58 protein-coding genes (1 of these 58 running past the window's edge) are annotated in these 54,167 nt (G+C 64.3%); 35 read left to right on the top strand and 23 right to left on the bottom strand.

Annotated features, from left to right (window positions below):
• On the top strand, positions 1-884 hold the 3' portion of the coding sequence (locus tag CQW31_RS23475; RefSeq protein WP_099815539.1) for a nitrous oxide reductase family maturation protein NosD. 592 nt of this gene lie to the left of the window's left edge; the window shows 884 of its 1,476 coding nt (coding positions 593-1,476); its start codon lies beyond the left edge, outside the window; its stop codon occupies positions 882-884.
• Positions 885-1,052: 168 nt separating this feature from the next.
• Entirely contained in the window at positions 1,053-1,433 is a 381-nt protein-coding gene (locus tag CQW31_RS23470; RefSeq protein WP_099815538.1) for a hypothetical protein, read from the top strand.
• Here CQW31_RS23470 and CQW31_RS23465 read toward each other — a convergent pair whose 3' ends face one another.
• Positions 1,434-2,270, bottom strand: a complete 837-nt coding sequence (locus CQW31_RS23465) for a S1 RNA-binding domain-containing protein (RefSeq protein WP_054885709.1) — start codon at positions 2,268-2,270, stop codon at positions 1,434-1,436. It abuts the gene before it with no gap.
• A 130-nt stretch (positions 2,271-2,400) separates the two neighbouring features.
• Between CQW31_RS23465 and CQW31_RS23460 the strand changes: the two genes are divergently transcribed.
• Positions 2,401-3,261, top strand: coding sequence for a DUF6279 family lipoprotein (locus tag CQW31_RS23460; protein ID WP_099815537.1), 861 nt, complete (start codon positions 2,401-2,403; stop codon positions 3,259-3,261).
• A 71-nt stretch (positions 3,262-3,332) separates the two neighbouring features.
• On the opposite strand, the gene aceK is transcribed toward CQW31_RS23460, so the two are convergent.
• Positions 3,333-5,048: a bifunctional isocitrate dehydrogenase kinase/phosphatase gene (gene aceK / locus CQW31_RS23455; RefSeq protein WP_054885711.1), complete on the bottom strand. Its 1,716-nt coding sequence runs from the start codon at positions 5,046-5,048 to the stop codon at positions 3,333-3,335.
• 225 nt (positions 5,049-5,273) lie between these two features.
• Between aceK and CQW31_RS23450 the strand changes: the two genes are divergently transcribed.
• From CQW31_RS23450 to CQW31_RS23365, 18 genes are all read left to right on the top strand, one after another.
• Positions 5,274-6,149, top strand: a complete 876-nt coding sequence (locus CQW31_RS23450) for a DMT family transporter (RefSeq protein ID WP_099815536.1) — start codon at positions 5,274-5,276, stop codon at positions 6,147-6,149.
• 419 nt (positions 6,150-6,568) lie between these two features.
• The gene (locus CQW31_RS23445) at positions 6,569-7,405 is read left to right on the top strand and encodes an ABC transporter ATP-binding protein (protein ID WP_054885713.1); all 837 of its coding nucleotides are present in this window, start codon (positions 6,569-6,571) and stop codon (positions 7,403-7,405) included.
• A gap of 29 nt (positions 7,406-7,434) precedes the next feature.
• The gene (locus CQW31_RS23440; RefSeq protein ID WP_054885714.1) at positions 7,435-8,427 is read left to right on the top strand and encodes an ABC transporter substrate-binding protein; all 993 of its coding nucleotides are present in this window, start codon (positions 7,435-7,437) and stop codon (positions 8,425-8,427) included.
• Between the two features lie 27 nt (positions 8,428-8,454).
• The gene (locus CQW31_RS23435) at positions 8,455-9,231 is read left to right on the top strand and encodes an ABC transporter permease (protein ID WP_054885715.1); all 777 of its coding nucleotides are present in this window, start codon (positions 8,455-8,457) and stop codon (positions 9,229-9,231) included.
• The gene (locus CQW31_RS23430; protein WP_054885716.1) at positions 9,231-9,992 is read left to right on the top strand and encodes an SDR family oxidoreductase; all 762 of its coding nucleotides are present in this window, start codon (positions 9,231-9,233) and stop codon (positions 9,990-9,992) included. Before CQW31_RS23435 ends, CQW31_RS23430 begins: the two co-directional genes overlap by 1 nt.
• A 16-nt stretch (positions 9,993-10,008) precedes the next feature.
• Complete coding sequence (locus CQW31_RS23425; protein WP_099815535.1) at positions 10,009-10,548, top strand: cupin domain-containing protein; 540 nt, start codon at positions 10,009-10,011, stop codon at positions 10,546-10,548.
• A gap of 4 nt (positions 10,549-10,552) precedes the next feature.
• Positions 10,553-11,404 (top strand): alpha/beta fold hydrolase, encoded by an 852-nt coding sequence (locus CQW31_RS23420; protein WP_054885718.1) that lies wholly within the window; start codon positions 10,553-10,555, stop codon positions 11,402-11,404.
• Positions 11,401-12,222: an IclR family transcriptional regulator gene (locus CQW31_RS23415; protein WP_054885719.1), complete on the top strand. Its 822-nt coding sequence runs from the start codon at positions 11,401-11,403 to the stop codon at positions 12,220-12,222. Before CQW31_RS23420 ends, CQW31_RS23415 begins: the two co-directional genes overlap by 4 nt.
• 2 nt (positions 12,223-12,224) lie before the next feature.
• Positions 12,225-13,022, top strand: coding sequence for an SDR family oxidoreductase (locus tag CQW31_RS23410; protein ID WP_054885720.1), 798 nt, complete (start codon positions 12,225-12,227; stop codon positions 13,020-13,022).
• Positions 13,015-14,700 carry a thiamine pyrophosphate-binding protein gene (locus tag CQW31_RS23405; RefSeq protein WP_054885721.1) on the top strand — a complete coding sequence of 562 codons (1,686 nt, stop codon included), beginning with the start codon at positions 13,015-13,017 and terminating at the stop codon, positions 14,698-14,700. The genes CQW31_RS23410 and CQW31_RS23405 overlap by 8 nt, the downstream gene beginning before the upstream one ends.
• Positions 14,701-14,710: 10 nt before the next feature.
• On the top strand, positions 14,711-15,514 hold the full coding sequence (locus CQW31_RS23400) for an aspartate dehydrogenase (RefSeq protein ID WP_099815534.1): 804 nt from the start codon (positions 14,711-14,713) through the stop codon (positions 15,512-15,514).
• 9 nt (positions 15,515-15,523) lie between these two features.
• Positions 15,524-17,014: an aldehyde dehydrogenase gene (locus tag CQW31_RS23395; RefSeq protein ID WP_099815533.1), complete on the top strand. Its 1,491-nt coding sequence runs from the start codon at positions 15,524-15,526 to the stop codon at positions 17,012-17,014.
• Positions 17,011-17,979: a VOC family protein gene (locus CQW31_RS23390; protein WP_099815532.1), complete on the top strand. Its 969-nt coding sequence runs from the start codon at positions 17,011-17,013 to the stop codon at positions 17,977-17,979. The genes CQW31_RS23395 and CQW31_RS23390 overlap by 4 nt, the downstream gene beginning before the upstream one ends.
• 10 nt (positions 17,980-17,989) lie before the next feature.
• On the top strand, positions 17,990-18,217 hold the full coding sequence (locus CQW31_RS23385) for a recombinase-like helix-turn-helix domain-containing protein (RefSeq protein ID WP_054885725.1): 228 nt from the start codon (positions 17,990-17,992) through the stop codon (positions 18,215-18,217).
• A 20-nt stretch (positions 18,218-18,237) separates the two neighbouring features.
• Complete coding sequence (locus tag CQW31_RS23380; protein WP_054885726.1) at positions 18,238-19,272, top strand: aromatic ring-hydroxylating dioxygenase subunit alpha; 1,035 nt, start codon at positions 18,238-18,240, stop codon at positions 19,270-19,272.
• Positions 19,273-19,280: 8 nt separating this feature from the next.
• A complete protein-coding gene (locus CQW31_RS23375; RefSeq protein WP_099815531.1) occupies positions 19,281-20,240 on the top strand; it encodes a PDR/VanB family oxidoreductase in 960 nt (319 codons plus the stop codon).
• A 249-nt stretch (positions 20,241-20,489) separates the two neighbouring features.
• Positions 20,490-21,719 (top strand): hypothetical protein, encoded by a 1,230-nt coding sequence (locus CQW31_RS23370; protein WP_099815530.1) that lies wholly within the window; start codon positions 20,490-20,492, stop codon positions 21,717-21,719.
• Between the two features lie 93 nt (positions 21,720-21,812).
• Positions 21,813-22,271, top strand: a complete 459-nt coding sequence (locus CQW31_RS23365; protein WP_099815529.1) for a DUF4265 domain-containing protein — start codon at positions 21,813-21,815, stop codon at positions 22,269-22,271.
• Positions 22,272-22,274: 3 nt separating this feature from the next.
• Here CQW31_RS23365 and CQW31_RS23360 read toward each other — a convergent pair whose 3' ends face one another.
• The 3 genes from CQW31_RS23360 to CQW31_RS23355 all read right to left on the bottom strand — a co-directional run bounded on the left by CQW31_RS23360 (position 22,275) and on the right by CQW31_RS23355 (position 24,530).
• Positions 22,275-23,156, bottom strand: coding sequence for a DMT family transporter (locus tag CQW31_RS23360; RefSeq protein WP_099815528.1), 882 nt, complete (start codon positions 23,154-23,156; stop codon positions 22,275-22,277).
• A gap of 115 nt (positions 23,157-23,271) precedes the next feature.
• Positions 23,272-23,433 (bottom strand): hypothetical protein, encoded by a 162-nt coding sequence (locus tag CQW31_RS31190; RefSeq protein ID WP_158238185.1) that lies wholly within the window; start codon positions 23,431-23,433, stop codon positions 23,272-23,274.
• A 161-nt stretch (positions 23,434-23,594) separates the two neighbouring features.
• The gene (locus CQW31_RS23355) at positions 23,595-24,530 is read right to left on the bottom strand and encodes an aspartyl/asparaginyl beta-hydroxylase domain-containing protein (RefSeq protein ID WP_054883959.1); all 936 of its coding nucleotides are present in this window, start codon (positions 24,528-24,530) and stop codon (positions 23,595-23,597) included.
• Here CQW31_RS23355 and CQW31_RS31770 point away from each other — a divergent pair.
• A complete protein-coding gene (locus CQW31_RS31770; protein ID WP_256587432.1) occupies positions 24,529-24,660 on the top strand; it encodes a hypothetical protein in 132 nt (43 codons plus the stop codon). The genes CQW31_RS23355 and CQW31_RS31770 overlap by 2 nt on opposite strands.
• A 42-nt stretch (positions 24,661-24,702) precedes the next feature.
• Here the strand turns inward: CQW31_RS31770 and cysK are convergent, their stop codons facing one another.
• Entirely contained in the window at positions 24,703-25,677 is a 975-nt protein-coding gene (cysK, locus tag CQW31_RS23350) for a cysteine synthase A (protein ID WP_054883960.1), read from the bottom strand.
• 133 nt (positions 25,678-25,810) lie between these two features.
• Here cysK and CQW31_RS23345 point away from each other — a divergent pair, with 133 nt between their 5' ends.
• The 3 genes from CQW31_RS23345 (at position 25,811) to CQW31_RS23335 (ending at position 29,033) form a co-directional block, all read left to right on the top strand.
• Positions 25,811-26,884 carry a DUF748 domain-containing protein gene (locus tag CQW31_RS23345; protein ID WP_099815527.1) on the top strand — a complete coding sequence of 358 codons (1,074 nt, stop codon included), beginning with the start codon at positions 25,811-25,813 and terminating at the stop codon, positions 26,882-26,884.
• Between the two features lie 111 nt (positions 26,885-26,995).
• Positions 26,996-27,841: a MoxR family ATPase gene (locus CQW31_RS23340; protein WP_054883962.1), complete on the top strand. Its 846-nt coding sequence runs from the start codon at positions 26,996-26,998 to the stop codon at positions 27,839-27,841.
• Positions 27,842-27,854: 13 nt separating this feature from the next.
• Positions 27,855-29,033 (top strand): VWA domain-containing protein, encoded by a 1,179-nt coding sequence (locus CQW31_RS23335; RefSeq protein ID WP_099815526.1) that lies wholly within the window; start codon positions 27,855-27,857, stop codon positions 29,031-29,033.
• 121 nt (positions 29,034-29,154) lie between these two features.
• Here CQW31_RS23335 and CQW31_RS23330 read toward each other — a convergent pair whose 3' ends face one another.
• Genes CQW31_RS23330 through CQW31_RS23315 form a run of 4 tightly spaced genes read right to left on the bottom strand, consistent with a single transcriptional unit; the run spans position 29,155 to position 32,827 of the window.
• Complete coding sequence (locus CQW31_RS23330) at positions 29,155-30,072, bottom strand: biotin-dependent carboxyltransferase family protein (RefSeq protein WP_099815525.1); 918 nt, start codon at positions 30,070-30,072, stop codon at positions 29,155-29,157.
• On the bottom strand, positions 30,069-30,755 hold the full coding sequence (gene pxpB / locus CQW31_RS23325) for a 5-oxoprolinase subunit PxpB (protein WP_099815524.1): 687 nt from the start codon (positions 30,753-30,755) through the stop codon (positions 30,069-30,071). Before pxpB ends, CQW31_RS23330 begins: the two co-directional genes overlap by 4 nt.
• Positions 30,755-31,531 carry a 5-oxoprolinase subunit PxpA gene (locus CQW31_RS23320; RefSeq protein WP_099815523.1) on the bottom strand — a complete coding sequence of 259 codons (777 nt, stop codon included), beginning with the start codon at positions 31,529-31,531 and terminating at the stop codon, positions 30,755-30,757. The genes pxpB and CQW31_RS23320 overlap by 1 nt, the downstream gene beginning before the upstream one ends.
• 9 nt (positions 31,532-31,540) lie before the next feature.
• The gene (locus CQW31_RS23315) at positions 31,541-32,827 is read right to left on the bottom strand and encodes an MFS transporter (RefSeq protein WP_054883968.1); all 1,287 of its coding nucleotides are present in this window, start codon (positions 32,825-32,827) and stop codon (positions 31,541-31,543) included.
• A 129-nt stretch (positions 32,828-32,956) separates the two neighbouring features.
• Here CQW31_RS23315 and CQW31_RS23310 point away from each other — a divergent pair, with 129 nt between their 5' ends.
• Positions 32,957-33,883, top strand: coding sequence for a LysR family transcriptional regulator (locus CQW31_RS23310; protein WP_054883969.1), 927 nt, complete (start codon positions 32,957-32,959; stop codon positions 33,881-33,883).
• A 50-nt stretch (positions 33,884-33,933) separates the two neighbouring features.
• On the opposite strand, the gene CQW31_RS23305 is transcribed toward CQW31_RS23310, so the two are convergent.
• From CQW31_RS23305 to CQW31_RS23295, 3 genes are read right to left on the bottom strand one after another with little or no spacing between them, the layout of a single operon-like run.
• Positions 33,934-34,455, bottom strand: coding sequence for a DUF2937 family protein (locus CQW31_RS23305; protein WP_099815522.1), 522 nt, complete (start codon positions 34,453-34,455; stop codon positions 33,934-33,936).
• Positions 34,456-34,464: 9 nt separating this feature from the next.
• Positions 34,465-35,238: a class II glutamine amidotransferase gene (locus CQW31_RS23300; RefSeq protein WP_099815521.1), complete on the bottom strand. Its 774-nt coding sequence runs from the start codon at positions 35,236-35,238 to the stop codon at positions 34,465-34,467.
• A gap of 14 nt (positions 35,239-35,252) precedes the next feature.
• Positions 35,253-35,753 carry a hypothetical protein gene (locus CQW31_RS23295; protein WP_054883972.1) on the bottom strand — a complete coding sequence of 167 codons (501 nt, stop codon included), beginning with the start codon at positions 35,751-35,753 and terminating at the stop codon, positions 35,253-35,255.
• Between the two features lie 91 nt (positions 35,754-35,844).
• Here CQW31_RS23295 and CQW31_RS23290 point away from each other — a divergent pair, with 91 nt between their 5' ends.
• Complete coding sequence (locus tag CQW31_RS23290) at positions 35,845-37,887, top strand: S9 family peptidase (protein ID WP_099815520.1); 2,043 nt, start codon at positions 35,845-35,847, stop codon at positions 37,885-37,887.
• A gap of 142 nt (positions 37,888-38,029) precedes the next feature.
• On the opposite strand, the gene CQW31_RS23285 is transcribed toward CQW31_RS23290, so the two are convergent.
• Positions 38,030-38,308, bottom strand: a complete 279-nt coding sequence (locus CQW31_RS23285) for a hypothetical protein (protein WP_099815519.1) — start codon at positions 38,306-38,308, stop codon at positions 38,030-38,032.
• A gap of 132 nt (positions 38,309-38,440) precedes the next feature.
• Here CQW31_RS23285 and CQW31_RS23280 point away from each other — a divergent pair, with 132 nt between their 5' ends.
• The 3 genes from CQW31_RS23280 to CQW31_RS23270 all read left to right on the top strand — a co-directional run bounded on the left by CQW31_RS23280 (position 38,441) and on the right by CQW31_RS23270 (position 39,798).
• On the top strand, positions 38,441-38,812 hold the full coding sequence (locus CQW31_RS23280) for a YajD family HNH nuclease (protein ID WP_099815518.1): 372 nt from the start codon (positions 38,441-38,443) through the stop codon (positions 38,810-38,812).
• A gap of 74 nt (positions 38,813-38,886) precedes the next feature.
• On the top strand, positions 38,887-39,357 hold the full coding sequence (locus CQW31_RS23275; protein WP_027918659.1) for an RNA methyltransferase: 471 nt from the start codon (positions 38,887-38,889) through the stop codon (positions 39,355-39,357).
• 102 nt (positions 39,358-39,459) lie between these two features.
• Positions 39,460-39,798, top strand: coding sequence for a DUF2892 domain-containing protein (locus CQW31_RS23270; protein ID WP_054883975.1), 339 nt, complete (start codon positions 39,460-39,462; stop codon positions 39,796-39,798).
• Positions 39,799-39,929: 131 nt separating this feature from the next.
• On the opposite strand, the gene CQW31_RS23265 is transcribed toward CQW31_RS23270, so the two are convergent.
• Both CQW31_RS23265 and CQW31_RS23260 read right to left on the bottom strand, forming a co-directional pair.
• Positions 39,930-41,138, bottom strand: a complete 1,209-nt coding sequence (locus CQW31_RS23265) for a hypothetical protein (RefSeq protein WP_054883977.1) — start codon at positions 41,136-41,138, stop codon at positions 39,930-39,932.
• A gap of 42 nt (positions 41,139-41,180) precedes the next feature.
• Positions 41,181-41,630 carry a YcgN family cysteine cluster protein gene (locus CQW31_RS23260; RefSeq protein ID WP_054883978.1) on the bottom strand — a complete coding sequence of 150 codons (450 nt, stop codon included), beginning with the start codon at positions 41,628-41,630 and terminating at the stop codon, positions 41,181-41,183.
• Positions 41,631-41,775: 145 nt separating this feature from the next.
• On the opposite strand from CQW31_RS23260, the gene CQW31_RS23255 reads away from it, so the two are divergent.
• The gene (locus tag CQW31_RS23255; protein WP_054883979.1) at positions 41,776-42,369 is read left to right on the top strand and encodes a nitroreductase family protein; all 594 of its coding nucleotides are present in this window, start codon (positions 41,776-41,778) and stop codon (positions 42,367-42,369) included.
• A gap of 130 nt (positions 42,370-42,499) precedes the next feature.
• Here the strand turns inward: CQW31_RS23255 and CQW31_RS23250 are convergent, their stop codons facing one another.
• The 5 genes from CQW31_RS23250 to CQW31_RS23230 all read right to left on the bottom strand — a co-directional run bounded on the left by CQW31_RS23250 (position 42,500) and on the right by CQW31_RS23230 (position 47,107).
• A complete protein-coding gene (locus CQW31_RS23250; protein ID WP_099815517.1) occupies positions 42,500-43,432 on the bottom strand; it encodes a D-2-hydroxyacid dehydrogenase in 933 nt (310 codons plus the stop codon).
• Positions 43,433-43,434: 2 nt separating this feature from the next.
• A complete protein-coding gene (locus CQW31_RS23245) occupies positions 43,435-43,728 on the bottom strand; it encodes a YcgL domain-containing protein (RefSeq protein ID WP_054887238.1) in 294 nt (97 codons plus the stop codon).
• Positions 43,725-44,858: a ribonuclease D gene (rnd, locus tag CQW31_RS23240; protein ID WP_054887239.1), complete on the bottom strand. Its 1,134-nt coding sequence runs from the start codon at positions 44,856-44,858 to the stop codon at positions 43,725-43,727. The genes CQW31_RS23245 and rnd overlap by 4 nt, the downstream gene beginning before the upstream one ends.
• An 89-nt stretch (positions 44,859-44,947) precedes the next feature.
• Complete coding sequence (locus CQW31_RS23235) at positions 44,948-46,585, bottom strand: phosphoethanolamine transferase (RefSeq protein ID WP_054887242.1); 1,638 nt, start codon at positions 46,583-46,585, stop codon at positions 44,948-44,950.
• Between the two features lie 153 nt (positions 46,586-46,738).
• On the bottom strand, positions 46,739-47,107 hold the full coding sequence (locus tag CQW31_RS23230) for a 5-carboxymethyl-2-hydroxymuconate Delta-isomerase (protein ID WP_054887240.1): 369 nt from the start codon (positions 47,105-47,107) through the stop codon (positions 46,739-46,741).
• Between the two features lie 118 nt (positions 47,108-47,225).
• Between CQW31_RS23230 and CQW31_RS23225 the strand changes: the two genes are divergently transcribed.
• On the top strand, positions 47,226-47,462 hold the full coding sequence (locus CQW31_RS23225; RefSeq protein ID WP_099815516.1) for a YdcH family protein: 237 nt from the start codon (positions 47,226-47,228) through the stop codon (positions 47,460-47,462).
• A 61-nt stretch (positions 47,463-47,523) separates the two neighbouring features.
• Here the strand turns inward: CQW31_RS23225 and CQW31_RS23220 are convergent, their stop codons facing one another.
• Complete coding sequence (locus tag CQW31_RS23220; RefSeq protein ID WP_099815515.1) at positions 47,524-48,708, bottom strand: PLP-dependent aspartate aminotransferase family protein; 1,185 nt, start codon at positions 48,706-48,708, stop codon at positions 47,524-47,526.
• Between the two features lie 126 nt (positions 48,709-48,834).
• Here CQW31_RS23220 and CQW31_RS23215 point away from each other — a divergent pair, with 126 nt between their 5' ends.
• On the top strand, positions 48,835-49,293 hold the full coding sequence (locus CQW31_RS23215; protein WP_099815514.1) for an Lrp/AsnC family transcriptional regulator: 459 nt from the start codon (positions 48,835-48,837) through the stop codon (positions 49,291-49,293).
• Positions 49,294-49,411: 118 nt separating this feature from the next.
• On the opposite strand, the gene CQW31_RS23210 is transcribed toward CQW31_RS23215, so the two are convergent.
• Positions 49,412-51,742: an FdhF/YdeP family oxidoreductase gene (locus CQW31_RS23210; RefSeq protein WP_099815513.1), complete on the bottom strand. Its 2,331-nt coding sequence runs from the start codon at positions 51,740-51,742 to the stop codon at positions 49,412-49,414.
• 354 nt (positions 51,743-52,096) lie between these two features.
• Here CQW31_RS23210 and moaA point away from each other — a divergent pair, with 354 nt between their 5' ends.
• Positions 52,097-53,101, top strand: a complete 1,005-nt coding sequence (gene moaA, locus CQW31_RS23205; RefSeq protein WP_054883354.1) for a GTP 3',8-cyclase MoaA — start codon at positions 52,097-52,099, stop codon at positions 53,099-53,101.
• Positions 53,102-53,121: 20 nt separating this feature from the next.
• Positions 53,122-54,021, top strand: a complete 900-nt coding sequence (locus CQW31_RS23200) for a bestrophin family protein (RefSeq protein ID WP_054883355.1) — start codon at positions 53,122-53,124, stop codon at positions 54,019-54,021.
• Positions 54,022-54,167 lie beyond the last annotated feature (146 nt).

Genomic DNA, 54,167 nt, shown 5'->3' with positions numbered 1-54,167 from the left:
ACAAAGTGCTGCGCAACCAGCTGATCGACAACGGCGATGGCCTGGAGCTGACCCGCGGCGCGGCGTTCAACCTGGTGGCCGACAACCTGTTCCGCTCGACCCCGGCCAACCCTGAGCCGTCACAGGGCATCGAGATCCTGTTGGGCAACGACAACAGCGTGGTGCGCAACCGCTTCGAAAACTACTCCGACGGCCTGCAGATCAACTGGGGCAAGCGCAACTACCTGGGCGCCAACACCTTCAGCGGTAACTCGATTGGCGTCAGTGTCACCGGCGACAGCAACATCCTCGACGGCAACCTGATCCACGGCAACCGCATCGGCGTAGCCTTGCGACCGGAACCGGACGTCACCACCACGCGCCTGAGCGGCAATCGCATCTGGGGTAACAGCCAGGACATCCGCCGCTGTGAAGCCGGTGGTTCCTGCGTGCCGAACCAGCGTACCGGCGCCATCGTCTTTGGCGTGCCGGCCCAGGCCCATGCGCTGTACGTGGGATCGCGCGGGGTCGGTGCGGATCTGCCGAAGAAGGACCAGGCGATCATTTGCGATGCCAAGGGCGAGCCCACGCCGTGCCAGCCGCTGCCCAACCACAACCAGCAGGCGCCACGGCTGATCGCCCTGGACGGCAATGTATTGCGTGGCGAGGTGCAGGGGCCGGTATCGAGCCTGTTGCGCATCGAGGTGTTTGGCAATGCCCGGGCGGATGGGACCGAGGCGGAGCGGTATCTGGGGGATGTGCTGGTGAACACTGATGAGCAGGGGCAGGCGCGGTTTGCCCAGGTTCTGGAGAACATCAGTGAGTTGAAGAGCTTCACTGCGACGGTCACTACGGCGGATGGGGCCACTTCAGAGTTGAGCCTGCCGGTTCGTCGCCAGGGCTGATGGCCCTTTCGCGGGTGAACCCGCTCCTACAGGGATACCGCTGCCTTCGAGGTATGTGCTGAACCCGGGGCAGCGGGTTCAACTGCGAAGAGGGCCTCAAACCTTGCGAGGGCCGGTGGCACCCCTCACAATGCAGCCCTAATCAAGCGTCAACCCGCAGGAACCTGCATGAAACTCGACAAACCCACCGCCATCGCCCGCCGTAACCAGGCCTTGGCCAACCCGGTGCTGACCAGCGCCAACACCCTGTTCGCCATCCTCGACCGCAAGCGCAACCTGTGGTGGTTCGAGGTGCCGGTGGCATTGCTGCGCAAAGGCCAGCCCGACTGGGTCAACCTGCTGCTGCACACCCCGGAAAGCGACGAGCTGCAGCACCTGAAGGTGCCGGTCAACTTCCTTCGTGCTCACCAGGAGCAGATGGAAGTGCGCAACCCCGGCAAGCGCCGCTCGACCATCAGCCTGGCCCTGAGCGCCGACCGTGACTCGCTGCTGCGCGACACCCGCCCGGGTGGCGAGCAGCTGGACTTCCGGACCTTCGTGCAGGCCTGATCAGGCCTTTTCGATGCGATCGTCATGGATGACGATGCGCCCCTGCTTGAACAACCCACCAATGGCCTTCTTGAAGTTGCCCTTGCTGACGTTGAACATCTGGCTGACCAGTTCCGGAGCGCTCTTGTCGCTCACCGCCAGCACCCCGCCTTCGCTCTCCAGGCGCGCCATGATCCGGGCCTGCAGGTCATCGCCCAAGGCCTTGCCGACCGGCTGCAGGCTCAGGGCGATCTTGCCGTCATGGCGCACTTCCTTGATGAAACCCTCCACATGCATGCCCGAGCGCAGGAACTTGAACACCTCGTTCTTGTGGATCAGGCCCCAATGGCGGTTGTTGATGATGGCCTTGAAGCCCATCGGCGTTTCGCCGGCCACCAGCAACTGGACGGGCTGGCCAACCTGATAGTCGGCCGGGGTGCGGTCGAGGTAGCGGTCCAGGCGCGAGGTGGCGGTAATGCGCCGGGTACGCTTGTCGAGATAGGCGTGCACCACGCAGTAGTCGCCGATCTTCAACTGGCGTGACTCTTCCGAATACGGCATCAGCAAGTCCTTGGACAGGCCCCAGTCGAGGAAGATGCCGGCACCGTTGATGTCCTTGACCTTGAGGCTGGCGAACTCGCCAACCTGCACCTTGGGCTTCTCGGTGGTGGCAATCAGCTGGTCTTCGCTGTCCAGGTAGATGAACACGTTCAGCCAGTCGTCGACCTCGGTTTCGGCGTCCTTCGGGATGTAGCGCCCGGGCAGCAGGATTTCGCCATCGGCGCCGCCGTCCAGGTACAGGCCGAATTCCACGTGTTTCACGATTTGCAAACTGTTGTAACGCCCAAGCAGAGCCATTTCCGATGTTCCTCAAGACAAGGCGGCTATTCTACACCTGAAGCCACTGCGCTGCCCGATCGCCGATGCGGCGGAACCGCGCTGGCGCCCATTGCGTCATACCCGTATCCGTCAGCACCAGGACCTGAACATGCCGGTACGCCTGTGCAAAGCCCTGCTCATCGCCATCGCCTGCGCCGTGGTGCTGGCGGCCTGTAGCCGCATCGACCTGGCGTATCGCAACCTCGACCACCTGGTGCCCTGGTCGCTGGGCGACTACCTGGCGATGAACCGCGAGCAGAAGGCATTGCTCGACGAACGGCTCAAGGAGCACCTCGCCTGGCACTGCAAGACCCAGCTGCCGGGCTACCTCGACTGGCTCGACCGGGTGCGCGACATGGTCGCCAGGGACCAGGTGACCAACCAGGCCCTGCAGCAACGCACTGTCGAGGCGCGCCAGGCAATCGGCCGGGTAGCGGAAGCGATCACCCCTTCGGCCACCGAACTGCTGCGCGGCATGAGCGACAAGCAGGTGGCCGAGATGCAGCAGGCCTTTAACGATGATATCCGCGAGCGGCAGAAGGAATACGTCGACACCCCGCTGCCCAGGCAGATAGCCCGCCGCAGCGAACGCATGGAAAAACGCCTGAACAACTGGTTTGGTGAGCTCAATCCCGCCCAACACCAGCGTGTCCAGGCCTGGTCGCAAGCACTGGGTGACCAGAACCGCCAGTGGATCGCCAACCGCCAGCACTGGCAGCAACAGTTGATGCTGGCCATGAACCAGCGCAACGACGCCAGCTTCGCGCCGCGCCTGGCCACCTTGCTGCAACGCAAGGAAAGCCTGTGGACGCCGGAGTACCGGGCGGCCTATCAGAATACCGAGCAGCAGGCGCGCAGTTTGCTGGTTGACCTGATGCACTTGAGCACACCGGCGCAGCGGCAGTACCTGCAGGAACGGCTGGCGAAAGTCCGCACGGATTTCAGCGAGATGAAGTGCCTGAAAAGCTGAATGTGATGTGCACGGCCGGCCCCTTCGCGGGCAAGTCGGACCGCGAAGGGGCCGGCCCTGCAAAGCCAGGATCAGCGCCCCTTGCGCCGATAGGGAAACACATCGATCACCTTGCCTTCGCGGATCGCCGCCTGCAGCCCCTTCCAGTAGTCCGCGTCATACAACTCCCCATGCAAGCGGCTGAACAACCGGCGCTGGCCGATATCGGCAAACAGGAACGGCGGGAACTCTTCGGGGAACACATCGTGCGGCCCGATCGAGTACCACGGCTCGCCAGACATCTCATCCTCCGGGTAGCGCGGTGGCGGGATGTGCCTGAAGTTCACCTCGGTCAGGAAGCTGATTTCGTCGTAGTCGTAGAACACCACCCGCCCATGCCGGGTAACACCGAAGTTCTTCAGCAGCATGTCACCCGGGAAGATGTTCGCCGCCGCCAGTTGCTTGATGGCCAGCCCGTAGTCCTCGAGCGCTTCGAGCACCTGCCCTTCACTGGCATGCTCCAGGTACAGGTTGAGCGGGGTCATGCGCCGCTCGGTCCAGCAGTGGCGCACCAGCACCGTGTCGCCTTCAAGCGCCACGGTCGAGGGTGCCACTTCCAGCAGTTCGGCCAGGCATTCGGGCTCGAACTTGCCACGCGGGAAGCGGAAATCGGCGAATTCCTGGGTATCGGCCATGCGCCCGACCCGATCGACGCTTTTCACCAGCCGGTACTTGTCGATCACCGTGGCGCGATCCACGGTCTTCGATGGCGAGAAGCGGTCCTTGATGATCTTGAACACGGTATTGAAGCCCGGCAGGGTGAACACGCTCATGACCATGCCGCGCACCCCGGGGGCCATGACGAAGCGGTCGTCGCTGCTGGCCAGGTGGTTGATCAGGGCGCGGTAGAATTCTGACTTGCCCTGCTTGTAGAAGCCGATCGAGGTGTACAGCTCGGCAATGTGCTTGCCCGGCAGGATGCGCTTGAGGAAGTTGACGAACTCCGCCGGTACCGGCACATCGGCCATGAAGTACGAACGGGTGAACGAGAAAATGATCGACACCTCGGCCTCGTCGGTGATCAAGGCATCGGCCTCGATGCCATGGCCCTCACGGTGCAGCAGCGCGATCACCAGTGGCCACTGCTCGTCACTGTTGTACAGGCGGCCGACCAGGTAGGCGCCCTTGTTGCGGTACAGCACCGGTACGAACAGTTCCACGGCCAGCGCCGGGTCTTTGCACACCCAGTCTGGCAGGCATTCGCGCAGTTGCTCCTCGAGGCGTACGAGGTCGCCTTCCAGGTCACCGTAGGGGGCGTCGAACGGGTAATCGGCGAAGATGGCCCGCAGCAGGCTCTTCAGCCCGGCCCCGAGCGTGTAGGTGCGGGTCTGTGCCGCGCGCTCGTGGGCACGGATCGAGGGCCGGGTGGTGTGGATGAACATGCAGCCGTCGCTGATCTGGTCGTGGCTGAACAGGCTGCAGAACAGCGAGTTGTACCAGGTCTCCGCCAGCTCGTCGTCCAGCCGCGGGTCGATCAGGCGGATGTAGGCGTTTTTTACCAGCGGCCACTGTTCCACATCCAGCAATATCGGCTCCGGGAAGCCCTGGCGCAGCCAGCCGTTGACCTCGGCGACCTTTTCTTCATAGAGGTTGATGCGCGCCGCCGAGGCACGCTGGATGTCCTGCCAGCGCGCCTGCTCGAAGCGCTCGCGGGCGCCCAGGGTGATCTGCTGGAAGTGCTCGCGGTAGTTGTCGAAGCCGTCGAGGATTGTCCGGGCGATATCGGCTGCGGGCCAGGGCTGGGGCATGCGATGAACCTCGGGTTTGCTGAGATAAAGAGCTTAGCCTGTACCGGCCTCTTCGCGGGCACGCCCGCTCCCACAGGATCTCCACATTGCAGAAGGCGGTGTTATCCCTGTGGGAGCGGGCGTGCCCGCGAAGAGGCCGGTACAGGTTTACAGCGCAAGAAAGCACAAGAATCCCTCCGCCCGCCTGGCGTACACTCGCGCCCTGCCCTGTACCCGGAGACCGCTGTGAGCCCCATCGCCCTAGCCCGCCTGCTGACCCTTGCCGCTGTCTGGGGGGCGAGCTTCCTGTTCATGCGCATCATCGCCCCGGAGTTAGGCACCCTGCCCACGGCGTTCTTCCGCGTTGCCATCGCCTGCCTGGGCCTGATCGCCATCCTCGCCGCCACCCGGGTGCGCTGGAACTTCGATGGCAAGCTCGGCGCCTGCCTGGTGCTGGGCATGATCAACTCGGGGATACCCGCTACCTTCTATTCCGTGGCCGCACAAGTGCTGCCCGCTGGCTATTCGGCCATCTTCAACGCCACCACTCCGCTGATGGGGGTGTTGATCGGCGCGCTGTTCTTCCGCGAAGCCATGACCCTGCCCAAGCTGGGCGGCATTTTCCTCGGCCTGTTCGGGGTCGGCATCCTCAGCGGCGCCGGCCCGGTCGCCCTGGACATGGCCCTGGTGCAAGGCGCCCTGGCCTGCCTGGCTGCCACCACCTGCTACGGCTTCGCCGGTTTCCTCGCCCGGCGCTGGATCAGCGGCCTGGACAGCCGCCTGTCGGCCCTGGGCAGCATGCTCGGCGCCACCTTGATGCTGAGCCCGCTGTTCGCCTGGAGCGCCCTGGCCCAGCCACCGGCGAGCTGGGGCGGCTGGCAGGTATGGCTGTCGCTGCTGGGCCTGGGCCTGCTGTGCACCGCCTTCGCCTACATCCTGTACTTCCGCCTGCTGGCCGAGATCGGGCCGGTCAAGGCCAGCATGGTGACCTTCCTCATCCCGGTGTTCGGTGTGCTGTGGGGCGCTTGGCTGCTGGACGAGCCGCTGTCGATGGCGCACCTGTACGGTGGCGTGTTGATTGGCGTGGCGCTGTGGCTGGTGCTGCGGCCTGCCCGGAACTGACCCGTCCGCCAACTGCAACACACCTCTCAGTAGGAGCGGCTTTAGCCGCGAATACCGGCAAAGCCGGTGCCAGCCACCGCGCTGGATTCTTCGCGGGTAAACCCGCTCCCACAGGGTTCATTTGCAATCCGCCGTGCGGTTTCACCTGTGAAACCACCGCTCCGCATGCGTTACCCGAATTTGCCCTGTTCAATTGCACGGTCCACTTCACTGCGCCGTGAATGGGCATTTCCGTGCCATATAAAAAACCATGTTTCATATATAAAACATGCGTGTTTGGCACTTTACTCAGCAACTAATTAATAACTAACGCTTTTTTATTTAAATAAAGGAAATGTTTTAACTGGCACTGTTCATGCACTAAACGGCGTATCACCTATGAAACAGACCAGCGAGTTGATCCCATGGCTGTGAAAGAGATGTACGCAATCGCCCCACAGTGGCATACGCCTCAACCTTGCGATGCACAGGCGCCCACTGAAATCGAGTTTCGCAATGTCGGCAAGGCCTTCCCGGCCAAGGGGCAACACGAGGCCCCGTTCGCCATCCGCGGTGTGAACTTCCAGATTCGTCGTGGTGAAGTGGTGTCGATCATCGGCCCGTCCGGCTGCGGCAAGAGCACCATTCTCAACATGGGGTCGGGCCTGTATCGCCCCAGCGAGGGCGAAGTCCTGGTCAGCGGCGCAGCGGTCACCGGCCCGGTGCCCAAGGTCGCTTTCATGCTGCAGAAGGACCTGCTGATGCCCTGGCGCAGCATCCGCCGCAACATCGAACTGGGCCTGGAAATCCAGGGCATGCCCGCCACTGAACGCAAGGCCATCGCCGAAGACCTGCTGAGCCGCTGCCACCTGCAGGGCTACGCCGACCACTATCCCTTCCAGCTCTCCGGCGGCATGCGCCAGCGCGCCGCCCTGGCCCGCACCCTGGCCATCGACCCGCAAGTCTTGTTTCTCGACGAGCCGTTCTCGGCCCTTGATGCGCAGACCAAGATGATCCTCCAGCAGGACCTGGCGCGCATGTTGTTCGAAGAGAAGAAAACCGCGCTGTTCATCACCCACGATCTGGTCGAGGCCATCGCGCTGTCCGACCGCCTGCTGGTCATGAGTGCCCGGCCAGGCACGATCATCGAGGAAATCGAGATCGACCTGCCGCACCGCGACAACCCTCTGGAACGCCGCAAGCTGCCGGAAATCGGCCCGTTGGCCGGCCGCCTGATGGACTTGTTGCACGTCGGCGCCGACCACGAACTGCATTGATCGACGTTCACTACCCCCCGGGAGTCAGCATGTTCAATACACCCTTCAAACGCCTCGCGCTCGCCGCCCTGGGCCTGGCCTTCGCCCTGCAGGCCCAGGCCGAGCCGACCAAGGTCACCTACCTGCTACCGGCACCGCCCAGCCTGCCTGCCTTCGCGCCGTGGATCATCGCCAAGGAAAAGGGCTACTACCAGGCCCAGGACCTGGACCTGACCTTCATCGCCGCCAAGGGTGGTGTCGATGTGGCCAAGCAGATCGGCGCCGGCAACGCGCTGGTCGGCGGCGCCATCGGCGACACACCGATCATCGTCCGCCCCAACGGCATCCCGGTGCGCACGGTGGCCGTGCTCGGCGGTGGCGGAGTGACCATGATCGCCACCAACGCCAGCGCCGGGATCCGCAACATACAGGACCTCAAGGGCAAGACCTTGACCGTGATGTCGTACTCCGACACTACCTACTACGCCCTGCTTGCCTCGCTGCGCAAGGCCGGCCTGAACAAGGACGACGTCGACATCCAGGCCGCCGGGCCGTCCGGCGTCTGGCAGCTGTTCTCGGCCAACAAGGCCGAAGCGATGGCCGGGGTACCGGACTGGGTGGTCAATGCCGAGGACGCCGGGCTCAAGTATCAACTGATCCCCCGCGACCAGGTATTCGACAGCATGGCCCAGGCGATCCTGGCCTCGGACGATGCCATCGAGCACCACCCGCAGGTGGTTCGTGGCGTGGTCCAGGCCACCCTGCACGGCCTGCAGGACATTCTCGACGACCCCAAGGCAGCCGCCGCCACCTTCGCCCGTGCAGTACCGGCCTATGCCGGCAAGGAAGCCTCCCTGGAGAAGACCTTGCGCCTGTACGTGGAGTACGTCTACGCCGGCCAGCCGGTGCCAGGGCGCATAGACCCGGGACGTCTGGATGCCGTGCGCAGGTTCTATGTCAGCGAAGGCATCGTGCCCCGCGAGTCGCCGCTCGAGGAGCTCTACAGCAATCAGTTCATCGACACCCAGACCGCGGCCAAGTAAAGCCCCGGCAACCAAGGTAAGCGCCTGATGAAAAACCTCAACACCTCCGTGCTCGGCAGCCTTGCCCTGCTCCTGTTGTTCCTGTTGCTCTGGCAATGGGGCCCGCGCCTGCTCGGCATGCCCGAGTTCGTCATGCCGCCGCTCAGCCGCGTGGCCGAAGAAAGCGTGCTGATGTGGCAAGGCAGCAGCCTGCTCGAACATACCCTGATCACCGCCTTCGAGATCATCGTCGGTTTCGCCCTCGGCGCCCTGCTGGGTGTGTCGATCGGCGTGGCCCTGGGCCTGTCGCCGTCGGCCGAAGCCATGCTCTCGCCGTACATCCTGGCCCTGCAGATCGCGCCGAAAGTGGCCTTCGCTCCGCTGTTCGTGATGTGGCTGGGCTACACCATCTACCCGAAAATCCTCATCGCCATCCTCATCGTGTTCTTCCCTGTGATGATCAATGTGCTCTCGGCCATCCGTACCGTCGACCCAGACATGATCAATCTGGTGCGCACCATGAACGCCACCCGCTGGCAGATCTTTCGCCTGGTGGAGTTCCCCTCGGCCATGGCTGCGCTGTTCTCCGGCCTGCGCATCGCCTCGACCCTGGCGGTGATCGGCGTCACCGTCGGCGAACTGGTCGGTGGCAACCAGGGCCTGGGCTTCCTGCTGGTGGACGCCGAAGGCCAGGGCAACACCGCGGGTGTGTTCGTGGCCATCGTCCTGCTCACGCTGATCGGCGTGCTCGCCTACGGCGCCGTGGTATGGGCTGAAAAACGCGTGCTGCATTACCTCCCCAAAGCCATGCTGAGTACTTCGTGATGACCTACCACAACCTCCTCGCCGGCCGCCGCGTGCTGGTCACCGGTGGCGCCCGCGGCCTGGGCTTCGCCTTCGCCCAGGCCATCGCCCAGGCCGGTGCCCGCGTCGTGATCGCCGACATCCTCGCCGGCCGAGTACAGCAGGCCGCTTGCGAACTGAGTGCACAGGGCCTTGATGTCAGCGGAGTCAGCCTCGACCTGGCCGACCCGGCCTCGATCAGCCGCTGCATCGAACGCACCGTCGAACGCCTGGGCGGCCTGGATGGCCTGGTCAACAACGCCTCGATCACCAACTCCGGCGGCAAGAGCTGCGAAGAACTGGACATCGAAACCTGGGACCAGGTGATGCAGGTGAACGTGCGCGGTACCTGGCTGATGACCCGAGCCGCCCTGCCGGCGCTGCGCGGCAGCGGCTGCGGAGCGATCGTCAACCTGGCCTCGGACACCCCGCTGTGGGGCGCGCCCAACCTGCTGGCCTATGTCGCCAGCAAGGGCGCGCTGATCGCCATGACCCGCAGCCTGGCCCGCGAACTGGGCGGCGACAGCATCACCATCAACGCCATTGCCCCCGGGCTGGTGCAGGTCGAGGCCACGGCCTACGTGCCTGAAGCCCGCCATCGTCTGTACATCGACCAACGGGCCATTCAGCGCCCGCAACTGCCCGACGACGTCAGCGGGGCCGTGCTGTTCGCCCTGTCCGACCTGTCGCGCTTCATCACTGGACAAACCCTGCCGGTCAACGGCGGGTTCGTCATGCCCTGAGCACAAGGAGACCGCCATGACCGATCTGAGCGTTGAACAACAGACAGCGAAAACCTGGGAACAACCGGCAGGTTCCGACCTGGCCGCATGGATGCAGACGCGCATCGCCCGCTATGAAACCCGCCGCTACGACTGGGACGCACTGAAGTTCCAGGCCGACTTCGACCCCAAGTTCCGCCGCGCGCAGATGCGCTACGTGGGCACCGGCGTTACCGGCGTGAACAGCGACATGAACACCATCCCGTCCGAGCACTTCACCTTCTCGACCATGGTCATCCCTGCCGGCCATGAAGGCCCGCCCCACCTGCACACCGACGTCGAGGAAGTGTTCTTCGTGCTGCGTGGCAAGCTCAAGGTGGTGATCGAAAAGGACGGCGAGCGCTTCGAGACCGTGCTCAGCGATCGCGACCTGATTTCCGTTCCGCCGGGGGTGTACCGCGAAGAGATCAACATCGGCGACGAAGACGCGCTGATGTGCGTGATGCTCGGCGCCAAGAAACCGGTCACGCCTACTTACCCGCCAGCTCACCCGCTGGCCTCGATCAAGCGCGGGTAAGCCGATGCCAGCGCTCACCGCCCCCTACGTCAGCCAGCTCCAGCGGCAGTTCGGCGAACGCCTGCTGCTACTTGGCGATGGCCAGCAGGCGATCCGGGAAGCCGGCAGTGGCCGAGCGATCGTGCTGCTGCACGGCATCGGCTCGGGCGCGGCGAGCTGGCTGCAAGTCGCCCAGGGCCTGCGCCAGCGGGCCCGGGTGATTGCCTGGGACGCGCCGGGTTACGGCCAGTCCGCGCCGCTGCCAATGGCCAGCCCGCGGGCTGGTGATTACGCCGCGCGCCTGGCCAGCTTGCTCGACGCGTTAGCGCTCGAGCGCTGCGTGCTGGTCGGCCATTCATTGGGGGCAATGACTGCCGCCGCCTTTGCCCAGCGCCATCCCGAGCGGGTCAGTGCACTGGTGTTGCTAAGCCCGGCACGCGGTTACGGCGCCAGGCCCGAGCAAGCGTGTGCGGTGCGCGACAAGCGCCTGCACGACCTGGCCACGCTGGGGGTCGAGCGCATCGCCCGGATGCGCAGCGCCAACCTGGTCTGCGCTAACGCCAGTGACAGCGCCCTGGCCTGGGTGCGCTGGAACATGGCACGGCTGCAGCCTGCTGGCTACCGCCAGGCCATCGAGCTGCTGTGTAGCGATGACTTGCTGCGCTATTGCGAACTACAGGTGCCTTGCCAGGTGCATTGCGGCAGTGCCGACAGTATTACCACGGCCGACGATTGCCGGGCTCTGGCCCAGGCTTTCGGCGCCCCGTTCCGACTGATCCACGGTGCCGGCCATGCCTGCGCCATCGAACAACCCGAAACAGTGGCCGGGCGCCTGGCCCGGGCACTGGACGCCTCTTTCACAGGTAGCGTGCAATGAACGATACGGATGCCATGAAGGACAATCAGGACCGCTATACCGTCCCGGGCCTGGAGCGCGGCCTGTTGCTGCTGTGCGAATTCAGCCGACAGAACCGCACCCTGACCGCCCCCGAGCTGGCCCGCCGCCTGGCACTGCCGCGCTCGACCATCTTCCGCCTGCTGAGCACCCTGGAAACCATGGGGTTCGTCACCCGCATCGCTAACGAGTACCGGCTGGGCATGTCGGTATTGCGCCTGGGCTTCGAATACCTGGCCTCGCTGGAGCTGACCGAACTGGGCCAGCCGATCCTGGCGCGGCTGTGCGATCACCTCAACTACCCGAGCAACCTGGTGGTGCGCGACGGCCGCTCGATCGTCTACGTGGCCAAAGTCTCGCCACCATCGGTGTTCTCCAGCGCGGTGACCGTGGGTACCCGCCTGCCCGCCCATGCCACGGTACTGGGGCGTGTGCTGCTGGCCGACCTGAGCCTGGCCGAGCTGCGTGAGTTGTACCCCGAGGAACACCTGGAACGGCACTCGCCAAGCACGCCGAAAACCGTGCTGGAACTGTTCGACCTGGTCCAGGCCGACCGCCTGCGCGGCTACGTGCATGGCGAAGGCTTCTTCGAATCGACCATCTCGACCCTCGCTGCGCCAGTACGCGATGCCAGTGGCCGGGTCGCCGCTGCGCTGGGCCTGACCATCCCTACCGCGCAGGTCGGCCATATCAACTTCGACAGCCTGCTGGGCCAGGTGCGCGGCAGCGCCGATGAGCTGTCCCGGCTGCTCGACTACCGACCCGGCGCTGGCCAGGTCACTGCGCTGATGAGGGACTGAAGATGAACCTCTACCAACTCCACGACAGCACCGCCATCGTCACCGGCGGTTCGTCCGGCATCGGCCTGGCCTGCGTCGAGCTGCTGCTCGAAGCAGGTGCCCGCGTGGCCTTCTGCGGCCGTAACCAGGACCGCCTGCGCAGCACCGAGGCCACCCTGCGTCAGCGCTTCCCTGAAGCACAACTGCTGGCCCAGGTGTGCGACGTGCTCGATGCCAAGGCCGTGCATGCCTTCGCCACCGCCAGCCAGGCCGCGCTGGGCCCGGCACGGGTGCTGATCAACAATGCCGGGCAGGGCCGCGTGTCGACCTTCGCCGATACCAGCGACGTCGCCTGGAGCGAAGAGCTGCAGCTGAAGTTCTTCTCGGTGATCAACCCCGTACGCGCCTTCAAACCCCAGCTGCAAGGCCAACCAGGTGCTTCGATCGTCTGCGTCAACTCGCTGCTGGCCAGCCAGCCCGAGCCGCACATGGTCGCCACCTCGGCGGCACGCGCCGGGCTGAAGAATCTGGTGCGCTCGATGGCCTTCGAGTTCGCCGAAGAAGGTATCCGGGTCAACGGCATCCTCATCGGCCTGGTCGAGTCCGGGCAGTGGCGTCGGCGCTTCGAGGCCCGTGACGAGCGTGCGCTGGACTGGGCGCAATGGACCGCCCAGCTGGCCCGCCGCAAGCAGATCCCGCTGGGCCGCCTGGGCCTGCCCAAGGAAGCCGCCCAAGCCATTCTGTTCCTCGCCTCACCGCTGTCGTCCTACACCACTGGCAGTCATATCGATGTTTCTGGAGGCTTGTCCCGCCATGCGTAACGAAAACACCGTCACCGTCGGTGCAGTGATCACCGCGTTTCTCGAACAGTGCGAGGTCAAGGCCGCCTTCGGCGTGATTTCGATCCACAACATGCCGATCCTCGACGCCTTTGCCGTACGCGGCAACATCCGCTTCATCATGGCCCGCGGCGAAGCCGGCGCCACCAACATGGCCGATGCCTACGCCCGCAGCGTCGGCGGCCTGGGCGTGTGCCTGACCTCTACCGGCACTGCCGCTGGCAATGCCGCCGGGGCCATGGTCGAAGCGCTCACCGCCGGTACCCCCTTGCTGCATATCACCGGGCAGATCGAAACACCGTACCTGGATCAGGAGCTGGCCTACATCCACGAGGCCCGCGACCAGCTGACCATGCTCAAGGCCGTGTCCAAGGCGGCCTTCCGCGTGCGTAGCGTAGAGACCGCCCTGAGCACCCTCAAGCTGGCCGTGCAAACCGCACTCACCGCGCCCACCGGCCCGGTCAGCGTGGAGATCCCGATCGATATCCAGTCGGCATTGATCCCCATGCCTGGCGACCTGTCGCCGCTGCCCATCCCGGTCGCGGTCCCGGTCCCGGAAGCCCTCGATCTGGTCGCCGAGCGCCTGGCCAGCGCCACCCGCCCGCTGCTCTGGCTCGGCGGGGGAGCCCGTCATGCCGGCGCGCAGGTCAAGCGCCTGCTGGATCTGGGCGTAGGCGTGATCACCTCGACCCAGGGCCGTGGCGTGGTCAATGAAGATGACGAGCGCTGTCTGGGTGCCTTCTCGCAGAACAAACTGGTCGAAGGCTTCATGCAGACCTGCGACGCGCTGGTGGTGGCCGGCTCGCGGCTGCGCAGCAACGAGACCTTCAAGTACGCCCTGAAGCTGCCGCGCACCACCCTGCGCATCGATGCCAACCCGGCCATTGAAGGCCGCAGCTACCCAAGCGACCTGTTCATCTGCGGTGACGCCGCGCTGGCCCTGGAAGGCCTGGCTGACCGCCTGCAAGGCCGCTTGCGCATCGACCCGGCGTTCATGAGCGAACTCAAGGCAGTGCGGGCCGAATCGCGCCGACAGCTGGTGGCAGACCTTGGCCCGTATGCGGCCATGGTCGATCAGTTGCAGGCGCAGACCGGCCGCAACTTCACCTGGGTACGCGACGTGACGCTGTCCAACAGCATCTGGGGTAATCGCCTGCTCAACCTGTACCACCCGCAGGCCGGCGTGCATGCCCTCGGTGGCGGCATCGGTCAGGGCCTGGCGATGGGCATCGGCGCAGCCATCGCTGCTGCCGAGACCGCGCCAGGGCGCAAGGTATTCGCCCTGGCCGGCGACGGCGGCTTCATCCTCAACCTGGGCGAGCTGGCGACCCTGGTGCAGGAAAAGGCCAACGTCGTGATCCTGCTGATGAACGACCAGCGCTACGGGGTGATCCGCAACATCCAGGACGCCATCTACGGCGCCCGGCACGCCTACGTCGAGCTGCATACCCCGGACTACGCCAAGCTCGCCGAATCGCTCGGCCTCAAGCACGGCCTGGTGCGCGACCTGAAGGACTTCGGCACGGTGCTCGAAGGCGCACTGGGCAGCGACGGGCCGTTCCTGCTGGAAGTCGACATGCTCAGCGTCGGCCCGTTCGCCACCCGCTTCGCCGGCCCGCCCAACAGCGAAACCCGCTCGCAGAAAGCCACCGCCGCCTGAGGACCCACCCATGCTGCATATCACCATGATCGGCTGTGGCGCCATCGGCGTGGCCGTGCTGGAACTGCTGGAGCATGACCGCCAGCTGCAGGTCGACGCGGTCATCGCCTCACCCGGCTCCGAAGCGCTGGTGGCCGAGCGCCTGGCCCGCCTGCGCCGACCGCCACAGGTGCTGACCATGCTGCCGACCGACGCGCGCCCTGATCTGCTGCTGGAATGCGCCGGGCACCGCGCTATCGAGCAGCACGTGCTGCCGGCGCTGGAGCGCGGTATCCCGTGCCTGGTGGTGTCGGTCGGCGCGCTGTCGCGAGCGGGGCTGGTCGAGCGCCTGGAGCAAGCGGCGGCCCGCGGCGACACCCGCATCGAGCTGCTGCCCGGCGCCATCGGTGGCATCGACGCGCTGTCGGCGGCCAAGGTCGGCGGCCTTGACACCGTGGAGTACACCGGCCGCAAGCCGACCCAGGCCTGGAAGGACACCCCGGCCGAGCAGGTCTGCGCCCTCGACAGCCTGTCCGAGGCCACGGTGATCTTCCAGGGCAGCGCCCGCGAGGCCGCCCGGCTGTACCCGAAGAACGCCAATGTCGCCGCCACCCTGTCGCTGGCCGGGCTCGGCCTTGACCATACCCGGGTCACCCTGGTCGCCGACCCCCACTGCCAAGAGAACGTGCACCAGGTCAAGGCCTTCGGCACCTTCGGCGGCTTTGAAATGAGCCTGCATGGCAAGCCCTTGCAAGCCAACCCGAAAACCTCGGCGCTGACCGTCTACAGCGTGGTCCGCGCCCTGGGCAACCATGCCCATGCCATTTCCATCTAGGGGAACGCCATGACACTGGAACAGACCTTACCCCTGTGCATCGCCGGCACCTGGCGCCTGGGCGGCGGTGCGCGCTACGCCACCTGCTACCCGGCCACGGGCGAACCGGTGGCCTGGCTCAACGCCGCCAGCCTGGACGACGTCGAAGCCGCCGTGCTGGGGGCACACCAGGCCTTCCTGCACAGCGGCTGGGCGCAGCGCAAACCCCACGAGCGCGCCACCGTGCTGTACCGTATCGCCGGGCTGATCCGCGAGCGCGCCGAGGAGCTGGCGCAGCTGCAGCGCCAGGACAACGGCAAACCGATCAACGAGACCCGCGCACTGGTGGCCAGCGCCGCAGGCACCTTCCAGTTCTTCGCCGCTGCCTGCGAAACCCTGGAAGAAACCATCACCCCGTCACGTGGCGACTTCGTCAGCATGAGCGTGTATGAACCGATGGGCGTGGTCGCGGCGATCACCCCGTGGAACTCGCCGATCGCCAGCGAAGCGCAAAAGGTTGCCCCGGCCCTTGCCGCTGGCAATGCCGTGGTGATCAAGCCGGCGGAGATCACCCCGCTGCTGGCCCTGCAACTGGCACGCATCTGCGACGACGCAGGGCTGCCCAAGGGACTGATCAGTGTGCTGCCGGGCAAGGGCTCGCTGCTCGGTGACGCCTTGACCCGCCACCCATTGGTCAAGCGCGTGTCGTTCACCGGCGGTACCAGCACCGGCAAGCACATCGCCCACATTGCCGCCGACAAGATGATGCCGGTATCGCTGGAGCTGGGCGGCAAATCGCCGACCATCGTGCTCGACGACGCCGACCTCGACCACGCCGTGGCGGGCGTGCTGTACGGCATCTTCAGCTCCTCGGGCGAGGCCTGCATCGCCGGCTCGCGACTGTTCGTCGCCCGGGCCTTGTACGAGCCGTTCATGGCCCGCCTGACCGCCGCCGCCGCACAACTGCGCCTGGGCGACCCGGCCGACGAACGCACGCAGATGGGCCCGTTGATCAGCGCCGCGCACCGTGAGTCGGTGGAGCGCTACGTGGCCTTGGGCCTGGCCGAAGGCGGCCGCCTGCGCCTGGGTGGTCAACGCCCGAGCGGCGGGCTGTTCGACCAGGGCTTCTTCTACCCGCCGACCATCCTCGAAGGTTTGGGCAACCAGCAGCAGGTGTGCCAGGAAGAGATCTTCGGCCCGGTGCTGGTGGCCATGCCCTTCGCCGATGAAGCAACGCTGATCAAGCAGGCCAACGACAGCCTGTACGCCCTGGCCGCGGGGATCTGGAGCCGTGACTACAAACGCGCCTGGGCACTGGGGCGCAAGCTCCAGGCCGGCACGGTGTGGATCAACACCTACAAGCAGTTCTCCATCTCGACCCCGTTCGGCGGCTGGCGCGACAGCGGCCTGGGCCGCGAAAAGGGCCGCCTGGGCATCCTGCAGTACATGGAACAGAAAAGCCTCTACTGGGGCATGAACGAACAGCCGCTGGCCTGGGCCGGCGTGGAGGCAGGACAATGAGCGTACTGGGCATCGACGAAGTCACCTATGGCGTGGAGGACCTGGCCACCAGCGCACGCTTTTTCAGCGACTGGGGCCTGACCCCGATCAGCAGTGCCGACGACGAAGTCGTCTTCGAAACCCTCAATGGCTGCCGAGTGGTCCTGGCCGCCATCGACAAGCCCGACCTGCCGCCGGCCATCGAGCCCGGTTCGACCGTGCGTGAAGTGGTCTGGGGCGTGGAAAGCCAGGCCGACCTTGCGCTGTACAGCCAGCGCATTGCCAACGACCCAGGCTTCGTCGAGGGCAACGGCCGCATCGGCTGCACCGACCCCAATGGCCTGGCGATCCGCCTGCAGGTCACCCGCAAGCGCGCGCTGCAGCTCGAATGCAGCGGCCACAACACCTGGCAGACCAAGGGCCGCATCAACAAGCCGGCCCCGGTGTACGAGCGCGCCACACCCATCGAAGTCGGCCACGTGGTGTTCTTCGTCACCGACGTCAACGCCTGCGAAGCTTTCTACCACGAGCGCTTCGGCTTCCAGGCCTCGGACCGCTACCCCAACCGCGGCGCCTTCCTGCGCACTGCCGAGGAAGGCGGCCACCACGACCTGTTCATGCTGCAGCTGCCGGCCCCGCGCGCTGGCCTCAACCACGTGGCCTTCACCGTGCGCGACCTGCACGAAGTATTCGGCGGCGGCATGCACATCTCGCGCTGCGGCTGGGATACCGAGATCGGCCCAGGCCGTCACCCGGTGTCGTCGGCGTTCTTCTGGTATTTCAAGAACCCGGCCGGCGCGCTGGTGGAGTACTACGCCGACGAAGATCAGCTGACCGGCGACTGGCAACCCCGTGAATTCGAACCCGGGCCGACCGTTTTCGCCGAGTGGGCGATCGCCGGGGGCATCGACGGCAACACCCGACGCCAGCAGCACGCAGAAGCGCCGCAAGGCAAATTCCTCACCGACAAACCGAAGAACAACTGAGGGCCACCCCATGAGCAACACCGAGGTCTACCTGCAGCCCCACCAGGCACGCAAACGCCCCAACACGCCATTCGAAGACCTGCTCGGCGATTCCATCGAGCGCGCCTACGGCAACGGCGTGAGTCAGCTGGGTGAATTGCTCGCCCACCTCAACCTGGCCGGCCCGCCCTGCCCGCTGACCAGCGGCGAGTGGACCGAAGACGCTTTCAAGACCCTGATGGCACGGCTGGGCGAATGACCCGCGGGAGATAGAACAAGATGAACATGCATGTAACCGTCGACCCTGTTGAACAGCACCTGGCCAATGGCCTCAAGGACCTGTGGTTCCCGGTATTGCCGTCGGAACTGCTGACTGACCGGCCGCTGTCGATCCGCCGCCTGGGCTACAAGATCGCTCTGTGGCGCGACAACGATGGCCACGTCCACGCCCTTGAGGACCACTGCCCGCACCGTGGCGCGCCGCTGTCCCAGGGGCCGGTACTGGGCGACCGCCTGCAGTGCCCGTACCACGGCGTCGAAGTACGCTGCGACGGCACCGTCACCAAGGTGCCCGGCAGCCCGGGCTGCAAGCTCGAAGGCAGCCGCCCGACGCGGATGTTCCATACCCGCGAGGTGGCCGGCGCGATCTTCCTGTTCAACGCCACCGAGCCGCACCTGGACACCCCGCCCGAGCTGGTGCTGCCCGAACAATTGACCTCGCCCGAGTGGAGCAGCTTCCTTTGCTACACCGAGTGGAAAGGCGACTACCGCTATGTGCTCGACAACGTCATGGACCCGATGCACGGCACCTACCTGCACAAGATGTCGCACTCGATGAGCGAAGGCGAGGCTACCGCCAGGTTCGTCACCCGCGATACCGAGCATGGTTTCTTCTTCGAGAAGGAAGGCCAGCGCGGCGTGAACTTCGACTGGACCGAATTCCTCGACAACGGCTGCCACTGGCTGCGCCTGGAAATTCCCTACCCAAAGACTGGCGGCCCAGGCGGCAACTTCACCATCATTGGCAGCTATACCCCGAGCAGCCGCGCCTTGGCAGCGGTATTCCACTGGCGCGCCCGACCGCTGACCGGCTGGCAGCGCGACACGTGGCGCTTCCTCTACAAGAACCGCCTGGAGGCACGACACTGGGCGGTGCTGGAACAGGACCGCGTGCTGCTGGAGTTCATGGAAGCGGACGCCAACCAGCGCGAGAACCTGTACCAGCACGACCTCGGCGTGGTGCGCCTGCGCCGCTACCTGAAAGCCAAGGCCAAGGAACAACTGGCCCTGATCGAAGCCAAACAACTGCCGTGAGGTGAGCGATGTCCAACGCATCCACAGTCAGCGCGCTGGTGCATACCCTGCGCCATGAAGCCGACGGCATCATCAGCGTCGAACTGCGGCCTTGGGGCGACACCGTGTTCGCCCCGTTCGAGGCTGGCGCGCACATCGACCTGCACCTGCCCAACGGCCTGGTGCGCAGCTATTCGCTGCTCAACTCGCCCAGTGACCAGGGCCGCTACGTGGTCGGCATCCTGCGCGACCGCGGCAGCCGCGGCGGCTCGCGCTACGTCCATGAGCAGTTGCGGGTGGGTACGCAGCTGACCATCTCGCAGCCACGCAACCACTTTGCCCTAGACACCCGCGCCAGCCACAGCGTGCTGGTAGCCGGCGGCATCGGCATCACGCCGATCTACTGCATGTTCCGGCAGTTGCTGGCACTGGGGCGCTCGGCCGAGCTGGTCTACTGCGCCCGTTCACGGCGCGAGGCGGCCTTGCTGAAGCCATTGGCAGAGCTGGGGGCGAAGGTGGTGTACCACTTCAACGACGAGAAAGGCAGTTTGCCGGACCTGGCGCATTACCTGGCGGGGCGGGCGGCGGACACGCACTTCTATTGCTGCGGGCCGACGCCGATGCTCGATGCCTTCGAAGCAGTGTGCGAGCAACTGGGGTATCAGCACGCGCATATCGAGCGCTTCACCCCCGTGGAGGTGACGGCGGCTGAGGATGCCCTGGACCGCTACAGCGTCGAGTTGAGCAAGAGTGGCAAGACCCTCGAAGTCGAACCGGGTCTCAACCTGCTGGACGTGCTGCTCGAGGCCGGTTGCGATATCGACCATAGCTGCCGTGAAGGCGTGTGCGGCTCCTGCGAGACGCGGGTGCTGGAAGGCGATATCGACCACCGCGACGGCGTGTTGAGCAAGGCCGAGCGCGCGGCCAATGGTTCGATGATGGTGTGTGTGTCGGGCTGCAAGAGCCGGCGTCTGGTGCTCGACCTCTGAGTTGCCTGTGCCGGCCACTTCGCTGGTAAACCCGCTCCCACAGGATCTCCACAGGTCCTGAATACTGCGCCGTACCTGTGCGAGCGGGTTCACCCGCGAAGGGGCCAGCCCAGGCTATTACGAAACCAAAACAATAAAACCACCCCCGGTTTTCGCTATTAGCCAGCTACCCCTCCAAAAGCACCCGTTCAAGGCGGTGGGGGCCCGCTGCTGCCCGCGAAAACTGGCCTCAACCTTGCAGGGCATAGCATGAACAGATACCTGATCACCCTCGGTCTGCTCGTCTCCAGTTGCACCACCCTCGCCGCCGAGCCTGGCCCGGCGGCCCCCGACCAGCCGCCCGGTACCCGCAAGCCTTTCCCACATGTCGCCTGGCGCAGCGACGACGGCCAGAGCAGCCTGGACGTCGGCGGCGCCCTGAGGGTCAACTACCGCGACGAGCACTGGGACACCACCGAGAACAACGGTCGGTTCCTCTTCGACACTTTCCGCCTGGACCTCCAGGCGCGCCATCGCCAGCTGTTCGCCGACGTCGGCTACTGGTTCCAGGACGACGGCAAGCGCGCCATCGACCGCGGCTTCGTCGGCTACCGCATCGACGAGCAATCCAACCTGCAACTGGGTGCGCCGTTCAAGCCGTTCGGCCTGGAGCCCTATCCGCAGTTCGGCTGGAGCTATCACATCCCGTTCTTCATGGGCTATGGCGTCAGCGCAGGCACCGGCCTCAAGTACAGCTACAAGGACAGTGGCTGGGACCTGCAACTGGGCTACTTCCCGCGGATGCTGCCCACCGGCATCCGCTACTCACCGGAGGTCGGCCGTTTCAGCGACCTGGAGGACAACGCCGTGGCCTTCACCCAGTCGCGCCAGGACAACGAAAAGCGCAACCAGGTCAACGCCCGGCTCGCCCGCACTTTCAGCGGCGAAGGCTGGAAAGCCGAGCTGGGCGCCTCGCTGTCCAGCGCCGAGTTGTACAACGCCACCACCCATGACGATGGCGACTACTGGGCGGCAGGCATGCATGCCTTGGTCAACCGCGGCAACTGGACGATCACTGGCCAGGCCATCCGCTATGAATACGATCCACGTAACCCTACGGGTGTCAGCGACGATGCGGTACTGATGGGTGGCAACGGCCTGACCCCGGCTTACCTGATCGCGTCGAAGGCGACCATCACGGCGCTCAACGTCGGTTATGACGTGTTCACGCCGGGCCTCGGCCAGTTGAAGAAGGTCAAGCTGTATACCGACTACAGCCGGATGATGAAGGACAAGCGCGGCTGGGATGACTCGCAGATGTTCACCGTGGGTGTGCAGTTCCTGGCGATGCCGATCATGGCCTGGGTCGACCTGACCTGGGCGCGCAATGCCAACCCGTTCGGTGGGGCGGAGAATGGCACGGGCTGGACCAGTACCAGCTCGGTGGGGAGCAATGACTGGTATTACCGGACCAATATCAATATCGGTTATTACTTCTGAATGTCAGGTTGCCTGTACCGGCAACCGGGCCGGTACAGACACCGCAGGCAAAGGGCATTACCATGGAGCGCCTTCCTGCAACTGACCCTGAACATGCCCTGCGAATACAAGATCGTGCTCTGGCGCCTGGAGCAGGACGCCCACGGCTACCCGCCGGCCTCGGTCGAAGGTCTCTGGGCAAAACGCACCGCCACGGGCTACCAGGTCGACAGTTTGCCTTTCTATGCCTACGGCATTGCTCCCGGGGATATCATCAGCACCTGCGAAGATGGCGAGCAGTCTTGGTTCGAAACCTTGCAACAGAGCGGCGGTGCTTCGGTGTTCCGCATCCGGGTGAAGGCAGCCGCAGATGTCGAACAGGTGCGCATGGCACTCGAAGAGTTCGGCTGCCCTTGCTACGCCGAGCCGGCCGTGCGGATGCTGGCCGTTGAAGTGCCACCAACGCGAGCCCTCGACACCCTTCTCTATTACCTGCTGACCCAGCGCGAAGCCGGCACCCTGGACTTCGAGGAAGGCGTGTTGCGCCACGCCATCCCCGAAGAGTTCCGCTAGGCCTTACGCCTCGGCCAGCCGCGCCGCCGGCTTGCGGAACACGAACAGCAGGCCGACCACGATCAACCCCATGCCCAGCAGGCTCATGGGCGCCAGGCGGTTGCCGAAGATCAGCAAGTCCATCACCGCGGTCACGGCCGGCACCAGGTAGAACAGGCTGGTGACGTTGACCAGGTTACCCTTGGCGATCAGCCGATATAGCAGCAAGGTGGCCAGCAGCGACACCACCAGCCCCATCCACAGCAGCGCGCCGATGAAACCACCGGTCCAGTCGACCTGCATCGGTTGCAGCGGCGCAAACACCGCACACAGGGCGAAACCGGCGAGGTACTGCAACGGCAGTGTGCCCATCGGGTTGTCGGTGATGCGCTTCTGCAGGATCGAACCAAAGGTCATGCTGGCCAGTGCCAGCAGGGCGAACAGCATGCCGAGCAGCGATACCCCGCCGAGGTTGATGCCCTGGTAGACCACCATGACCAGACCAGCAAGCCCCAGGCTCAGGCCGAACAGGCGACTCCAGGAGCGCTGGCGCTCCATCAGTACCACGGTGAGGATCGGTTGCACCCCCATCACCGTGGCCATCACGCCAGGGGTGACGTGGGTGTTGAGCGCCAGCAGGTAGAAGATCTGGTAGGCGCCGAGCAGCACGCAGCCGGTGCCCAAGGCACGCAGGATCGACCCCCGTGTTCGTGGCCAGCGCAGGCCAAGCAACGGGCCGATCAGCAGCAGGCCGGTCAAGGCCAGCGCCGAGCGCAGCAACAGGAAGGCGAAGGGGCTGGCATGGGCCAGGCCGAGTTTGGAAACGATCGCGCCACTGCTCCAGAGCAGGACGAACAGGCTGGTGGTGCCCGCCGAGGCCACGGATGCTTTGTTGAAGACAGACATGTATTGCCACCTGATAAGGCAAAGTAAGCCAGACGGCGGGCGTGAACTTCAGCGAGGGAAGGTGCCGACCGTGTTCAGTAGGTTGCGGGTGCGAAGGGGAGCGGCCAGAAGCCGATCAGCCCAGTACGACCACGCAAGGAGGCGGAGCTACGCCGCCTACGACGCCACTGACAGGTGGTGGGTAGTGACTGATCACGACCGGCTGCTGGCTGCCACGCACGACCATGCCCGCGACTGGCGCGATGGCAAAGCATGTGGTGGAAGGGATGGCTGGCATGATCGGGTCTTCGGGGAAGAGAAGTGTTTCGGAATATAGCGGTGAATTCAGGCTTGGGCAATAGCCTGTTCCGGCCTCTTCGCGGGCATGCCCCCACAGTATCTGGAACCTGCACAGTACTTGTGGGAGCGGGCATGCCCGCGAAGAGGCCGGCCCTGTAATCAGAACAACCAGCGGTACAGGAAATAAGCCACCACCACCGCCAGCACCGGCCGCAGGATGCGGTAGGCCTTGGGGTTGGCGCGCTTGAACTGCTTCATGCGGCTGCTGATCTTGTTGCTGAAACGCTTGCTCCAGGCATAGGCCTGGTTGATCCCGCCGACACGCTCGTCATCGGTGTTCTGCGGTGCGGTGGCGCGGCCGAGGAAGGCACTGACCTTGCGGTTGATGCGGGTCATCAGCGGGCTGCTCAGCGGGCGCTCGATGTCGCAGAACAGGATCACCCGGGTCACGTCGGTTTCGTTCTTGACCCAGTGCACATACGTCTCGTCGAACATCACGTCTTCGCCGTCACGCCAGGCGTATTGCTCACCATCGACGTAGATGCGGCAGGCGTCGGAGTTGGGGGTCGAAAGGCCCAGGTGGTACCGCAGGGAGCCGGCAAAGGGGTCGCGATGCGGGTTCAGGTGGCTGCCACCGGGCAGCAGGGCGAACATCGCCCCCTTGACGTTGGGAATGCTACTGACCAGCTCGACGGTTTTCGGGCACAGGGCTTCGGCAGACGGCAGCGGCTTGTCGTACCACTTCAGGTAGAAGCGCTTCCAGCCCTTCTTGAAGAACGAACCGAAGCCGGCGTCGTTGTCCTTCTCGGCGGCACGGATATACCCCTCGTCGAACAGGCGCATGGCCTCTTCGCGGATCACCTGCCAGTTGTCCTTGAGCACGTCCAGTTCAGGGAAGCGCTGGCGGTCCAGGTAGGGCTTGGACGGCACCCCGGAAAAAAGGTACATCAAGCTGTTATAAGGTGCGAACAGCGCCGAATGGTTGACGAACTGGCGCAGTACTGGCAGGCGCGCCTTGCCGCGCAGGTGCACGTACAGCACGCTGCCGAAGAACACCAGCAGCACACCTGCCTTGGCGAGGAAGGAAAAGGTCATGCAACACTCCTTGGAGTGGGAGCAGGCCAGCGCTGCCAGCTCCCAGAAAAATCATCCGGCCATCATAAACCCATCCCGCCCAGGTAAAAACAACCCGGGCGGGATCTCACTCATGAAGATTTTGCAATGAACCAGGCCGCCGAATGTTGCGCCGGATCAGCGGCAGGGCCGATTACTGCTGGTTTTCCTGCTCGCTGAACAGGTCGCTGAACAGCATGCTGGACAGGTAGCGCTCGCCCGAGTCGGGCAGGATTACGACGATGGTCTTACCTTGCATCTCCGGTTTTTCGGCCAGACGCACCGCGGCTGCCATCGCCGCGCCACAGGAAATACCGCAGAGAATGCCTTCTTCCTGCATCAGGCGAATGGCCATGGCCTTGGACTCTTCATCGGTCACGGTCTCGACCTGGTCGACAATCGACAGGTCGAGGTTTTTCGGCACGAAACCGGCGCCGATGCCTTGGATCTTGTGCGGGCTGGGCTTGAGCTCTTCACCGGCCAGAGTCTGGCTGATCAGCGGCGAAGCCACCGGTTCGACCGCCACCGACAGGATCGACTTGCCCTGGGTGTGCTTGATGTAGCGCGACACGCCGGTAATGGTGCCGCCGGTACCCACGCCGGCAACCAGCACGTCGACAGCGCCGTCGGTGTCGTTCCAGATCTCCGGCCCGGTGGTCTTTTCGTGGATCGCCGGGTTGGCCGGGTTGTCGAACTGGCCCGGCAGGAAGTACCGGGCAGGGTCGGACGCCACGATTTCGTTGGCCTTCTCGATGGCGCCCTTCATGCCCTTGGCCGGCTCGGTCAGCACCAGCTCTGCACCCAGCGCCTTGAGCACCTTGCGGCGTTCCAGGCTCATCGAGGCTGGCATGGTCAGGATCAGCTTGTAGCCACGGGCGGCGGCGACGAACGCCAGGCCGATACCGGTGTTGCCCGAAGTCGGCTCGACGATGGTCATGCCCGGCTTGAGTTTGCCGCTGCTCTCGGCGTCCCAGACCATGTTCGCGCCGATCCGGCACTTGACCGAGTAGCCCGGGTTGCGCCCTTCGATCTTGGCCAGGATCGTCACCCCGCGCGGGGCGATGCGGTTGATCTGTACCAGCGGCGTATTGCCGATGGAATGGGCGTTGTCTGCGTAGATACGGCTCATGGCAGGGTCCTTGACATGAAAAGAGCAGGGAAAGACTTCAAGGGTAAGCCTGCCCCGGCACCCCGTAAAGCCCGTTAGAACCAAGCCAGGCGCGACGTGGTCAACCGCTCGACCGGCTTTGGAGAACCCTGCGATGAAAGCTCGCTATCGCTGGCCGTTGATCGGCCTGGCCAGCTTGGTCGTGCTATTGGTGGCACTGCATGTTGCCCTGCCCTATCTGGTGCGCGACTACCTCAACGACAAACTGGCCGACATGGGCGAATACCGTGGCCAGGTCACGGATGTCGACCTGGCCTGGTGGCGCGGGGCCTATCAGATCAACGGCCTGAAAATCGTCAAGACCAGCGGCAAGGTGCCGGTTCCGTTCCTGGAGGCACCGTTGATCGACCTGTCGGTGAGCTGGCATTCGCTGATCTACGACAAAGCCGTGGTGGCCAAGGTGGCGTTCGCCCGCCCCGTGCTCAACTTCGTCGATGGCGGCAGCAAACAGGCCTCGCAGACGGGCCAGGGCACCGATTGGCGCCAGCAGCTGGACAAGCTGCTGCCGATCACCCTGAACGAGGTGCACATCGAAAACGGCACCTTGACCTTTCGCAATTTCAACTCCAAGCCACGGGTCGACCTGAAAGCCACGCAGCTGAACGCCGATATCCGCAACCTGACCAATGTGCGCGACGAAAAAGGCCGACGCGATGCCAGTTTCGACGGGACTGCGCTGATAGCCGGAGACGCCAGGGTAGAAAGCCGCGCCACCTTCGACCCGTTCAGCGACTTCGATGATTTCGAATTCCGGCTGCGTGCCACCGGCATCGAATTGCGCCGCCTGAATGACTTCGCCAGCGCCTATGGCAAGTTCGATTTCAATGCCGGGCACGGGGATGTCGTGATCGAGGCCCAGGCCGAGAATGGCAGGCTCAATGGCTACATCAAGCCGCTGCTGCGCGATGTCGATGTATTCGACTGGCAGCAGGACGTGGAGGAAAAGGACAAAGGGTTTTTCCGCTCGGTCTGGGAGGCGGTGGTAGGTGCCACCGAGACCGTGCTGAAGAACCAGCCGAAAAATCAGTTCGCCACCCGCGTCGAGCTCAGCGGCAGTGTGCACCAGCAGAACATCAGTGGTTTCGAGGCGTTCTTGCAGATACTGCGCAACGGCTTCATCGAGGCGTTCAATGCACGCTATGAACAGCCAGCGCCCAAGTCTGACTGAAGGTTCGTGACGAGCCATTCAGAGACTGAATACCGGGTCTGCGTTTCCACCTGCCTGGGCCCGCGTTATAGTCGTTGGCAAACGATAGGCACCCTGCAGAGGACAGACCCCATGAAGTTCGAAGGCACCCGCGACTACGTCGCCACAGACGACCTGAAACTGGCGGTGAACGCGGCCATCACCCTCGAACGCCCGCTGCTGGTCAAGGGCGAGCCCGGCACCGGCAAGACCATGCTCGCCGAGCAACTCGCGGCCTCGTTCGGCGCACGCCTGATCACCTGGCACATCAAGTCCACCACCAAGGCCCACCAAGGCCTCTACGAGTACGACGCGGTCAGTCGCCTGCGCGACTCGCAGCTGGGTGTGGACAAGGTCCACGACGTGCGCAACTACCTGAAGAAAGGCAAGCTGTGGGAGGCCTTCGAGGCCGACGAGCGGGTAATCCTGCTGATCGACGAGATCGACAAGGCCGACATCGAGTTCCCCAACGACCTGCTGCAGGAACTCGACAAGATGGAGTTCTACGTCTACGAAATCGACGAGACCATCAAGGCCAAGCAGCGCCCGATCATCATCATCACCTCCAACAACGAAAAAGAGCTGCCCGACGCCTTCCTGCGCCGCTGCTTCTTCCACTACATCGCCTTCCCAGACCGCAGCACCCTGCAGCAGATCGTCGACGTGCACTACCCGAACATCAGCCAGTCGCTGGTCAGCGAGGCGCTGGACGTGTTCTTCGACGTGCGCAAGGTGCCGGGCCTGAAGAAAAAGCCGTCCACCTCCGAGCTGGTCGACTGGCTCAAGCTGCTGATGGCCGACAACATCGGCGAAGCCGTGCTGCGCGAACGCGACCCGACCAAGGCCATCCCGCCGCTGGCCGGTGCCCTGGTGAAAAACGAGCAGGACGTGCAACTGCTCGAGCGCCTGGCCTTCATGAGCCGGCGCGGCAACCGCTGACAGGAGCCGGGCCATGCTGCTCAACCTGTTCAATGAAATGCGTGCAGCCAAGGTGCCGGTTTCGGTGCGCGAACTGCTCGACCTGCACCACGCCCTGCAAAAAGGCGTGGTGTTCGCCGACATGGACGCCTTCTACTACCTGGCCCGGGCCATCCTGGTAAAGGACGAACGCCACTTCGACAAGTTCGACCGCGCGTTCGCCGCTTACTTCAAAGGCCTGGAAAACCTCGACCGGCACTTAGAGGCGCTGATCCCCGATGAATGGCTGCGCAAGGAATTCGAGCGCTCGCTGACCGACGAGGAACGTGCACAGATCCAGTCCCTGGGCGGCCTGGACAAGCTGATCGAGGAGTTCAAGAAGCGCCTCGAAGAGCAGAAGGAACGCCACGCCGGTGGCAACAAGTGGATCGGCACCGGTGGCACCAGCCCGTTCGGCTCGGGCGGGTTCAACCCGGAAGGCATCCGCGTCGGCGAGGCCGGCAAGCGCCAGGGCAAGGCGGTAAAGGTCTGGGACCAGCGCGAGTACAAGAACCTCGACGACCAGGTCGAACTGGGCACGCGCAACATCAAGCTGGCCCTGCGCCGCCTGCGCAAGTTCGCCCGCGAAGGCGCCGCCGAAGAACTCGACATCGACGGCACCATCGACCATACCGCGCGTGACGCCGGGCTGCTGAACATCCAGATGCGCCCGGAACGGCGCAACACGGTGAAACTGCTGTTGCTGTTCGACATCGGCGGTTCGATGGACGCGCATATCAAGGTCTGCGAAGAACTGTTCTCGGCCTGCAAGACCGAGTTCAAGCACCTGGAGTACTACTACTTCCACAACTTCGTGTACGAGTCGGTATGGAAGAACAACCTGCGCCGCACCTCCGAGCGCTTCTCCACCTTCGACCTGCTGCACAAGTACGGCGACGACTACAAAGTGGTGTTCGTCGGTGATGCGGCCATGGCGCCGTACGAGATCACCCAACCGGGGGGCAGCGTCGAGCACTGGAACGAAGAAGCCGGGTATGTGTGGATGCAGCGCTTCATGGAGAAATTCAAGAAGATCATCTGGATCAACCCGTATCCGAAGCAGGCCTGGGACTACACCGCATCGACCCACCTGGTGCGGGATCTGATCGAGGACAAGATGTATCCGCTGACATTGCAAGGGTTGGAAGAAGGGATGCGTTACCTGTCCAAGTAGCTAATGCCTTGGGGCCGCTCTGCGGCCCTTTCGCGACACAAGGCCGCTCCTACAGGAAACCGCATGCTCTCTGTAGGAGCGGCCTTGTGTCGCGAAAGGGCTGCAGAGCAGCCCCAAAATCTCAAAACCAACGCCGACCAAAAGCCTGCTGCTCTCGCCAGGCCTCTTCCTGCACCACCGCCCGGAACCGTACAGAAGCCCCCGGCATGCACTGCGCCAGCTGCGCCAACGCCAACGGCGTCAACGCCCCCAGCCGCGGATAGCCACCAATGGTCTGCCGGTCGTTGAGCAACACGATCGGCTGCCCGTCCGGTGGCACCTGCACCGCCCCCAGCGGAATCCCTTCGGAAATCATCGGTGCCCCCTGGTAGACCAGCTCTGGCCCCAGCAAACGGATACCCATGCGGTCGGCGCGGCTGTCCAGCGTCCAGTCACGGTTGAATGCTGCAAACAGACTGGTCCCGCTGAAATCACCGATCTGCGCGCCCATCACCAGGTCGAGCACAGGCTTGGCCGCATAGCTCGGGCACAAAGCTGCCGGGACTTCACGCAAGGCCGGCGAGTCTCCGGCAAAGGAGAGTACCTGCCCTTTCGACAGGGCTGTCCCTCGCCCATCGATCCCCCCCAGCTCCTCGCGCACGACCGTGGCACAGCTGCGCAGCACATCCTCACCGATGAACCCGCCCGGGGCTGCCAGATACGCCCGCACACCTTGCTTCGGCTGTTTCAGGGTCAAGCGCTGCCCCTTGGCCACACTGAAACTGCGCCATGGCAACTGTGGTTGGTCATCCACCCGTGCATCCAGGTCAGCCCCGGCCAGCGCCAGCACACAATCCTGCTCGGCCACCAGCGCAAAACCACCCAGCGCCACCTCGACCACCGGCGCCCCCAGCGCGTTGCCCAGCAGCCAGTTGGCCCAGTGCATCGCCACCCAGTCCAGCGCCCCGCCCTGGGTCACGCCCAGGTGACGCACGCCAAAACGCCCGGCATCCTGCATCTGGCACAGGGCAGTACTGGCTTCGATCTTCAACTGCTTCATCCTTGCGCCTCCACATCGCCGCCCAAGGCCAGGAACTCTTCACGCGACACAGCCACGAAGCGCACCCGGTCGCCCGGTTGCAGCAGGCTATAACCCTCGCGTTCGCGATCGAACAGGCGCACCGGTGTGCGCCCGATCAGGTTCCAGCCGCCGGGCGATATCGCGGGGTAAGCCGCCGTCTGGCGTTCGGCAATGCCCACGCTGCCCGCCGCCACGCGCTTGCGCGGGGTGCTCAGCCGCGGGCTGGCCAGACGTTCGTCGACCAGCCCCATGAAGCCGAAGCCGGGGGCGAAGCCAAGGGCGAACACCGGGTATTCGCGCTCACTGTGCAAGCGGATCACCTCGGCTTCGCTCAGCCCGCTGCGTGCTGCCAGCACGGGCAGTTCCGGGCCGACGCTGGCGTGGTACCACACCGGGATTTCATGGCGCCGGCCAGCGCTGCCGGTGTCCGGCTGCAAGCCCTCCAGCGCCTGGGTGATCAACGCCCGCGCCTCACCCGGTGGCAGATCGAACTGCACCATCAGCGTGGTGTAGGACGGCACCAGATCGACCAAGTGCTCGCCGAACGCCGCGCTCAGGCGCTGGCTGGCGGCAAGCATCCACGGCATGTTGGCTTCGTCGATACGGTCGAACAGGCGCACCATCAGGCTGTCGATGGCCACGACTTCGATACGCAGCTTCATCACGCCTCCAGCGCATCGAGGGCCTGGCGAATCTGCCGCACGGCCGCCACCGAGCTGGCGTTGTCGCCATGCACGCAGAGGGTGCTTGCGGCCAACTGCAACGCGCTGCCATCATCCGCCACCAGGGTTTCACCGCGGGCCAGGCGCAGGGCCTGCTCGACCACCAGCGCCGGGTCATGGTGCACCGCGCCCGGCAGACGCCGTGAGACCAGGTGACCGCTGGCGGTGTAGGCGCGGTCGGCGAAGGCTTCGAACCACAGCGGTACGCCAATTTCATCGCCCAAGGCCTGGGCCCCGCGGTTGTCGGCAGTGGCCATGAGCATCAGCGGCAGGCCGCTGCCATAGGCCGCCACGGCTTCCAGCACGGTGCGCAGCTTGAGCGGGTCGGCCATCATGTCGTTGTACAACGCGCCGTGGGGCTTCACATAGGCCACGCGGCCGCCGAGCACCTTGCAGATGCCGTCCAGGGCACCGATCTGATAATGCAGCAGGTCGCGGATTTCTTCCGGGCTGCAGGCCATGGAGCGGCGGCCAAAGCCGACCAGGTCCGGATAGGCTGGGTGAGCGCCGATGGTCACGCCGTGCTCCAGCGCCATGGCCACGGTGCGGCGCATGATGCCCGGGTCGCCGGCGTGGTAGCCGCAGGCGATGTTGGCGCAGTCGATATAGGGCATCACCTCGGCATCCAGGCCCATGTGCCAGCTGCCGTAACTTTCGCCCATGTCGCAATTGAGTAGCAGGGGTTTCACCTGACGTGCTCCCGTGTCGATGTTCATAGGCCTACCTTAGCGCGCCTGGAGTTGTTTGCCGCGGGTTTCCGGCAGGCTCAGCGCCGCCACGATCACCACGCCATAAGACACCGCAGAGAACACGCCGATACCCAGGCCCAAAGGGATCTTTTCGCCGAGCAAGCCGATCAGCAGCGGGAACAGCGCAGCGATGATCTTGCCGACGTTGTAGCAGAAGCCCTGCCCCGAACCACGTACCCGAGTCGGGAACAGCTCTGTAAGAAACGCGCCCATGCCACTGAAGATGCCCGAGGCAAAGAAGCCCAATGGGAACCCGAGCCACAGCATCACGCTGTCACTGACCGGCATCTGCGTATACAGCAGCACGATGATGAACGAGCCCACCGCGAACAGGATGAAGTTCTTCTTGCGCCCCAGCAGGTCGGACAGGTAGGCGCTGACCACATAACCGATGTAGGACCCGACGATCACCATCGCCAGGTATCCGCCCGTGCCCAGCACGCTCAGGCCTCGCTCGTTCTTGAGGAACGTCGGCAGCCACGAGGTGATGGCGTAGTAGCCACCCAACGCGCCGGTGGTCAGCAGCGAGGCGCGCACGGTGGTCCAGAGCATGCCGGGGGCGAAGATCTCGTAGAAATGCGAGGGCGCCTCGGCCTTTTCCTCGTCCTTGGCCTGACGATAGACCTCCGGGTCCTTTACCAGGCGACGGACGAAGATCACGAAGATCGCTGGCACCAGCCCCAGCAGGAACAGTGCACGCCAGGCCTGCTCGGCCGGCAGCCAGGAGAATAGCAGCGCATACAGGACCGCCGTCAGCCCCCAGCCCAGGGCCCAGCCCGACTGCACCATGCCCACTGCCTTGCCACGGTCCTGGGCCCGGATCACCTCGCCGATCAGCACGGCGCCGGCGGTCCACTCGCCACCGAAACCGAAGCCCATCAAGGTGCGGGCGATCAGCAACTGGTCGTAGTTCTGGGCAAAGCCGCAGAGGAAGGTGAAAAAGGCGAACCACAGCACCGTCAATTGCAAGGTGCGCACACGGCCAATGCGGTCGGAGAGGATGCCGGCGACCCAGCCACCGATGGCCGAGGCAATCAGCGTGCTGGTGTGGATCAGCCCGGCTTCGGCAGTGCTGATGCCCCACAGCATGATCAGGGTCGGGATGACGAAACTGAGCATCTGGGTGTCCATGCCGTCCAGGCCATAGCCGATCTTGCAGCTCCAGAATGTACGCCGTTGCTGGGGGTCGATATCGCGGTACCAGGCGAACGGCCCGGTCGAAGGGGGGGATTGCACCTGTTGCTGCACGCCGCTTGGGTTCATGCTTGCCTCGGCTTGTTGGTATTGTTTTACGGGCGACGTCGGGCGTCGCGGCCTGGGCCTCATGTTCAGAGGCCGTGCGGCCTGAGTCCAACGAGAAAAACCGTCGGTCTGGAACAAGAAAAACTGATCATGAACCTTCGCTTCCTCGAAACCTTCGTCTGGGTCGCTCGGCTCAAGAGCTTCCGCCTGACCGCGGAGAAGCTGTTCACCACCCAGGCTTCGGTCTCCAGCCGCATCGCCGCGCTGGAGGCCGACCTTGGCGTGAAGCTGCTGCTGCGTGACTCCCGTGGTGTCAGCCTGACGCCGGAAGGCAGCAAAGTGCTGGAGTACGCCGAGCGCATGCTCGACACGGCCAAGGCGATGAAGCAGTCGCTGGACAGCGATCGGGCGAAGGTCGGGCACATTCGCATCGGGGTGATGGACACGGTGATCCACACCTGGATGAGCGCGCTGGTAGCGGAATTGACCGAGCGCTACCCGCAGGTGGAGATCGAACTGGTCGCAGACACCGCGCTGAACCTGCGCGAGCAGTTGCAGAAGGGCTTTCTCGACGTGATCGTGCAGACCGACCTGCTGCGCGAGCAATCGATCCGTAGCCAGGACCTGGCGCGCTACCCGATGGGTTGGGTGGTGGCGGCAGGCTCCGTGTACCACCGCGATTTCGCCTCGCTGGCCGAGCTGGGGCGCGAGCGGATTGTCACCTTCTCGAAGAACTCACGGCCGCACCAGGAAGTGCTCAGCCTGCTGCAGGGCGCCGGGGCCGAAGCGCCGCGGTTGAACTGCGTGAACTCGGTGGCGGCTATTACCCGGTTGTTGCGTGATGGTTTCGGGATTGGCGCCTTGCCACCGGCCTTGGTGGATGCTGAGCTGAGCCGGGGTGAGCTGGTGCTGCTGGAAGGCCTGCAGCCACCGCCGAGCCTGGAACTGGTGGTGGCGTGGCAGACCGGGGTGGCGTTGGTGGATGAGGTGGTCGGCGTGTGCCGGCAGGTGCTGGAGCGGTATGCCCGGGATGTGGGTGGGCAGCGGATTGTGCTGGTTTCTCAGGGTTCGCCTTGAGCGTTGTAGCGCCTGGGAGATCGAGCGCCGCAAAACTCAAGGCGAAAACATCAGCGCCAGCTCTCTTTCACCGCCTTGCGCCGCCCACCCAGGATCACCCAGCCAATACCCAGCAACAGGCTCTCGACCACGAAGGCCAGCACAAACCCGGCCCCGACGCCCCAGCCGATCGCTTCGGGCACCAGCAGAATCTGGTAGCTGTAGCCCTTGAGCGTCTCTTCACGCAGCTGCGGCTCCGGCTGCACCAGCACATGCCAGGTGCGGCTCACCCACGAGCCTTGCAGCGCCTGCCACTCGTCTTCCAGCAACTGGTTGCGGATCAGCAGGCTTTCGATGCTGTTGGCATCACTGAGGAACACCGGGTCGTCACTGGTCCGGTAATGCCGCACCAGCGCCTGCAGATCACCGTTGAAGAAGCGCTCGGCAGTCTGCCTGAAGCCATCCAGCGCCTGGCGTGACTCGAACAGATGCGCCTCGGCCCGCTGGCTGTAGTCCTTGACCAGCCCGGGCACCTGGATACCGGCCAGCAGGCCGAAGGTGAACAACAGCAATCGCAGGTAACTTCTGAACATGCAGCGTCCTTAGCTCTGGCCTTGCGAAACGCACTCGCCGTGCCGCCATAGCCCCCATTGGCCGGGCTCGTAGCGCCGCCAGGTCTCGTTCTCGGTCAAGGCCTCGGTAGCGATCACCGTGACTACGTCATTGGGCGTGGTTTCGGTGTGAAAATCGACGATCAGGTCGACATCCTTCAAGCGGGCGGCGCCAAAAGGCGCACGCCGGGTAATGTGTACCAGCTTGGTCGAACAGAAACAGAACAACCAGTCGCCGTCGCTGAGCAAGCAGTTGAACACGCCCTTGCCACGGTACCCGGCACAGGCTTCGACCAGCACCGGCAGCAGCTGTTCCACCTCGACCGGCTCGGGGAACGCCGCACGAATGCGGTTGAGCAAATCGCAGAAGGCCGCCTCGCTGTCCGTGTCGCCCACCGGGCGATAGAAGGTCGCTTCGCCCCTGAAGTCGCCCAGTTGGCCGTTGTGCGCGAAGCACCAGTTGCGGCCCCACATTTCACGCACGAACGGGTGCGTGTTGGACAGGCACACCCGGCCGACGTTGGCCTGGCGGATATGGCCGATCACCACTTCGCTCTTGATCGGGTAGCGCTGCACCAGGTTGGCCACCTCCGATTCACTGCTCGCGGCCGGGTCCTGGAACAGGCGCAGGCCGCGCCCTTCGTAGAAGCCGATACCCCAGCCATCACGGTGCGGGCCGGTACGCCCGCCGCGCTGCATGAGCCCGGTGAAGCTGAAGACGATGTCGGTCGGGACGTTGGCACTCATGCCCAAAAGTTCGCACATGATGGTGGCTCCGCTTACAGGCGTGGCTCGACCCGGCCGCGGCCGCCGCCCGGCACGGCAGGTGGCGGGGCATCGCGGTAGCGATCATTGCGCTCGGCGGCCATGGGCGCCGCCGCGATGACCGCATTGTCCTCGGCCGCACGGCGCTGGGCGGCGGCTTCGGTCTGCGCGCGGCGCTCGCGGGCGCGTTTTTCCAGCGGCCAGCGGATCAGCACGAAGACAATGTACAAGGCAAAAGCGATCATGCCGTACATGGCGAAATCGGAAATCGCCCGCCAGGCGTTGTTGCCGACCTTGAACGCAAGGTCCAGGGCGGTGATGGCAATTGCCGGGGCGAAGCTGTCCTTGACCGGGTCGACGATGGTCGGGGTCAGCAGCAGCACCGCCAGGATCACCCGCAGCGGTTCACGCAGCCAGCGCCACATCCAGCCGGTGAGTTTGAAGCCCACCAGCAGGCAACCCAGGGCGGCGACAGCGTAGAGGCCCCAGGCGAAGGTGTAGTCGTTCTCGATCATGGTGTTCGTGCAAGCCAGGCAAAGAGATGCCTATGATAAACACTTTTCAGGGCGCAGACAGCGTCTCCCTGTCCCGGCCAAGAGATCCCCGATGCCAACCAAACCTCAGCCCCCCATTGCCCGCCAGGACCAGGCCACTGATCCCTACGCCTGGCTGCAACAGCGCGACACCCAGGAAGTGCTCGATTACCTGCAGGCGGAAAACGCCTATCAGGAAGCCTGCCTGGCCGACCAGGCAGCGTTGCGCGAGCAGTTGTTCGAAGAGATCAAGGGCCGCATTCTCGAAACCGACCTGTCGCTGCCCTCGCCCTGGGGCCCCTACCTCTACTACACCCGCACCACCGCAGGCGACGAGTACCCGCGCCACTACCGCTGCCCACGCCCGGCGGACGACTCCAACACGGTCGATGAAAGCCAGGAACAACTGCTGCTCGACCCCAATGCCCTGGCCAACGGCGGCTTCCTGTCGCTGGGCGCGTTCAGCGTCAGCCCGGACCACCGCCGACTGGCCTACAGCCTCGACACCAGCGGCGATGAAATCTACACGCTGTACGTCAAGGACCTGAGCAGCGGTCACCTGACCGCCCTGCCCTTCGCCGACTGTGACGGCAGCATGACCTGGGCCAACGACAGCCAGACGCTGTTCTTCGCCGAGCTGGACGATACCCATCGGCCCTGGCGCCTGCGCCGCCATACCCTCGGCGAAGCGGGTGCGAGCACGGTCTTCGAAGAGGCCGACGGTCGCTTCTTCCTGCACTGCTACCGCACCAGCTCCGAGCGCCAGCTGGTGCTGCTGCTCAACAGCAAGACCACCAGAGAGGCCTGGGTGCTCGACGCCGAAACGCCACACGCGCCGTTCACCTGCCTGGCGCCACGGGTCGAGGGCCACGAGTACTTCCCCGACCACGGCCAACTCGACGGCCAATGGCGCTGGTTCATCCGCACCAACCAGGACGGCATCAACTTCGCACTCTGCCATGCACCGGCCACCCCGGTGCCCAGCCGCGACCAGTGGCAGGTACTGGTGGCGCACCGCGACGACATCATGCTCGAAGGCCTGAGCCTGAATGCCGAGGCACTGACCCTGAGCCTGCGCGAAGGCGGCCTGCCGATCATCGAAGTGCGCCCGCAGGGGCTGGCCCCTTACCGGGTGGAGTTGCCCGATGCGGCCTACAGCCTGTACGTGCAGGACAGCCTGGAGTTCGCCAGCCGCCGCGTACGCCTGCGCTACGAAGCGCTCAACCGCCCGGCCCAGGTGCGCCAGCTGGAGTTGGCCACGGGCGCCCAGCAGGTGCTCAAGCAGACCCCGGTGCTCGGCCAGTTCGACGCCGACGACTACGTCAGCCAGCGCCTGTGGGCCACGGCGCCGGACGGCACCCAGGTACCGATCAGCCTGGTGCGCCGCCGCGAAGACCTGGGCAAGACCGTGCCGCTCTACCTGTATGGCTATGGCGCCTACGGCGAAAGCCTCGACCCGTGGTTCTCCCACGCCCGCCTGAGCCTGCTGCAACGCGGCGTGGCCTTCGCCATCGCCCACGTGCGCGGCGGCGGCGAGCTGGGAGAAGCCTGGTACCGCGCCGGCAAGCAGGCCCACAAGCACAACACCTTCAGCGACTTCATCGCCTGTGCCGAACACTTGATCGCCGAGGGTGTGACCGCCCCGCAGCGCCTGGCGATCAGCGGCGGCAGCGCCGGCGGCCTGCTGATCGGCGCCGTGCTCAACCTGCGCCCAGAGCTGTTCCGCTGCGCCATCGCCGAGGTACCGTTCGTCGACGTGCTCAACACCATGCTCGACCCCGAACTGCCGCTGACCGTCACCGAGTACGACGAATGGGGCAACCCCGAGGAGCCCGAGGTGTATGCGCGCATCAAGGCCTATGCGCCCTATGAGAATGTCCGCGCCCAGGCCTACCCGGCCATGCTGGTGGTGGCCGGCTACAACGACAGCCGCGTGCAGTACTGGGAGGCGGCCAAGTGGGTGGCGCGCTTGCGCACGCGCAAGACCGACGACAACCTGCTGCTGCTCAAGACCGAGATGGGCGCCGGGCATGGCGGGATGAGCGGGCGGTACCAGGGGCTGCGCGATGTGGCGCTGGAATATGCGTTCGTGTTTGGCGAGTTGGGTATTGCTTGAGATTGCCGGGGGCGCTTTGCGCCCCTTTCGCGACACAAGGCCGCTCCTACAGGAGATCGCGTTCTCTTTGTAGGAGCGGCCTTGTGTCGCGAAAGGGCTGCAAAGCAGCCCCAGGATCGTACAGCGAACGCATTCCCATCAGTCAATCATCCTGCGCCGGCGGTTTCGCCGGTTCCTGGCGCAACCCAGGCAAATCCTGGTCCTTGGGCGGCCCTGGCACCGGCATCGGCGGCAGCAGCGGCGCGCCTGGCTTGCTGTCGTAGGCCTTGGGCGGGATGCTCGGGGTGATCTGCGGGTAAGGCGTGGGCGTTGGCGTGCCCGGCGCGCCGGGTACCGGGGTGTTCAGCCGTGGGGGCGTGCCTGCCGCTTCAGCCCGGGGCATGGCGGCCATCAGCAGCGCGGCGAGGATCGCATGAAACATCAGCAACCTCCTGTCGGGAACCTCTCTACAGGCTACGCCGATATTCGAGTTTTCGCCTGTCCGCCTGCCCTGCAAGCGCGCTAGACTCAATGGCATAACCGTCATCTGCCTGATCAGAACAAAGGAAACACCATGAGTTCGGCTTCCACCTCCGCCGCCACCGCCCGCCTCGATCGCATCCTCGCCGACGCCAAGCGCGACAAGGAGATGGGCTACCGCGACAAAGCCCTGAAAATGTACCCGCACGTGTGCGGCCGCTGCGCCCGCGAATTTTCCGGCAAGCGCCTGAGCGAGCTGACCGTGCACCACCGCGACCACAACCACGACAACAACCCGCAGGACGGCTCCAACTGGGAGCTGCTGTGCCTGTACTGCCACGACAACGAGCACTCGCGCTATACCGACCAGCAGTACTTCAGCGAAGGCTCGACCAGCACCCCAAGCATCGCCAAGGCCACCCACAACCCGTTCGCCGGGCTGGCAGGCATGCTGAAAAAAGAGTGACCGTCACACCAACCCCCGCTGCTGCCGGCAAGCCCGTATAATCGCGCTCTTTTTTTCGCGAAAGGCCCCGGCACGTGGCAAACAAACGGTACAGCTGCATCGGCCTGTTCAACCCAAAGTCCGCGGAGAACGTCGGTTCGGTGATGCGTGCAGCGGGTTGCTACGGCGTCAACTCGGTGTTCTACACTGGCAAGCGCTATGAGCGCGCGCGTGACTTCGTCACCGACACCAAGCGGGTGCACTATGACATCCCGCTGATCGGCATCGACGACCTGCAACGCATCATCCCCTTGGGTTGCACGCCAGTAGCGGTGGAGCTGGTGGACGGCGCACGGCCGCTACCTGAATACACCCACCCTGATCGGGCGATCTATATCTTCGGGCCTGAGGATGGCTCGTTGAGCGAAGCCGTGCGGGGCTGGTGCGAAGAGACCATCTACATCCCCACCGAAGGCTGCATGAACCTCGCCGCGACGGTGAATGTGGTGCTGTATGACCGCATGGCCAAAGGGCTCAATACCCGCTCAGGCCCCAAGTTCAAATAGCCGACTGCGTGTGCACGCTTGCGCGAGCCCGCTGGGCAAACCAAGTGAACGGTCGTTCACGGCTGCTGGTCAGCTGTTAACACTTCACACGGAGGGTTTGCCATGCTCGATATTCATTCCAGGGCTACACGGGAACACAATGTCCAGGGGCTGGAACGCGCCGGCTCACTGGCAGGCGGCGCCTTGATGTTCACCAAGGGCATGCGCCACGGGGGCCTGATCGGGTTGCTGCAGATGGTGGCGGGTGGCCTGGCGGTAGCCCGGGGAGTCAGCGGCCATTGCGCGACCAAGGCCTGGTGGCAACGGCACCGCCAGGAATATCACCGCCTGCGTTCGGACATCGAGCGCAGTGCCGCGCAGCTGAAGGAACTCAAGACCAGTGCCGAGGCGGCTACCCAGGGGGTGACAGTGACCGGCAAGGACCCTTTGACGGGCAGCTGAGTCTTGTGACGCCTGCACCGGCGGCCCCTTCGCGACGGTTCGATGCGCCCGCTCCCACAAGTACAACGCTGCCGTGAGATCTGGCACTCTGTCAGTGGGAGCGGGCATGCCCGCGAAGAGGCCGCAACAGGCTAGCGCAGTGCCTTGCTTTGCAGCACCTCGGAGCGGCGCCCAAGCACATTCTCGCTGATCTGCACGAATTCTTCGGTGCTCACACTGGGCAGGCGCATCAGTGCGCGGGTGACATCGTCCAGCGACCGCTTGGCCTGGGTATGGATACGGATTTCCTTGTCCAGTGCCTGCAGCAGCATCACCCCCCGGGCAACCTGAGCCGGGCTGGCGTGCTCGGCACGCAGTTGGGAGACCTGGCCGCCCAGTTTCTGCAAACGTGCCTGCCCTACCTCATAACGGTCATCGCTGATGCCGCCGGCACGGCGCAGCAGCTCGGTGGCGTAGTATTCGGTCAGGCCCTGGCCCAGCCAGTCGCTGTTGTCACGTACACGAATCTGCGCAAACAGCTGCACCAGTTCGCGCAACAACAGGCTGCTGCCATTCTCGCTGACCATTGGCCGACTGCTGTGCAAGTAGATCGAACCCTGCGCCGCCGTCGCTCCGCGCCACATGCCATCACGGGCACCCACCAGGAGCAGCTTGGCCGGGTTGCGCGGGAACACGGCCTGCAATTGCGGCCAGACGAAGGTCATCAGGGTCAGGCTGTCCATCCGTCGCATACCCTGCCCGACCGGCGCGGCAACGGTGACATCGGTTTCGCCGAGGCGGGCGCGGCGGCTGCCAAGGTTCCCCGCAAGCATCCAGCCGGTCGGGCGGTCGAACAGTCGGGACACGTTGTCGATCCGGAACTTGTCCTTGCCGATGCGTGGCCAGGGCGTCTCGATGCTGTTCCAGCCTTCAGGCAAGTCGACCGTCAGACGTGCCACCAGCTCGGTACCGTCCTGCTGATCGAGGTGCGCAGGCGGCACCAACTGGTCGCCGAGGAACAGCGCCCAATGCGGGGTGATGCGGGAGGAGTAGGCACCGCTGCGCAGCTTCTGGTCCAGTTTTACCCGGTAGCTGAGGCTGGTCTTGCCGTTCGCCGGGTGCCAAACGCCACGCTCGCCCTGCTGCTGCCACTGGCCATCGGCCTGGAAACCACTGTAGGCACCGGCCGTGCCCAGGTCGAAATCCAGGCTGCGCACGGCGCTGCCTTCGGCCAGGGTCAGGCGCACTTCGGCCTGGCCATTGGCAGGCAGCAGGCGTACCTGGTAATCGAGGTCGACCTTTTTTGCCCAGGCCGGCGAGCAGGCCACAAGCCCGAGGAGCAGCAACAACAGGCAACGCATACCGAAACTCCTTGTTCCTCAGAGGCGACGCGGGTGGCGCGTTCAGCTGGCGCGGAAAATCAGATGGTCTTCCCAGTCGTCTTCGTCGACATCATGTTCACTGAGCATACGCCCCGATTGCGATATGCGCTGTTCATGCACCTGTTTGCGGTCGCCGCACACCAGGTGATGCCAGTCGGGCAAGTCCTTGCCCTCGCTGACCAGGCGATACCCACAGGTGCTCGGCAACCATTTGAACTGGTCGGCCTTGCCAGGGGTGAGCTGGATGCAATCGGGCACATGGGCGAAGCGATTGGGGTAGTCGCTGCACTGGCAAGTATCGAGGTCGAGCAGCTTGCAGGCGATGCGCGTGTAGTAGACGCTGTTGTCGTCTTCGTCCTCGAGCTTTTGCAGGCAGCACAGGCCGCAGCCGTCACACAGCGACTCCCACTCTTGCGGGCTGAGTTGTTCGAGGGTCTTGCGCCGCCAGAACGGCGCGCTGTCAGCGATCATCACAAGGGTTTCCTGCAGTCTTGTTCGGGCCGCGGGGCGCGGCGGCGCCAGTCTAGAGCCTGGCCTTCGGCAACGCCAGACCGCTTGTCAGTGCCAGGCGGACGCAGTAGCGTGCATGCTTTGCCATCCACTTGCAGGAGCCGCCATGAGCGCCACCCCCCGCATTGCCGATTACGCCATCAACGAGCAGTTCATCAACCGCTGGTCGCCGCGTGCCTTCACCGCCGAACCGATCAGCGAAGAGACCCTGTTGAGTTTCCTCGAAGCGGCACGCTGGGCGCCGTCGGCCTACAACTCGCAACCGTGGCGCTTCCTTTATGCGCGCCGCGACACGCCGAGCTGGGAGCGTTACCTGAACCTGCTGGTCCCGTTCAACCGCAGCTGGGCGCAGCAGGCTTCGGCGCTGGTGCTGATCATCTCCAAGACCACCTTCGCGGCGCCAGGCGCCAGCGAAGAAAAGCCGGCGCTGTGGCACACCTTCGATACCGGTTCGGCCTGGGGCCACCTTGCGTTGCAGGCCAGCATCAGCGGCTGGCACACCCACGGCATGGCCGGCTTCGACCAGGCACTGGCGCGCCAGGAGCTGAAGATTCCGGAAGGTTACCAACTGCATGCCATGGTGGCGATCGGCAAGCTGGGCGACAAGGCCAGCCTGGATGAAGCGCTGCAGGCGCGTGAAGTGCCGAGCCCGCGTCGGCCGCTGAGCGAGCTGGCGGCTGAGGGTGATTTCAGCCTGTAAGGCTTGTATCGCCTGTTCCGGGCTCTTCGCGGGCATGCCCGCTCCCACAGGGATAGTGCACAGCCTGAGGGCGGCGCCATACCTGTGGGAGCGGGCGAGCCCGCGAAGAGGCCGGCAAAGGTTAAAGAGGTCAGTAACCCCGGGCGAAGTCGACTTCGCCGCGCAACCCCTGCCCCTCGGCATACGCCCGCACATTCTCGGCAAACAACCGCACCATCGCCGCCGGCGAGGTGGGCGCTGAGCTGTGCCCGGTCAGCAACAAGCCCCAGGCGGTCCAGAACGGATGCCGTTGCGGCAGCGGCTCCTGCCGGCACACGTCGATCACCGCCCCGGCCAGATGCCCCTGTTTCAGTGCCTCGACCAGGTCGGCATCGACCACCGCCGCGCCGCGTCCGGCGTTGATGAACAGCGCCGTGGGCCGGAAGCACTGGAACAGCGCCGCGTCGTACAGGTCATGGGTTGCCGGCGTATCCGGCAACAGGTTGAGCACGTAGTCCACTTGCCCGACCATGCGCGGCAAATCCGCCAGCCCCGCCACTTCGACGAACGGCGCCTGCTCGCGGGCGCGGTTGGCGATACCGTACAGGGTCACGCCAAACGGCACGAGAAACTCGGCCACCCGCTGGCCGATATCGCCGGTCCCGACAATCAATACCTTGCGCCCCTCCAGGCTGCGCCCCGGACGGTCATCCCAGCGCCGCTCGACCTGGCTGACCAGGCGCGACAACACTTCGCGCTCGTGGCCGAGCATATAGGTCAGCATGTATTCGGCCATCACCTGGCCGAAAATGCCTACGGCGCGCGTCAAGCGGTAGTCACGCGGCAACCCTTCGGCCAGCAACGGCGTGATGCCGGCCCAGGTGGACTGCATCCACTGCGGCTTGTGGCCCTGGCGCAACAGGCTCGCCAGCAGATCCGGCTGGCCCAGCCAGACCGGGCACTGCGGTGCCTGGCGGGCCAGTTCGGCGGAGTCGTTGCTGGTCAGCACTTCCAGTTCCGGCATCGCTTCGCGCAACAATTGGGCATAACGAGCATGATCATGCTCAGCGATCAGTACACGCATGATCAAACCGGGTCGTTGCGGCGCAGCAGTTCTTCGGGCAGGTGCTCGATGTATTCATCGTCCGGCGGTGGCATCTGCAGGTGGTAGCCCTGGTTGTCGAGGTTCTCCAGGACCTTGGCGATGTCTTCGCGGGCCAGCTTGCGCTCGGGGCTGAGAACCAGGTCGAAAGCATGCTTGGGCGTACCGAAGAACGGTAGCAGGGCTTCGGGCACGCGCTCCAGGCCATCGGCCTTGAGCACATACAGGTACATTTCGTTCTTGCGTGGGCTCTTGTAGATCGAGCAGATACGTTTCATTGCTTGTCTCCGGCACCTGCCAGGTCGTCCAGCAGGGCCTGGCCCATCCGCTCACGGCGCCAGCCGCGCAGCGAATCGGGCAGTTGATAAGGGCCGTTCGGGTAGCCACTCTTGAGCAGGGCTTCCAGGGTTTTCTTGCGCAGCATCAGCTCGGGGGCGATACCCAGGCGCTCGCCTTCGGCCTGGCCGATGGCACGCAGGCGCTTGAGGATACCGGCGGCTTCGATCGGCAGCGGCTCGGGGAGCGGCTGTGGCCATTGCTCGGACGGCAGGTTGCCGGCGCGCTTGATCAGTTCGAGCAGCAAGGCGCCGTCCTGGCGGATGGTGCGCGGGTGCATTTCTTCAATCTTGGCCAGGGCCGACAGGTTATCCGGCTGGCTCTTGGCCATGGGCCACAGCGAGTGTTCCTTGAGGATACGGTTGCGCGGTACATCACGGCTGCGTGCTTCACGCTCGCGCCAGGCGCACAGTTCGCGCAGCACCGCCAGTTGCTGGCGGCTCAGCTTCCAGGCGAGCTTGACGTCGCGATACAAAGTCTCGGGTTCGACTTCACGGCGCAGCGCAGCCACCAGCTCGGCGCCGTCTTCCAGAACCCAGGCGTACTTGTCGCCGGACAGGCGTGGCTGCAGGGCGGCGAACAGCTCGGCCAGGTGCACGGCATCTTCGGCGGCGTAGCTGACCTGGGTTTCCGACAGCGGGCGCTGCAACCAGTCAGAGCGGGTTTCGCCCTTGGGCAGCTCGATGCCCAGCACGTCCTGCACCAGGCGCGAATAGCCCATGGAGAAGCCCAGGTTCAAGTATCCGGCGGCCAGCTGAGTGTCGAATAACGGTTGCGGTAGCTTGCCAGTCAGGCGCAGCAGCACTTCGAGGTCTTCGCTGCAGGCGTGCAGCACCTTGACCACGTTGCTGTCGTCGAGCAGTTCGCCCAGCGGCTGCCAGTCGCCGATCAGCAGCGGGTCGATGAGGAAAGCCCGCTGCCCGTCGCCAACCTGGACCAGGCCGGCTCTCGGGTAGAAGGTGTCGACCCGCATGAACTCGGTGTCGAGAGCCACGAAGGGCAGTTCGCGCCACTTGCGGCAGTGTTCGGCCAGGGTCTGGTCGTCACGGATCCAGTGTATTTCGATGGCCACAAGGCTCTCCCACAAACATTGGCGCGCAGTATATACGGCGCGGGCCCTGCTGGTGAAACCTGCGCCATCCCTGGATTAGATGAACGGCCTCAACGCTGGGCTGCCAGCCACGGCCGGCAGCTGGCAAACACGTCCAGCGACTGCTGGTAGACCTCGGTGTGCACCTGTAGCAGGCCCAGCATCGAATGGAACAGGTTGTCCTGCGACAACGGCGCATCGCTGAGCTTGGCCAGGCAATCGGTGTCGATGCCAAAGTCTTGCTTGTAGCTGTCGGAGAACCAGGTCAGCAGCGGCACATGCTTTTGTTGTTCCGGAGCAATGGCATAGGGGGTGCCGTGCAGGAACAGGTTGTACTCGCCCAGCGACTCGCCATGGTCGGACAGGTAGATCATCGCCGTGTCGACCTTGTCCTGCTTGCTGCGCAGGGTATCGATCAGCGAAGACAGCACTTTGTCAGTGTAGGCCAGGGTGTTGTCGTAGCCGTTGATGATCTCCTGCTCGCTGCACTGGTTCAGCGCGTTGCTCTGGCACACCGGGGTGAAGCGCTCGCCGTCTTGAGGGTAGCGCTTGAAGTATTCGGGGCCGTGGCTGCCCATCTGGTGCAGTACCAGCACGGTATCCTTGTCGAGGTTGTCGATCAGCTCGCCCAGGCCTTGCAGGAGGATTTCATCATGGCATTCGCCGCTGGCGCACAGCTGCGGATCCTTGAGGTTGCTGACGTCGATGAACTGCACGCGGTCGCAGGTGCCCTTGCAGCCCGACTGGTTGTCGCGCCACTGCACGGCCAGGCCGGCACGCTGGAGGATATCCAGCAGCCCCTCGCGGTTCTTCGCCACCCGGGCGTCGTATTCCTTGCGCTTCATGCCGGAGAACATGCACGGCACCGAGACGGCGGTTTCAGTCCCGCAGGAATGCACATCGGAGAAGCTCAGCAGGCCTTGCTCCCGGGCCAGGTTCGGGGTGGTATCGCGCGGATAGCCGAGCACGCCGAAGTGGTCGGCACGGGCGCTTTCGCCGACGACCAGCACGGTCAGCGATTTGCGCTCGTGCTTCTGCCAGGCCAAGTCGCGCTTGGCATCTTCGCCATAATTCTGGAATGGGCGCGCTGCAGTACCGACGCGCTCGTTGACATAACCGATGGTCGCGCCGACGACATTGCTCGGGGTGAGCATCAGGCGCAGTTCATGGTGGTTGCGAAACAGCGACGAAAGCCCTTGATAATTGACCAGTGCCACCGAGCCCAGCGCCACCACGCAGGCGCCGCTGACCACCAGTTTGCCGAGCAATTCGCGGTGCCACGGGCGGTAGGCGATCTTCGTCTTCCACAACATGACCGACGGCAATACACCAAGCAGCAGAATATAGGCAGCGAACTTGAACGACATCAGGTCGCGCACTTCCGTAACGTTGGTTTCGGCCATGTTGCGGAACATGCCAGCGTCAATAAGCACGCCGTATTGGTTCATGAAGTAGGCAGCACTTGCACCACTGATGAACAACACGATCAATAACGGCTTCAATACATAACGGAAGGCGAACAGCGTCAACACCAGGTTGAACGCGAACAACATCAGCACGGCGAACGCCAGGCTCAGCCAAAGCCCCGTCATCCCGGCAGGCACCACCTCTTGCAGGTGCTCCCAGAGGAACATGTTGAGACCCACCAGCAGGTAAACGCTGGCCAACAGCGTGACCCATTCAGTCCGCAGGGATTTGAAGTTGAGCATCGGCATTCGCAATCGAGAGTAATTATCACCCACAGGCCGGATGGTACTGTGGGAAAGTCGGGCGAACTCTAGAAAGCGCACCATCAATTTTTCGTGAAAAAGACGGTAACAATTTCGTAAGCCGATGCATTTTTTACATTAAATCAACTTCATTCAGCAGCCGTTCAGCCGTGCCTTGGCATAAGGTTCGCGGTCAATGTCGAGCACTTCCACGCACAACTGAGTGTCCACTCCGGCCTTGGCCGGGATCGCTTCGCGCAACACCTCGAGCAAGCCGTTCGACAGTTGCTGCTTCACCTCGGGCGAGCGCCCGCTGAGGATGGCCAGGCGCACATGGGCGAACGCTCGCTCACCCGGCGCGGTACCCACCCGGTACTGACTGAAGGCCTCGGCCCGGCTCTTGATGTCGCCCTCGTCGGCAAACTGGCCGCTGCCCACCAGGGCGTGGTTCAGGCGCAGCAACAGCACATCGACATTGAGTTCGCGCAGGTTGTCGCTGTATTCCAGGTTCAGGTGAGGCATGGCGCAGGCTCCAGGCACAAAGGAAGGATGCGACAGCCTACCCCAGTCCCCCACCTGCGCAAAGGCGGCTATCCTCAAAGGTCAGGACCTTACCGACAACCCTGACAGAGGTGAAGAAATGCCAGTTCCGCATGATCTGCTCGCTGACCTGCACATTACCGCTGACGCATTCCAGGCGGCCATAGACAAGGACCAGGACCTTCACAAGCTGCACAAGGAATACAACACCAAGGACAAAGAAGTGCTGGCCGCCGAGGCCAATGGCACCAACGACGAAGCGGTCAACCGCCTGCGCAAGGAAAGGCTGCTGCTCAAGGACAAGATCGAACGGATCATTCATCCGCCCAAGTCCTGATATTTCTCTATTCAACTAACCGGCCTCTTCGCGGCTAAAGCCGCGAAGGGGCAGGTAGCCCTCACACAGCCGCTGAAGCCTTCAACGCGCCATCCAGGTCTTCGATCAGGTCGCGATAATCCTCGATCCCCACCGACAACCGCAGCAGGTTCTCGCTGATCCCCATCTCGCCCTTCTGCGCCGGGCTCAACGAGTTGTGCGACATGCTCCACGAGTGGTTGATCATGCTTTCCACCCCGCCCAGCGAGTCGGCCAGCACGAAGATCTCCAAGGCCTCGATCAACCGGTTGAGCGCCGCCCGGTCTGCACCTTTGACTTTCATCGCCACCACCGCCCCGCCACTGCGCATCTGCCGCTGGCACAGTGCGTGTTGCGGGTGGCTTTCAAGCCCCGGGTAGAACACCTGGTCGACCTGCGGGTGGGCTTCGAGGAAGCGCGCCACCTGCAGCGCGTTGGCGCACTGGCGCTCCATGCGCACATCCAGGGTCTTCAGCCCGCGCAGGGCCAGGTAGCAGTCGAACGGCCCCTGGATCGCCCCGACCGCCATGCTGATCTTGCGCAGCCGGGCCAGCAGCTCGTCATTGGCGGCGACCACCACGCCCCCGGTGAGATCGGAGTGGCCGCCGATGTACTTGCTCGCCGAGTGCATCACCAGGTCTACGCCGAGGGTGATCGGGCGCTGGTTCCACGGCGAGCAGAAGGTGTTGTCGATGCAGGTGAGGATGCCCCGGGCACGGGCCAGGTCGCACACCGCCTTGATGTCCACCAGGTGCAGCAACGGGTTGGTCGGGGACTCGATCCAGATCAGCTGGGTTTGCGGCTTGATTGCTGCAGCCACCGCCTCGACATCATTCAGGTCGACATACGTGGTGGTCAGGCCCGAGGTGCGCCCGCGGTAGTCTTCAAGGATGCGGAAGGTGCCGCCGTAAACACCATTCATCACCACCACGTGGGCGTCCTTGGGCAGCAGCTCGAGCACGGTGGCGGTGGCATTCACACCCGATGCACAGGCCACCGCACCGACGCCTTCCTCCAGCGCGGCAACACAGCTCTCATAGGCATGCCGGGTCGGGTTGCCGACACGGCTGTAGGCGTATTCGGGATTATCGTCCAGGCTGCGCTTGATGTAGGAGCTGGCGGTATAGATGGGCGGGAAAATGGCGTTTGCGGCAACGCTGGACTGCTCGCCGGCGTGGATGGTACGGGTGGCGAAATTACGCGGCTTGTCAGACATGGTCAGGCCCATTGGCAGGATTCAAGCCTGCAACTATGGCAATTACCTGGCGTGGCGGCAATGCCCGCTCGGTGCAGGAAATTTTCCTAGGCCTGGGGTAATCTGGGGAAAATTTTTCTCGGTGAAGTTTTCCCGGCCATGGACACCTTCGATCAGCACATTCTCACCCTGTTGCAGCGCGACGCCTCGATCTCGCTCAAGGACCTGGCCGAGGCGGTCAACCTGTCGACCACACCGTGCTGGAAGCGGGTCAAACGCCTTGAAGAAGACGGCTACATCCTCGGCCGCGTCGCCCTGCTGGACCCGGTGCGCCTGGGGCTGGGGCTGACCGTGTTCGTCCAGCTCAAGACCCAGCGCCACGACAGCGCCTGGCTGGAGCAGTTCGCAGCGACGGTGCAGGGGTTCGAGGAGGTGATGGAGTTCTACCGGATGTCCGGGGACTGGGACTACATGCTGCGGGTGGTGGGTGACATCGCGGCGTATGACCGCTTCTACAAAAAGCTGATTACCAGCACTGAGGGGCTGTCGAACATCACCTCCAGTTTTGCCATGGAACAGATGAAGTACACCACGGCCTTGCCGGTGCACCGATCCTGAATCGGCGCTGGATGCTTCGCGGCTGAAGCCGCTTCCACAGTTACTCCACAGCCCTTGAAATCTGTGATGACCCTGTGGAAATGGCTTTAGCCGCGAAGAGGCCGGCCCATGCAGCCCATCAGTCCGAAGCGAGCACCGCCTCGATCCGGTTCCCGGCCTTGGCTTTCTCCAGCTTGATCGCAATGAACTTGGAAGTCGGCGTATAAGTCCCTTCGCCATAACTCTCCAGCGGCACCAGCGGATTGGTCTCGGGATAATAGGCCGCTGCCTGCCCATCCGGAATGTCATAAGGCACCAACCGGAAGCCCGACACCCGTCGCTCGACACCATCCTCCCACAGCGACACCAGGTCCACGTGCTCGCCCGGCTCGAAGCCCAGCCGGCGGATGTCCGCCTCGCTGACAAACACCACTTCACGCAGGCCGAATACCCCGCGATAACGGTCATCCAGCCCGTACAACGTGGTGTTGTACTGGTCATGCGAGCGCAGGGTCTGCAGGATCAGGTCCGGCGTGTCACCCCGCGCCAGCACCTTGGCATTGACCAGTTCCTCCGGCAGCGCGTGGGGCATGAAGCGGGCCTTGCCGGTAGCCGTGCGGAAGTTGCGATCGGCCGCGTTGTTGCCCAGGTGGAACCCGCCCGGGTGCTGCAGGCGCTCGTTGAAGTCAGCGAAGCCCGGAATCACGTCGGCGATCATGCTGCGAATGCGGTTGTAGTCGGCAACCGCGTATTCCCAGTCGATCGGCTGGTTGCCCAAGGTGGCCTTGGCCATGCCGGCGATGATCCACGGCTCCGAACGCAGGTGCGGCGAACGCGCACGCAGCTGGCCGTTGGAGAGGTGCACCATGCTGAACGTATCCTCCACCGTCACGCCTTGCGGCCCCTCGGCCTGCATGTCGATCTCGGTACGGCCCAGGCACGGCAGAATCAGCGCATCGCGCCCGGTCACCAAGTGCGAGCGGTTGAGCTTGGTGGAGATCTGCACGGTCAGCGCGCAGTTGCGCAGTGCCGCGTGGGTGCGCGGGGTGTCCGGCGTGGCTTGGGCAAAGTTGCCGCCCAGGGCGATGAACACCTTGGCCAGCCCCTCTTCCATGGCCTTGATCGCCAGCACTGCGTTGTGCCCGTGGGCCCGGGGCACTCGGAACTTGAAGCGTTTTTCGATGGCATCGAGCAGCGCCGCCCTGGGCTTTTCGTCAATGCCCATGGTGCGGTCGCCCTGCACGTTGCTGTGGCCACGCACCGGCGACAGACCGGCACCGGGCTTGCCGACGTTGCCGCGCAGCAGTTGCAGGTTGACGATTTCCTGCACGGTCGGCACCGAATGACGATGCTGCGTAACACCCATGGCCCAGCACATGATCACTCGCTCGGCCTTGCGGTATATGCGCGCAGCGAGTTCGATCTCGGCCAGGGTCAGTCCCGATTGCTTGACGATGTGCTCCCAGGAGGTGGCATCCACGGCCGCCAGGTAGTCGTCGAGGCCACTGGTGTGCTCGGCGATGAAGGCATGGTCGAACACCGCGGGCTCGCCCTTGGCCTGGGCTTCGCGCTCCCATTGCAAGAGGAACTTGGCGATACCGCGCATGGCCGCCATGTCGCCCCCCAGGGCCGGTCGGAAGTAGGCACTGGTGGTCGGCTCGGAGCCGTTGCTGAGCATCTCGAAGGGGTGCTGCGGGTGCTGGAAGCGCTCCAGGCCGCGTTCCTTGAGCGGGTTGAAGCACACCACCTGGGCACCGCGCTTGACGGCTTCGCGCAGCGGCTCGAGCATGCGCGGGTGGTTGGTGCCGGGGTTCTGGCCGATGACGAAGATCGCGTCGGCCAGCTCCAGGTCGTGAAACACCACGGTGCCCTTGCCCACCCCGAGGGTTTCGGCCATGCCGGAGCCGCTGGCTTCGTGGCACATGTTCGAGCAATCGGGGAAGTTGTTGGTGCCGTAGGCGCGGACGAACAGCTGGTAGAGGAATGCTGCCTCGTTACTCGCCCGGCCCGAGGTATAGAACTCCGCCTGATCGGGCGAGTCGAGCGCGCGCAGGTGTTGGGCGATCAGCTCGAAGGCTTCTTGCCAGCTGGTTTCCACGTAGTGGTCGGTCGCCGCGTCGTAGCGCATCGGATGGGTCAGGCGCCCCTGGTATTCAAGCCAGTAGTCGCTCTGTTCGAGCAACGCACTGACGCTGTAACGGGCAAAGAACGCAGGGTCCACTGAGCGGCCGGTGGCTTCCCAGTTCACTGCCTTGGCGCCGTTTTCGCAGAACTTGACCATGTCGCTTTCCGGCGACTCGCCCCAGGCACAGCCCGGGCAGTCGAAGCCACCGTTCTGGTTGGTCTTGAGCATGGCCCGCAGGTTCTTGAAGGCGTTGTCGCTGCCCAGCCAGCTCTTGGTCACGCTCTTCAGCGCGCCCCAGCCGGCGGCGGGGCCTTTGTAGTCCCTGATGTGTTGGTCCTGGCTCATGCGGTCAATCCTCACGCTTCGATATTTTCTTCCAGCGTATGGAGCCTGCCATAGAGCCGTCCAATCGATATGTTTTACCCCTTGATAAGCAATTTCGATCAGGGGCTGGCACCGCGCCGTGGCTTTCGCGGGCACGCCCGCTCCCACAGGTACATCACCGCACTCGAAATCTGCGCAATCCCTGTGGGAGCGGGCGTGCCCGCGAAGGCCTAGACGCAGTTACAACCCTTTAAAAATCGGGCCCGCAGCCGTGATAGAGGGCATTGATGAAATGGTCAGGGAAAGCGATTTGACGGGGCTGGCCACAGGCTATAGCTTGAGTCCTGTAGCCCCCATTTCCTTTCGAGCGCCAACGTGGAACAGAACAGCCGGGCCCTGATCGACGGCTTCAACCGGAAAATCGACTACCTGCGGATGTCGGTCACTGACCGCTGCGACTTCCGTTGCGTGTACTGCATGGCCGAAGACATGCAGTTCCTGCCACGCCAGCAGATCCTCAGCCTTGAAGAACTGTTCCAGGTGGCCGAGCGCTTCGTCGCCCTCGGCACCCGCAAAATCCGCCTGACCGGTGGCGAACCGCTGGTGCGCCAAGGCATCGTCGACCTATGTGGGCGCATCGCCGCCCTGCCCGGCCTGCGTGAACTGTGCATGACCAGCAACGGCTCGCAGCTCGGGCGCCTGGCCCAGCCGCTGTTCGACGCCGGGCTCACCCGCCTGAACATCAGCCTCGACAGCCTCGACGCCGCGCGCTTCAAGCAGTTGACCCGTACCGGCGATCTCCACCAGGTAATCGCCGGCATCGATGCCGCACGCCAGGCCGGCTTCCAGCGCACCAAGCTCAACTGCGTGGTGCTCAAGGGCCGCAACGACCACGAACTGGTCGACCTGGTGCGCTTTGCCATCGACCGCGAGCTGGACATCACCTTCATCGAAGAAATGCCACTGGGGGTGATCAACGAACACGAACGCGGCGAGTCGTTCTGCTCCAGCGATGAAGTGCGCGATCGCCTGGCCGAGCACTTCAGCCTGATCGAATCCACCGAGTCCTCCCAGGGCCCGGCGCGCTACTGGCGCCTCGCCGAAGCCGCCCATACCCGGGTCGGTTTCATTTCACCGCACAGCCACAACTTCTGCGCCACCTGCAACCGTGTGCGCCTGACCGTCGAAGGCCGCCTGCTGCTGTGCCTGGGCAACGAACACTCGATGGACCTCAAGCAGGTCCTGCGCGCCCACCCCGGCGATGCGGCGCGGCTGGAGAAGGCCATCCGCGACTCGCTGCACCTCAAGCCCTACCGCCATCATTTCGAAGTCGGTGGCGAGGTGCAGATCCTGCGCTTCATGAACATGACCGGCGGCTGATCGGCCGCCTCTGGATTGCCATGATCGTCCACCCCCGCCCCGATGTGCTGCGCGTGCTGTTCACCCTCAAAGGCTCGATCGTCAAGCGCATTGCCCCGCGCTGCCTCATGGTCACCTTGCTGGCTGCGCTGATCGTGCTGGTCGAGCGGCACTTCCCGGCGTTTTTCTACCCGGTCAGCGCCACGCCGTTCACCCTGCTTGGCCTGTCGCTGTCGATCTTCATGAGTTTTCGCAACAACGCCTGCTATGACCGTTGGTGGGAAGGGCGCAAGGCCTGGGGCAGGCTGATCATCGAAACTCGTTCGTTCGTACGGGAGAGCGTGGTGATCGCCGATGAGCACCTGCGCGCCGAGCTGTTGCGCAGCCTGTGCGGCTTTGCCCATGGGCTGAATGCGCGGTTGCGCAACGAAAGCGAAGTGAACGCCACCCGCCCATGGCTCAACCAGGCTACCCAGGTGGCCGAGCACAACGTGTGCGATGGCATCCTGCGCGACATCGGCATGCACTGTTCACGGCTGGCAGCGCAAGGGCAGATCAGCGAATGGCGCTACACCCTGCTGGAGCAGCGCCTGGCCGGGCTGACCGAGGTGCAGGCCAGTTGTGAGCGGATCAAGGGCTCGCCGCTGCCATTCCCCTACACCTTGCTGCTGCACCGTACCATCTACATCTTCTGCCTGCTGCTGCCGTTCGCCCTGGCCGAGCCGCTGGGCTGGCTGGCGCCGCTGTTCACCACCATCGTCGGCTACACCTTTTTTGGCCTGGATGCGATCGGCAACGAGCTGGAGGACCCGTTCGGGCGCGATGAGAACGACCTGCCGATGGATGCCATGGTCAGGACCGTGGAGCGGGATGTGTTGGGGGCTCTGGGGGTCGAGCCGCTGCCGCCGGTGTTGCTGCCGGTGGACTATGTACTGAGCTGATGGCCTCTTCGCGGGCACGCCCGCTTGTATGGTTAGACTTGAAGGGGTGGTGGGACTAAATGCCCGATTCTGACTGTTCGCAGCAGTACAGACCGTGGGAGACATCGCCCCACCCCTTCCACCAAAGCGCCGATAAAGAATGCATC

Source organism: Pseudomonas sp. 382 (assembly GCF_002759075.1).
Taxonomy (GTDB): Bacteria; Pseudomonadota; Gammaproteobacteria; order Pseudomonadales; family Pseudomonadaceae; genus Aquipseudomonas; species Aquipseudomonas vlassakiae.
The sequence above is the reverse complement of the archived record's forward strand: the minus strand, read 5'-3'. Positions and strand labels throughout refer to the sequence as shown.

What these genes read in the sequence shown, in the direction of transcription:
- CQW31_RS23470 (WP_099815538.1), top strand. Translation starts at nt 1,053, where the DNA reads ATGAAACTCGACAAACCCACCGCCATCGCCCGCCGTAACCAGGCCTTG.
- CQW31_RS23465 (WP_054885709.1), bottom strand. Translation starts at nt 2,270, where the DNA reads ATGGCTCTGCTTGGGCGTTACAACAGTTTGCAAATCGTGAAACACGTG.
- CQW31_RS23460 (WP_099815537.1), top strand. Translation starts at nt 2,401, where the DNA reads ATGCCGGTACGCCTGTGCAAAGCCCTGCTCATCGCCATCGCCTGCGCC.
- aceK (WP_054885711.1), bottom strand. Translation starts at nt 5,048, where the DNA reads ATGCCCCAGCCCTGGCCCGCAGCCGATATCGCCCGGACAATCCTCGAC.
- CQW31_RS23445 (WP_054885713.1), top strand. Translation starts at nt 6,569, where the DNA reads ATGTACGCAATCGCCCCACAGTGGCATACGCCTCAACCTTGCGATGCA.
- CQW31_RS23440 (WP_054885714.1), top strand. Translation starts at nt 7,435, where the DNA reads ATGTTCAATACACCCTTCAAACGCCTCGCGCTCGCCGCCCTGGGCCTG.
- CQW31_RS23435 (WP_054885715.1), top strand. Translation starts at nt 8,455, where the DNA reads ATGAAAAACCTCAACACCTCCGTGCTCGGCAGCCTTGCCCTGCTCCTG.
- CQW31_RS23430 (WP_054885716.1), top strand. Translation starts at nt 9,231, where the DNA reads ATGACCTACCACAACCTCCTCGCCGGCCGCCGCGTGCTGGTCACCGGT.
- CQW31_RS23425 (WP_099815535.1), top strand. Translation starts at nt 10,009, where the DNA reads ATGACCGATCTGAGCGTTGAACAACAGACAGCGAAAACCTGGGAACAA.
- CQW31_RS23420 (WP_054885718.1), top strand. Translation starts at nt 10,553, where the DNA reads ATGCCAGCGCTCACCGCCCCCTACGTCAGCCAGCTCCAGCGGCAGTTC.
- CQW31_RS23415 (WP_054885719.1), top strand. Translation starts at nt 11,401, where the DNA reads ATGAACGATACGGATGCCATGAAGGACAATCAGGACCGCTATACCGTC.
- CQW31_RS23410 (WP_054885720.1), top strand. Translation starts at nt 12,225, where the DNA reads ATGAACCTCTACCAACTCCACGACAGCACCGCCATCGTCACCGGCGGT.
- CQW31_RS23405 (WP_054885721.1), top strand. Translation starts at nt 13,015, where the DNA reads ATGCGTAACGAAAACACCGTCACCGTCGGTGCAGTGATCACCGCGTTT.
- CQW31_RS23400 (WP_099815534.1), top strand. Translation starts at nt 14,711, where the DNA reads ATGCTGCATATCACCATGATCGGCTGTGGCGCCATCGGCGTGGCCGTG.
- CQW31_RS23395 (WP_099815533.1), top strand. Translation starts at nt 15,524, where the DNA reads ATGACACTGGAACAGACCTTACCCCTGTGCATCGCCGGCACCTGGCGC.
- CQW31_RS23390 (WP_099815532.1), top strand. Translation starts at nt 17,011, where the DNA reads ATGAGCGTACTGGGCATCGACGAAGTCACCTATGGCGTGGAGGACCTG.
- CQW31_RS23385 (WP_054885725.1), top strand. Translation starts at nt 17,990, where the DNA reads ATGAGCAACACCGAGGTCTACCTGCAGCCCCACCAGGCACGCAAACGC.
- CQW31_RS23380 (WP_054885726.1), top strand. Translation starts at nt 18,238, where the DNA reads ATGAACATGCATGTAACCGTCGACCCTGTTGAACAGCACCTGGCCAAT.
- CQW31_RS23375 (WP_099815531.1), top strand. Translation starts at nt 19,281, where the DNA reads ATGTCCAACGCATCCACAGTCAGCGCGCTGGTGCATACCCTGCGCCAT.
- CQW31_RS23370 (WP_099815530.1), top strand. Translation starts at nt 20,490, where the DNA reads ATGAACAGATACCTGATCACCCTCGGTCTGCTCGTCTCCAGTTGCACC.
- CQW31_RS23365 (WP_099815529.1), top strand. Translation starts at nt 21,813, where the DNA reads ATGCCCTGCGAATACAAGATCGTGCTCTGGCGCCTGGAGCAGGACGCC.
- CQW31_RS23360 (WP_099815528.1), bottom strand. Translation starts at nt 23,156, where the DNA reads ATGTCTGTCTTCAACAAAGCATCCGTGGCCTCGGCGGGCACCACCAGC.
- CQW31_RS31190 (WP_158238185.1), bottom strand. Translation starts at nt 23,433, where the DNA reads ATGCCAGCCATCCCTTCCACCACATGCTTTGCCATCGCGCCAGTCGCG.
- CQW31_RS31770 (WP_256587432.1), top strand. Translation starts at nt 24,529, where the DNA reads ATGCAACACTCCTTGGAGTGGGAGCAGGCCAGCGCTGCCAGCTCCCAG.
- CQW31_RS23355 (WP_054883959.1), bottom strand. Translation starts at nt 24,530, where the DNA reads ATGACCTTTTCCTTCCTCGCCAAGGCAGGTGTGCTGCTGGTGTTCTTC.
- cysK (WP_054883960.1), bottom strand. Translation starts at nt 25,677, where the DNA reads ATGAGCCGTATCTACGCAGACAACGCCCATTCCATCGGCAATACGCCG.
- CQW31_RS23345 (WP_099815527.1), top strand. Translation starts at nt 25,811, where the DNA reads ATGAAAGCTCGCTATCGCTGGCCGTTGATCGGCCTGGCCAGCTTGGTC.
- CQW31_RS23340 (WP_054883962.1), top strand. Translation starts at nt 26,996, where the DNA reads ATGAAGTTCGAAGGCACCCGCGACTACGTCGCCACAGACGACCTGAAA.
- CQW31_RS23335 (WP_099815526.1), top strand. Translation starts at nt 27,855, where the DNA reads ATGCTGCTCAACCTGTTCAATGAAATGCGTGCAGCCAAGGTGCCGGTT.
- CQW31_RS23330 (WP_099815525.1), bottom strand. Translation starts at nt 30,072, where the DNA reads ATGAAGCAGTTGAAGATCGAAGCCAGTACTGCCCTGTGCCAGATGCAG.
- pxpB (WP_099815524.1), bottom strand. Translation starts at nt 30,755, where the DNA reads ATGAAGCTGCGTATCGAAGTCGTGGCCATCGACAGCCTGATGGTGCGC.
- CQW31_RS23320 (WP_099815523.1), bottom strand. Translation starts at nt 31,531, where the DNA reads ATGAACATCGACACGGGAGCACGTCAGGTGAAACCCCTGCTACTCAAT.
- CQW31_RS23315 (WP_054883968.1), bottom strand. Translation starts at nt 32,827, where the DNA reads ATGAACCCAAGCGGCGTGCAGCAACAGGTGCAATCCCCCCCTTCGACC.
- CQW31_RS23310 (WP_054883969.1), top strand. Translation starts at nt 32,957, where the DNA reads ATGAACCTTCGCTTCCTCGAAACCTTCGTCTGGGTCGCTCGGCTCAAG.
- CQW31_RS23305 (WP_099815522.1), bottom strand. Translation starts at nt 34,455, where the DNA reads ATGTTCAGAAGTTACCTGCGATTGCTGTTGTTCACCTTCGGCCTGCTG.
- CQW31_RS23300 (WP_099815521.1), bottom strand. Translation starts at nt 35,238, where the DNA reads ATGTGCGAACTTTTGGGCATGAGTGCCAACGTCCCGACCGACATCGTC.
- CQW31_RS23295 (WP_054883972.1), bottom strand. Translation starts at nt 35,753, where the DNA reads ATGATCGAGAACGACTACACCTTCGCCTGGGGCCTCTACGCTGTCGCC.
- CQW31_RS23290 (WP_099815520.1), top strand. Translation starts at nt 35,845, where the DNA reads ATGCCAACCAAACCTCAGCCCCCCATTGCCCGCCAGGACCAGGCCACT.
- CQW31_RS23285 (WP_099815519.1), bottom strand. Translation starts at nt 38,308, where the DNA reads ATGTTTCATGCGATCCTCGCCGCGCTGCTGATGGCCGCCATGCCCCGG.
- CQW31_RS23280 (WP_099815518.1), top strand. Translation starts at nt 38,441, where the DNA reads ATGAGTTCGGCTTCCACCTCCGCCGCCACCGCCCGCCTCGATCGCATC.
- CQW31_RS23270 (WP_054883975.1), top strand. Translation starts at nt 39,460, where the DNA reads ATGCTCGATATTCATTCCAGGGCTACACGGGAACACAATGTCCAGGGG.
- CQW31_RS23265 (WP_054883977.1), bottom strand. Translation starts at nt 41,138, where the DNA reads ATGCGTTGCCTGTTGTTGCTGCTCCTCGGGCTTGTGGCCTGCTCGCCG.
- CQW31_RS23260 (WP_054883978.1), bottom strand. Translation starts at nt 41,630, where the DNA reads ATGATCGCTGACAGCGCGCCGTTCTGGCGGCGCAAGACCCTCGAACAA.
- CQW31_RS23255 (WP_054883979.1), top strand. Translation starts at nt 41,776, where the DNA reads ATGAGCGCCACCCCCCGCATTGCCGATTACGCCATCAACGAGCAGTTC.
- CQW31_RS23250 (WP_099815517.1), bottom strand. Translation starts at nt 43,432, where the DNA reads ATGCGTGTACTGATCGCTGAGCATGATCATGCTCGTTATGCCCAATTG.
- CQW31_RS23245 (WP_054887238.1), bottom strand. Translation starts at nt 43,728, where the DNA reads ATGAAACGTATCTGCTCGATCTACAAGAGCCCACGCAAGAACGAAATG.
- CQW31_RS23235 (WP_054887242.1), bottom strand. Translation starts at nt 46,585, where the DNA reads ATGCTCAACTTCAAATCCCTGCGGACTGAATGGGTCACGCTGTTGGCC.
- CQW31_RS23230 (WP_054887240.1), bottom strand. Translation starts at nt 47,107, where the DNA reads ATGCCTCACCTGAACCTGGAATACAGCGACAACCTGCGCGAACTCAAT.
- CQW31_RS23225 (WP_099815516.1), top strand. Translation starts at nt 47,226, where the DNA reads ATGCCAGTTCCGCATGATCTGCTCGCTGACCTGCACATTACCGCTGAC.
- CQW31_RS23220 (WP_099815515.1), bottom strand. Translation starts at nt 48,708, where the DNA reads ATGGGCCTGACCATGTCTGACAAGCCGCGTAATTTCGCCACCCGTACC.
- CQW31_RS23215 (WP_099815514.1), top strand. Translation starts at nt 48,835, where the DNA reads ATGGACACCTTCGATCAGCACATTCTCACCCTGTTGCAGCGCGACGCC.
- CQW31_RS23210 (WP_099815513.1), bottom strand. Translation starts at nt 51,742, where the DNA reads ATGAGCCAGGACCAACACATCAGGGACTACAAAGGCCCCGCCGCCGGC.
- CQW31_RS23200 (WP_054883355.1), top strand. Translation starts at nt 53,122, where the DNA reads ATGATCGTCCACCCCCGCCCCGATGTGCTGCGCGTGCTGTTCACCCTC.